The sequence below is a fragment of the Sphaerisporangium sp. NPDC049002 genome (genome assembly GCF_040649355.1).
Lineage (GTDB): Bacteria > Actinomycetota > Actinomycetes > Streptosporangiales > Streptosporangiaceae > Sphaerisporangium.
In genome coordinates this window covers 1-50256 of the sequence record NZ_JBEZFH010000027.1, presented here as the reverse complement: position 1 = coordinate 50256, position 50256 = coordinate 1, and the positions used below count along the sequence as shown (strand labels likewise).

Genomic DNA, 50256 nt, shown 5'->3' with positions numbered 1-50256 from the left:
AAGGTGGCGCCTGCGACGCCGAGCAGGGCGCGGGAGGCGATGAGCATCTGCGGGTTGACCGAGTACGCGGCCAGGATGGAGGCGACGCCGAAGGCGCCCGCGCCGATGAGCAGGAGCTTGCGGCGGCCGATGCGGTCTCCCAGGGTGCCCATGGTGACCAGGAACCCGGCCAGCATGAACGAGTAGATGTCCAGGATCCACAGCTGCTGGGTGGAGTCGGCGCCGAGGCTTGCGCTCAGGTGCGGCAGGGCCAGGTACAGCACGCTGATGTCCAGCGACAACAGCAGGGTGGGCAGGGCCAGCACCGCCAGCCCGATCCATTCGCGCCGCCCGGCCCGTGAACCCGGGCCGGTCTCGAGGTTCGCATTCATCGCACATTCCTTCGTGATCGGTGGTCCGCGACACAGCGGGTCGTGACGCAGGCGGACTGCGCCTTGCCCTGCTATCCGGCCGATGGGGTGGACGCGCGGCTTCGTGGCGCCGTCGCCCCGTCCGGCCGTTGATCTTCGTTGATCGGTTCGCCGTTCTCCGCGCCGGACCGCGACCGCTTCCGGTCTCCGATCCGCGCCACTTCGAACATGTGAATACCGTCCCACCGACAAACTTATTTGTCAAGGCGATTTTTGTCTTCGGCGCGCGGCATAGCCAGACGGGGCCGACGTGTGCCGATTTGGGGGCGCGCTGTGGCTGCCGTACGGGGTGGGCGACGCGCGGATGGGGTTCGCCCACATGGCTGTCGGCGCCCTCGCACAGGCCAAGGGCGCCGACAGGTTCGGGCCGACTACCAGGAAGCCGTGGGGTACCAGCCGGAGCCGAACATTGCGGGCAGCCGCACGTCCCAGTACAGGAAGGTGAACGTCCCCGCGACGATGAACGCCACGGCGGTCACCGTGGCCAGACGGGCCGGCCTGGCCGTCAGCCACCGCGCGAACCGGCCCTTGGCCGCCAGCATGAGCAGGGCGAACAGCACCGCCATGACCACGACGTTGCCGAGGGACTGCAGGATGAACACGGCCGCGCCGTAGAAGGGGTTGTGGGTCTCGGCGGCGTAGGTGAACAGCTTGTGGAACAGCGGGTACGGCCGGCCGATGAGGAACCCGCCGACCAGCGCGCCGAGGACCACCAGCCGGGCGTTCGGGAAGCGCTGTTCCAGCCGCGCCAGCGGGTCGGGCAGGAGCCGGAGCGCGGCCAGGCCGAGCCAGATGAACGCGAGCCCGATGATCCCGAAGACCACGCTGGCCTGGAGCAGCCGTACGGGCAGCCCGTCGCCCACGGTGGCGGTGGAGAGCTGCGGTAGCCGTTCTCCGAAGAGGGCGCCGATCGCGCCGTACAGCCCGCTGACCACGATCATGCCGAGTGCGAGCCTGCTGAGCGGGCGCAACGTCTCGCGGAGGCGGCTCCGCCACGATTCGCCCTGCCGTACGAGCGGTACCACGGCGCCGAAGGCGGCGACGTTGCAGGCGGTGAACGTCCCGGCGAGTCCGGAGACGAACGCGAAGACGGCTCCCGCCACGACCCCCGTGATCGCGGTGCCCTTGGCATCGTGACCGAGCAGCGTGTTGGCGACGTTGTCCCCGATCACGCTGTCCACGAAGTGGAACGACCACAGGGAGGCGGCGACCGCGCCGGCGAGGACACTGAGGAGGACGAGGCGGGCTCGGCGGCTGGGAACAGTGGAGGGCAGGGGTTCGTGACGGCTCTCGGCGGCATCGGTAAGCGTCATGGCACATCCTCGCGAAAGCGTGAAATCGGGGACATGTGCGTGATAGGTGGCCACCTACGACACGACTTTGAGGCAGCGATCTACGACGGTCAAGGGGGCGTCCGGCACTCGACGCACCCGTAGGGGGGCCTGTTCCAGCTCTCACTGCTCGGGCGGCGGATCGGTGAGCCCGCCGTCCACCCGATCACGCACGGCCGACGCGTATGGTTGGAGAAGACGGTCCGCATCGGCGCTCCCGGCCGGAAGGGGGTGACGGGCATGGAATTACGTCAACTCCGCTACTTCGTCACCCTGGCCGAGGAGCTCCATTTCGGCCGGGCCGCCGCGCGCGAGCACATCGTGCAGTCGGCGCTGAGCCAGCAGGTGCAGCGTCTGGAGCGCGAGCTGGAGGTGCGGCTGCTCGACCGCAGCACCCACCACGTCGAGCTCACGGCCGCCGGCGCCGCGTTCCTGGTGGAGGCCCGGCAGATCCTCGACAATGTCGGCCGCGCCGCGCAGGCGGCCCGTACCGCCGCCGCCTCCGCGCCCACCCTGCGGGCGGGCATCATCGACGCCGGCTACGACTCGATGCCGCAGATCCTGCGTGCGGTCCAGCAGCGCCATCCGGGGCTGACGATCCACCAGGTGGAGATCGGCACGCCCGAGCAGTACCGGCAACTGGCCGACGGCCGCCTGGACATCGGCATCGGCCGGGCGTCCCTGACGCCCCCCGGCGTGGCCTCCGAGCTGGTCAGGCTCGACCCGCTGGGCGTGCTGATCCCCGAAAGCCACCGCTTCGCCGGCCAGGAGGGCGTGCCCGTCGCCGCGCTCGCCGACGAGGCCCTGCTTCTCGGGGAGGACACCCGGACACCGGAGTTCAACCAGTTCGTCGTAGAACTGTGCCGCTCGGCCGGGTTCGCGCCCACGGTCTACGAGGGCACCGTCGAGAGCAACCGCGCGGCGGCCGACCTCGTGCTCCAGGGGCGGTGTGTCCTCTGCGTCCCCTCCTCCTCGCGCACGTCCAACCGGCCCGGCACGATCTGGAAGCCTCTGACCGAACCGGCCGCGCGCTATCCCTGGTCGCTCCTGTGGCGGTCCGGCGATCCGTCCGCCCACATCACGGCGGTGATCGAGAGCGCCAGGCATCTGGCAGACCGGCTCGGATGGCTGGCGACCGCCGACCTGTCCGCCGACTGATCTCCCCGGCGGCGGTCATCGGTTCTCGTGATGGCCGCTTCTCGTATTGATCGTTTCCCCGCGGCCGGAGATGGGCTTCACTGGGAGCAGGGCCTGCGAGCCGTCGGCCGCGTCCACCCGATAGGAGGTCCTCATGGACCTGTCCACCCACGTGCTGTCCGACCGGACCGTCTGCCGAGTATCCGGAAAAGTCGACATCTTCACGACGTACGCGCTCCGCGAGTACCTCCTGGCCGCCTTGGACCGGCCGGGACGCAGGCTTCTCGTCGACCTGTCCGGGGTCACATTCGTCGACTCCAGCGGGCTGGGCGTCCTGGTCTTCATCAGGCGCATGGCCATGCGGCGCGGCGGGACGCTACTCCTGCTCGCCCCGACGCGGTACCTGCGCCGGTTGCTGACGGCCAGCGGCCTCGCGGCCACCTTCGCCGTCAGCCCCCGTCTTGTGAACCCCCCGTCAGGCCGAACCGGCGCTCGTGACCCCATGAGAAGCCTCTGATCCCGCCAGTACGGCCTCGGCGGACTCACCCCGTCCACGGCCTCGCAGGTGGCCACCGGCGGGCGACAGGCTCAGCCGTACGGGAGGGGCTTCGGCGGCGGGCCCGGCGGAGGCGGCGGCCTGCGGCCCTTCTCCTCGTCTCGCCCTGACCGCGCCGTGCGGACGCAGGCCCGGCGCGTGGTCCCAGCCGGTGAGGACGAGCAGGCGGCGAACATACGGGGGCGCGGAGAGCAACGTCAGGCCACGGCCGCCTTGGAGCCGGGAGGCGGCGGCGACCAGGGCGCGCAACCCGCCGACGTCGACGAACCCCACACCGCCGAGGTCGACGTACAAGGCGCCGCCGTCCCTCGTCGCCGACGCCAGAGCGTCAGCGAGGACGGGGAGGGTGGTGTGGTCGACGTCGCCTTCGAGCCGCAGGCTCTGCCTGGCCCTGAGCCAGAAGATCCTCAGGCGGCCCTCGCCGAACTCGACGATCGGGTCGGAGCGTTCCGTCCTGTCCATGCCCACTCCTACGGGCTCGCCGTACGGGGGGCCGCAGGAAATCCATACGGCACGGAGACAGGTTCTTTCTCATTGAGAACCGTCTCGATGAACCGATCGTCCTCCTGAGAGGGCGCATGGCGAAACAGCCGACCTCAGCAGGACTCATCTCCATTCCAGATGACCGATCAGGGCCCGTAGCAGTGGCCGGAGTACGCTGAGAGGGACGCCGACACTCCGCAGGGTCTATCTCGTTTGGACGGGGAATCATGGCGGACACCGAGCCCACGTGCGAGTTGCATCTTCGAATGGCGGGCCAGGCCCATGACCAGATGCTGCGCCTGCACGGTGCCCGGCCCACCGAGGACGATGTCGCGGCCTGGATGCAGGAGGGCGCGGTGATCCGGCTCCAGGTCACGGAAACGGCCAATCGGGCCCCGCACACCATGCTGGTGAACTTCGGCAGCGTGGTCTTCGCCTGGCTCTGTCCGTACAAGTCCAGCGGAGGCGTCTCACTGTAAGGCCGGCGGAACGGCGGGCGGCCCACCCCTCGTGAGGGTCGCTCCGTTGGGGCCGGCCGTCCGGCGCACCCCCGCACCCCTATCGGGCGCTAGGGGTACACCACCGGCTTTTCTGGCCTGACGACCGACCGCCCGGGGCGCCCAGGCCGAGCGTCGGATGGGGGCTGACCGGATGGTGTCCGGCTATTTGAGCATTTATCGCGAGATCATCAGCCGAGTTTAAGCAGGTCAACCCTGGTGCCGACATGACCCGGAGCCCCATGCGACCGCTCCCGAAACCGTGCCCTCAGGCCCTGGCGGACGTGGCCGAAAAAGCGCTATCGAGGGCCCGTGGTGGGCGAGAAGCGTATCGATAACGAGCGGATAGCGACCCCTAATAGCTTCGTTTTTGCGAGCAGGAAAACGGCACGGACGTGAGCCACAGGCCACAGACGAGGGGTCAGCTGAAATGATGGAGTACATCAAGGCCACCGCCGCCCGGATCATCGTCGTCACGATCATCGCCGCTGGCGGCGCCGCGGCCCTCAGCACCGCCGCGACGGCCGAGACCGCCCCCGTCACCATCGTGCCCACCGCGACCTCCACGCTGGTCCCGGCCTCGGCGACCCCGCCGGTGTCCGTGATGTACGGCAACACCCCCTGGGGCTGAGCCCCAGCCGAAAGTGGGGAAAGCTACGTGCGGCCGGAGCGTGACGCTCCGGCCGCTTTCGCGTTCATGGGCGGTTGATTACCCGGAAGAATCATGGGCGAGAGATATCGGGGAAACTCTCCGGCGGCCCCTATAGGGCCCCCCTAGTGCCCGGCGTGACCAAGATTCAGGCACTCCCTACCCGGGGGGTGTGAAAGCGGATTTTCACCCGGTGTTCGAGGATCATGAATTTCACAGTCAGGCGAATGGCCGGATCCGGCCATGACCTTGACGCCGCCCCCTCCCTCGCCACCGGGCGGATGCGGCGGCTACCTGAGGGTGGAGGAGATCACCTTGGGCTTTGCGCCGCGGCCGGAGTGCCGCTCGCGCTCGACGGTGCCGCGGCGGACGCGGCACCAGCGGGAACGGTGATGCCGGACAGGACCAGTGTGACCAGCGCAACGCCGGGGGCGACTCGCACGGGCCGATGCTACAGCGCGGGGGTTCACGGCCGGCAGGAGACGGCGACGCGGTCCCAGGAGTTGTTGGCGTATCCCTTGGGGTTCCACAGGTGGCCGGGGTACTCGGGCTGGGTCGCGCCGGTGGTGTCCCAGGCCCGCGCGGTGATCGCGGCCTCTCCTTCGGGAAGGTCGACCGTGATGCGCCAGTGCTGCCAGGCCCAGGGGCCGTCGGGCGGGTCCAGGCTCGCCTGCAGCCAGGTGCGGCCCTCGTCGAGGGAGACATCCATGCGGGCCACGGCGCGGTCGTCCCCCGCGTACGCGTAGCCGGTGACCTCGACCGGACCGGGATGGAGCCGGTCGCCCTGGCCCGGTCGCAGGATGGCGCAGTTGAGGGCGACCGAGCTCAGGGAGATGCCGTCGCCGGGTTTGGCCCGGTCGGGGTCCGCCTCCGCGGGCAGGATCCGGTAGGCGACGGCCTGGAAGTAGTTGCAGGAGGGCTCGGCCTGGGCGGTGACGCGCTGGAGCCATTTGACGCTGCGGGCCCCGATCCAGCCGGGTACGACCGCGCGGACGGGGGCGCCGTGGGCCCGGGGCAGCGGCCGGCCGTTCATCGCCCAGGCCAGCAGCACCTCTCCGGCGGTGGCCTTGGCGACGGTGATGGACCCGCCGTACGGCTCGGGCGGACCCTTCTGCTCGGAGACGTCGGGGGCGGCGAAGGCAACGTGCGCGGCCTCGGGCCGCAGGCCGGCGGAGGCCAGCACGTCGGCCAGGCTCACCCCCGTCCAGCTCGCGGTGGAGGTGGCCCCCGGTCCCCACCGCTCCTCTCCGGGGATGTCCCGTACCGTGAGGAACCCGGCGCGGCGGTTGCCCGCGCACTGCAGGGTGGCCACGACGGTCCGTTCGGGGAAGGACGCGCGCAGCTCGTCCAGGGACAGCGTCAGCGGCCGGTCGACCAGGCCGTCCACCGTGAGCCGCCAGGCGGCGGCGTCCAGGTCGGGGATGGGGCCGTGGTTGCGGCAGTAGAAGGTGGCGATCGGCGTGATGGGCTCGCCGGCCAGGGCGCCCGGCGGTGGCTCGGCGTTGTACGGCCGCGCGGTGTGCACGACCATGTCATCCCTTTTATGCCATATGCCCACATTGTTCCGGTTACCCCTGGGCCGGGGTCGCGACACCTCGCGGTCTAGGAGTGCGCCTGGGCGAGCTGCCGCTCCGCGTCGGAGAGGTAGTCGCCGAGAAGCCGCTCGGCGCCCGGGGCGTCCCCGGCTTCGATCAGCTTGAGGATGTCGCGGTTGCGCCCCAGATAGGGCTCGTGGAAGGCGCGGGGATTGCTCATCGCGAGGAAGCTGAGGCGCAGCTCGGCGAGCACCTGCCGCATCATCTCGTCGAGCCGGGAGCTGCCGGCCAGCTCGACGATGGCCTGGTGGAAGAGCATGTTCGCGGTGCCGACGTCCTCCCAGCGGAGCTCGGCCGCCGCCCGCTCAGCGCCGTGGACCGCGTCGCGAAGGGCGGCGAGCACCTCGCCGGAAGGCGTGACCCCCTGCTCGCCGGAAAGCGCGAGCCCCTGACGGATCGCGGCGCACTCGATGAGGCGGCGGAGGCGGTAAAGGTCGGCCACGTCATCGGCGGTGAGTCGGCGGACGAAGACGCCGCGGTTGAGCTCGTGGACCAGCAGCCGCTCGTGGGACAGGAGGCGGAACGCCTCCCGCAGGGTGTTGCGCGAGACGCCGAGGGCCGCGCCGATCGACTCCTCCGACAGGCGGGCGCCGGGCTCGAACACGCCCTCGGTGATGCGCTGGCGCAGGATGGCCGCCACGCGCTCGGCCGTGCTGGTGCGCCCGAGCAGAACGCGATCTTGCTGGAGCAGCTCGGCCGCCCGCGCGCCGCCATCGGTCACGACCCGCTCAACCCCTTCGTCGCAGCGACAGAACGGAATCCTAACATGAGACTATTGTCAGATCGTTGAACGATCCTTATGTTGAATATATCGGCTTCACCGGGAGCCACGAGACGATCGGGAGCGCCGCCCGGCCGGCCGGAGACCCGTCCCGGCGGCCGTCCTGAGCCCGGCTTGACGGAAACTCGGAGATCTCGGAAATCAGGAGTTCATCGTGTCTCGCGTGATCAGAACGATCGACCTCAACTCCGACCTGGGAGAGGGGTTCGGCCAGTGGGAGCTCGGCGACGACGAGGCGTTGCTGTCGGTCGTCACCAGCGCCAACGTCGCCTGCGGATTCCACGCGGGAGACCCGACGGTCATGCGCCGCACGTGTGAGACGGCGGTGGCGCGTGGGGTGACGATCGGCGCCCAGGTGGGCTATCGCGACCTGGCGGGCTTCGGGCGCCGCTTCATCGACGTGCCTCCCGAGGCGCTCGCCGACGAGATCGTCTACCAGATCGGCGCCCTGGACGCCTTCGCGCGCATGGCGGGCACCAGGGTCGCCTACGTCAAGCCGCACGGCGCGCTCTACAACGCGATCGTGCACCACGAGGAGCAGGCGGGCGCCGTCGTGGCCGCCGTCCGCGCGTACGATCCGGGCCTTCCGGTCCTCGGGCTGCCGGGCTCGGAGTGGCTGCGCCGGGCCGAGCGGGCGGGGCTGACCACGGTCGCCGAGTGCTTCGCGGACCGCGCCTACACCCCGCAGGGCACGCTCGTGCCGCGCGGCCGGCCGGGGGCGGTGCTGCACGACCCCGCGGAGGTGGCCGCGCGGTGCCTGCGATTGGCGCGGGGCGAGCCGATCGAGGCCGCCGACGGCACGCCGCTGTCCGTACGGGCCGAGTCGATCTGCGTCCACGGCGACAGCCCGGGCGCGGTGGCCATGGCCAGGGAAGTGCGCGCCACGCTCGCGGCCGCCGGCGTCGAGGTGGCGCCGTTCACGGGCGCGCCGGCGCCGCGCGGGAAGGGGGACCGATGAACCCGATGTTCCGCCGGTGCGGCGACCGGGCGCTGCTGGTGGAGGTGGGCGGCGTGGGAGAGGTGCTCGCGCTGTACGACGCGCTCGCCGCCGACCCGCCGAGCGGGGTCACCGACATCCTCCCGGCGGCCCGCACCCTGCTGGTCCGCTTCGAACGGCCCGCCCGTCACGACACGGTGGAGTCCGCCGTCCTTTCCGCCCGCCGCGCCGGCGGGCACCGGCCGGTGGCGGGCGAGGTGACGATCCCCGTCGTGTACGACGGCGCCGACCTGGCCGACGTGGCGTCGCTGACCGGGCTCTCCGAGCGCGCGGTGGTGCAGGCGCACACCGGGACGATGTGGACGGTCGGGTTCTCCGGGTTCGCCCCCGGCTTCGGCTACCTCGCCGGCGGCGACTCCCGGCTGCACGTGCCGCGCCGGGACGAGTCGCGCGTGCGGGTGCCCGCCGGATCGGTGGCGCTGGCGGCCGGGTTCAGCGCGGTCTATCCGCGCGAGTCGCCGGGCGGGTGGCAGCTCATCGGCCGCACCGACGTCCCGGTGTGGGACGTCGGTGCCGACCCTCCCGCCCTGCTGCGGCCGGGCATGCGCGTACGGTTCACCGAGGTGCTCCGTGCGTGAGCGGCGGCCTTCCCACGGTGAGCGGGCCTGTGTCACGGAGGTGCGGCGTGTTTGAGCGCAGGGTTCTGGAGGTGCTGGCCACCGGGCCGATGGCGACCGTGCAGGACCTCGGGCGTCCTGGCCGTGGCGACCTCGGCGTGGGCCGGTCCGGGGCCGCGGACCGGGGCGCGCTGCGGCTGGCCAACCGCCTGCTGGCCAACCCCGAAGGCGCGGCGGCGCTGGAGGTCACCCTGGGCGGGCTGAAGGTGCGGGCCCGAGGGAACCTGCTCGTCGCGCTCGCGGGGGCGGTCTGCCCGGCCACGATCACCGACGCCGCCGGTCGCACGCGGGGCATCGGCCACCAGGCCGTCGAACGCCTCCCCGACGGGGCGACGCTGCGGCTCGGCGTGCCGAGGCGCGGGCTGCGCACGTACGTCGCGGTCCGCGGCGGGCTGGACGTGCCCGAGGTGCTGGGGTCGCGGGCCACGGACGTCATGGCTGGGCTCGGCCCCGGGCGCCCGGCACCCGGCTCGCTCCTGCCGGTCGGGCCTCCGCCCATCGGGTTCCCCGTCGTCGACCTCGCGCCGGTGTTCGAACTCCATCCGCGCGAGCCGGTCCTGGAGATCCTGCCCGGCCCGCGCGATGACTGGTTCAGCGAGGAGGCACTGAAGACACTGTGCTCGGAGCCGTACGAGGTGACCGGCGACAGCGACCGGGTGGGCATGCGGCTGCGCGGGCCGCGCCTTGAGCGGGTGCGGGAAGACGAGCTGCCGCCCGAGGGGATGGTCCCCGGAGCCCTCCAGGTGCCGCCCTCCGGCAACCCGACGCTCTTCCTTGCCGACCATCCGGTGACGGGCGGCTACCCGGTGATCGCGGTGGTCCGCACGCGCGACGTCGACCGCGCGGCGCAGGCCCGGCCGGGCCAACTCATCCGCTTCCGGCTCGGCCGGGCATGAGCACGGGTGCCCCGCGGGCAGGCGCGTTCACCAGCCGAAGCCGGTGGAGTAGGTCACCTCGGCCAGCACATGCTGGCCGGTGGTGTTGGGGTGGAAGTAGTCCCAGGTGCTGATGTCGGAGAGGGCGAACGGGTAGCCGAACACGGCGCCTCCGTCGTAGCGGCACCCCGCCTGCTCGCCGCACACCCTGGCGAGCACCGCGTTGTAGTCGGCGACGCGCTGGCGCACCCGGTCGCGGCGGTCGTTGTCGGCCGCGTCGGTGGACCGGGGGCGCGCGAGCATCGACTGGCAGATGCCGAGCGCCGCCCACGCCGTACGGGCCGAGGAGCTGTCCTTTCCGACCTGCCACAGCCGCTTGATGTCGGGAACGCTGGCGACGAAGATCGACGAACCGGGGAGTCCCGTGGTGAGCGTCCGCATCGTCGTGCGGAAGCTGGACTCGAAGTCGGCCACCGAGGTCATGGCGGACTCCGACGACGCGCATGCGTCGTTGGCCCCGATCAGGATCGTCACGTACTCGGCCCCCTGGGAGACGGCCTGCTGGGCCTGGCCCGGCATGTCCGCGACCTTGGCTCCCGACTTGGCGTCGTTGTAGGCCACCAGGGAGGGGTTGACGGTGCGGATGCGCAGGTAGTGGCTCTTCACACTGTCGTACGACCCCGTGGACCAGGACCGCGACGGGCAGTCGACGTAGAAGCCGCAGGCGTTGAACCCGCGGGTGATGGAGTCGCCCATCGAGGCCATGGAGCCGGGGACCGGCGGGGCCGCCGCGATGGCCGAGGCCGGGACGGACGCGAACGCGACCGCGGCGAGGAGCAGGAGAGTGAGGGTACGGCTGCGGAATTCCAAGCTGGACTCCTGGGGGCTCCCCCGAAGCGAATCTGACGATCAGAATGTCAGCCAGCTTGGTCTGATTTACAACCTCACATTACAAGTTCCTGACCTGTTGGTAACATACGACCCGGTCATCACATTGGCGTTCGGACGCGCCTGCGGTGCGGCAGGCGCGTCCGCTCGCCGTGGACGGCCCGGCGTCGTGAACGGCCCCGGCCTGGTGGACGACCCCGGGGACGGTTCCGGCCGTTTCCGGGGCGGCGTCGTGGACGATTCCGGCTGTTCAGGGCCGCATGGTCGCCGCTATTTGAGGCCCGCGTCGAGTGCTGTGGTCAGCGTGCCGGGATCGCCGGACATCTCCCAGATCATCGCGCCGAGCAGGCCCTTGGTCCGCAGCCAGGCGGTCTTGCGGGCGATCGACCACGTGTCGTCGAAGCTCCACCACTGGCCGCCGTTGCCGGTGAAGCAGTACGTCGCCACCGACTGCGTGTCGTGCTGAACCGTGCATCCCGGCACGCCCGCCACCAGGTTGGCGTACCCGCGGGTACCCGCCTCCTCCGCGAACTGGCCGGGCGCCGCGCCGCTGGCCGCCTGCCACTCGCCCAGCTTCCCGCCGTCGGCGACCCCCTGCCAGCCGCGCCCGTAGTACGCGAGGCCGATGGTCAGCTTTCGGGGGTTGACCCCGGCCTGCAGGTAGAGGTTCACCGCGTTCTCGACGCTGAAGTGGAAGGAGTACGGGTCGTCGGTGTCGGCGTACAGGTTGCCCTGGTGGCCCGTCCTGTTGGGCTCCCAGGAGTTGTCGCTCCCGGCTCCGTGGAAGTCGTACCCCTGGATGTTGAAGATGTCCAGCGACTTGGCCACCTGGGGCAGGTCCCAGCCGGCGGCGATCTTCGCGGGGTCGGCCGGGGTGAAGGCTGTGAGCTGGTAGCGCTTGCCGGTCTCCTGGGTCAGCGCGTCGAGCTGCCTGCGGAACTCGGCGATGAGCAGCGTGTTGTTCGCCTTGTCGTTCGGGCTCACGTGGTTGCCGGGGTGGCCCTCGGCGCCCGGCCACTCCCAGTCGAGGTCGATCCCGTCGAAGATCCCTGCCGCGCTGCCGGGCCCGCCCGCGGCGTTGTAGACCGGCAGGTTTCCCTTGATGTACATGTCGACGCAGGAGCTCACGAACTTGCGCCGCGACGCGTCCGTGGCCGCCACGTCGGAGAAGTACTTCGAGTAGGTCCAGCCGCCCAGCGAGATCAGCACCTTGAGCTGCGGGTACTTGGCCTTGAGCTTGCGGAGCTGGTTGTAGTTGCCCCGCAGGTTCTCCCAGCCGGTGTCGGCGACGCCGTCCACCGACTGCGCCGCGCTCATCGGCCTGCCGTAGTCGGCGTCCGCGTCGCCCGCGCCGTCACCCTGGTTCGGGTCCTGCGGGTTCGCCGTGGTGCCCTTGGTCACCCCGTTGAGGCACGTCAAATTGACCGGGTCGATGTTGCCGAAGGCGTAGTTGAGGTGGGTCAGCTTGGCGGCGGCGCCGGTCGTGTCGAGGTTGCGGACGAAGTACTGCCGCCCGTAGATGCCCCACTGCACGAAGTACCCCACCCTGGCGTACCCGCTGCCGATGATGTCGGCCGTGCTCACCTTCAGCGCGGCGCTCGGCGCCGAGACGTTGTCGTAAAGGTCGCGCGCCCGCACGGTGAAGGTGTACTCGGTGGACGGCGACAGGCCGGTGACCGTCGCGGTGGTGCCGGTCACGGACGTCACCGGCGTCGTGCCCGTGTAGACGTCGTATCCCGCGACGCCCTTGTTGTCGGTGGAGGCGTCCCACGCGAGCGACACACTCGCGGAGCCCGTGCCGGTACCGCGCAGGTTCGCGGGCGTGGTCGGCGCCTGGGTGTCGTCGGCGGGGTCGCCGGTCGTCACCTTCAGCGCCGCGCTCGCCGGCGACAGGTTGCCCTTGCGGTCCCTGGTCCTGACGGTGAACGCGTACTCGGTCTTCGGGGTCAGGCCGGTGACCGTCGCGTTGGTCGTGGTGACCGTGGTGGCGAGGTCGGCGCCCTTGTAGACCTGGTAGCCGGTGATCGGCAGGCTCCCCGCGGTGGCGGCGTCCCACGCCAGCGACACGGTCTTGGTGGTCTTGACCGGTGAACGCAGGTTTCCGGGGGCGCCCGGGGGCGAGTCCGGCGATCCGTCGCACCTGACGTCGTTGACGCGGCAGCTCGCGGGCTCGGCCGCCGCCGAGCTGAGCGTGAACGCGGGGCTGTAGGGCTCGGTCGATCCGTGTGCCGCCACCGTCGTGTTGTAGTAGAGCGGGCTCAGCGTCACCTGGCGCCCGCTCTGGCTCAGGGTCGCGTTCTGCGCCCCGCTCGCGGTGACGCCCGCCGGGAGGTCGAAGGTGATCGACCAGCCGTTCAGCGCGGTATCGGTGTTGTTGCTGACCACGAATTTGGCCTGAGTGCCACTGGCCGAGTACGTGGCGGTCACCGGGGCCGCCGGTGGCGGCGGGTCGCCGCTGCCGTCGCAGTTCGCCCCGTTGATGGTGCAGCTCGTCGGCTGTACGGGCGAGCTGAGCGTGAAGGTGGGGCTGTACGGGTCGGTGTTCCCGTTCGCCCGCACGGTGGCGATGTAGTACGCGGGCGTGAGCGTGACCCGGGTCCCGCTCTGTGTCGTGGTGGCGTTCTGGGCGTTGCTGACGGTCACCCCGGCGGGGAGGTCGAACTGGATCGACCATCCGGTGACCGGCGTGCTCCCGGGATTGCTCACCACGAACTTGCCCTGACCGCCGGTCAGGGTGAACGCCGCGGTCAGTCGGACGGCGGCGTCGGCGGGAGCTGACAGGAAGGTCGACATGACCAGCATCAGCAGCACAGCAGCGAATCGGCGCATGTAGGAGCTCTTTTCTTTAGGAAAGTTTCCTAAGAGTTGGCCGGATCGTAACCCTGGCTCCTGGCGTCGGCAAGGCCCAATCCGGCCCGCCGCGCGCGCCGTCCCGTGATCGGCGAGGCGCGTGAATACCATTGACGATCGACGGCGTCACCAGGGCCGGGAGATCAGCGGCATGCCTGCCGGGAAAGGGGGGACCGATGATCCGTCGCTGGAATCCGCCCGGCGTGGCCCCGCCGCTCTCCCAGTACAGCCACCTGGTCTCTGTGCCGTCCGACCATGAGCTGGTGCTGATCGCCGGCCAGTTCGGGCTGCTGCCGGACGGCACCCTCGCGGGCGTGGACGCGGAGACCCAGAGCCGGCAGATCTTCGTCAACATCGAGACCCTCCTCGCGTCGATCGGCGCCGGGCCCGAGAACCTGGTGCGGCTGTTCACGATGGTCACGGGCTCCGAGCACCTGGAGGGCAGCCGCAGGGCACGTCACGAGGCGTTCGCCCGGTGGTACCCCGACGGCGACTACCCCACGAACTCGATCGCGGTGCTCGACGCGCTGAGCACCCGTGAGCTGAACGTCCAGATCGAGGGCCTGGCGGCCATACCCGCCCGTGTCGCCGCGGCCCGGACGGACGGCGTTCCCCTGGCGGAGGCCATGGAGTCCCTCTGACCGCGTCGCCTTACGCTGGCATTCGACAGGTTCCGAGTGGCGGGAGGCGCTATGTGGGCGGTGGACGCGGGGGTCCCGGCGTGACGGCCGATCCGGATCTGGTCGTCGCGGCCCTGGCCGACGTGTCGGCCATCGGGCCGTACTTCGCGGTCTCCACCGAGCCCGGCTGTGAGGACGACCCGTCCTGGCGGCCACTCGGCGAGCTCTCCTCCGACGTCGGGGCGCTGCGGGCGAGGGTCACCGACTTCGAACGGCGGCTCGGCACCGGCGAGCGCCGGGTCGCGGCCTCGATCCTGTTCCAGGGGCTGGCCGCGCGGCTGTGGTCTCCGGTCGTCGGGGCCGTCGCCGCCCACGGCCTGGTCCCCGTCGCCGCGTCGGCGCACCTACGCTGGCGGGCGGCCCCGACCGGACCGCTCCCCCTGTGGACGCCCCGCACGGCCGGCTGGACGACCGTACGGGACGGTGAGATGAGCGAGGTCGCCGCGGCGGTCTACCAGGCCGTCGTGGCCGAGCTGCTCTACCCGCTGGCGGGAGCCTTCCAGCGCGTCACGAAGATCGCACCCGCCCTGCTGTGGGGCAACGCCGCCTCCGCGCTGGCCGGAACGCTCCGTACCCTTCCTGCCGCGCGGCCGGACCTCGGGCCCCGCGCGGCGCGGCTGGTCGGCGAGCTGCTGCGGCGCGGCGCGCTGGCGGGCACGGGTGAGCCCGCGGAGCCCGCGCCGGGCCACCATTTCTTCGTCCGCACCAGTTGCTGCCTGTACTACCGCGTACCCGGCGGCGGGATGTGCGACGACTGCGCCCTGCTGGCTCCGGCGGTCCGCGAGAACCAGTGGGCGCGCACGACGCGGCAGGCGGGAGGCGCCCGGTGATGCGGCCGTCCCGGATCGTTCACGATGATCTCGGCCTTCCCGTCCGGCTTCCGGGCGAGGTGCGCCGGGTGGTGTCGCTGGTGCCCTCCCTGACGGAGTCGGTCGCGGCCACGGCGCCTGGCCTGCTGGCCGGGGCCACCGACTGGTGCTCCCACCCGGCCGGCCTCGACGTCACGCGGGTGCGCGGCACCAAGAACCCCGACGTGGACGCCATCGTGGCCCTCGGCCCCGATCTCGTGCTGGCCAACGAGGAGGAGAACCGCGTCCTTGATCTGGACGCGCTCCGGGCGGCCGGCGTGCCCGTATGGGTCACGGTCGTCCGAACGCTCGACGACGCGCTCGCCTCGCTCCGGCGGATGCTCGTCACCGCCATGGGACTGCCCGAGCCGGAGTGGCTCTCCGCCGCCGGGCGGGCGTGGTCCGCCGACCTCACGCGAGGCGAACGCCGTGCCGTGATCGCGGTCTGGCGCAAGCCGTGGATGGTCGTGGGACGGGACACCTTCACCGGCGACGTGCTCCAGCGCCTGGGCGTACGCAACATCTACGCCGCCCACGCCGAGCGCTATCCCCGCATCCCGCTGCCCGAGCTGCTGGCGGCCCGTCCCGATCTCGTCGTGCTGCCGGACGAGCCGTACCGGTTCACGCCCGACGACGGCCCCGGGTTCTTCCCCGGCGTCCCTGCCGCCCTGGTCAGCGGGCGGCACCTCACGTGGTACGGCCCGTCGCTCGCCGAGGCCCCCCGCGTGCTCGCCGACGCCCTCGCGGCGGCGGAGGCCCCCGAGTAGGCCCGGTGCAGGCCCTGAGCAGGCCCGGTGTGGGCCCGGCGTCGTCTGGGGTCCACTGCCGGAGCCATGGGTGATCTAATCTGGGTCGATGGCGCTCGCATATCTGGGTGACCTCGCCGGGCAGGGCTGGAAGCAGGTCGGAGAGCTCGCGCTGGCGTTCCTGCTCTCGGCCGCGATCGGCCTCGAAAGGGAGATCCGGCAGAAGAGCGCCGGGCTGCGCACCCACACTCTGGTGGGCTTCGCCGCCGCCCTCATCATGCTCGTGTCGAAATACGGCTTCGGTGACGTCATCGGGGACCACGTCGTCCTCGACCCGTCCCGGGTGGCCGCCCAGATCGTGTCCGGCATCGGCTTCATCGGCGCCGGTCTGATCTTCGTCCGGCAGGACGCGGTGCGCGGGCTCACCACCGCCGCGACGATCTGGCTCACCGCCGCCGTCGGGATGGCGGCGGGGGCGGGGCTGTGGCTGCTGGCCGCCATCGTGACGGTGGGGCACTTCGCGGCGGTGTTCGTCCTCACCCCGCTGGCCGCCAGGCTTCCGCGCTCGAAGTACGCCCCCTCGCGGCTCCACCTGACCTACCTCGACGGCCGGGGGGTGCTGCGGCGGGTGCTGGCGGAGTGTACGAGCCGGGGGTTCCACGTCACCCAGCTGTCCGTCGACCAGCGGGCCGATCACCAGGACCAGGCGACCGTCTCCCTGTGGCTGACCGTTCACGGTCCCGGCCCGATCTCTGAGCTGACCGCCGCGCTCGCCGAGATCGACGGCGTGCTCGCCGTGTCCGCCCAGGACTCCGACTCGGCGATGCCCTGACGAACCCGCCGGGCCGCGTGCTCTCGCACGGGGGAACCCTTAATCGATCATCGGTTTTCCCGCATCCGAGCCAGGGCACGTAGCGGCAATGATGCGCAACCTCGTCAAGGGCGCCGTCAGCGGCGTGCTCGCGACGGCCGCCATGAGTGCCGTGATGGTCGCCGGCGACCGGGCCGGGTTGATGGGGGAGCATCCGCCCAAGCGCATCGCCCGGGCGGTGCTCCCCGGCCCAAAGCACCGGCCCAAGTCCGGTGAGGCCGTGCTGGGCGCGGTCGCGCACTTCGGCTTCGGCGCCGTCTGCGGCGCGCTGTTCGCCGTCGTCGTGGACGGCCGCCGGCCCCGGCTGCCGCTGGGCGTCGTGTACGGCCTCGCGATCTGGGCCGTCAGCTACCAGGGATGGGTGCCCGGCCTGGGGATCCTCCCGCCGATCCACCGCGACAGGCCGGGACGTCAGACGGTCATGGCCGCGGGGCACACGGTGTACGGCACCGCCCTGGTGCTCGCGCTCAATCGTCTGCGTCCCGAGGGCCGGGCCCTCGCCCGCGTCTGACCTTTCCGAGACGGCGAGTCCCCGACCAGCCGCCATGTGGATCTCCTCCATGGCGCGTACCGCGACGAGATCGTCAAGACCACACCACATTGGGCCGTGAAGGCCCTGCCCACTGCTCGACCCGGGGGATACGACCATGACCAGCGACGACCGGACCGACAAGGACCGGCGGCTCGACGCCTACCGCGTCGACCAGCGGGGCTCCTTCCTTACTACCGACCAGGGCGTTCCGGTCGACGACACCGACAACTCGCTGAAGGCGGGCGAGCGCGGCCCGACGCTGATGGAGGACTTCCACTTCCGCGAGAAGATCACCCACTTCGACCACGAGCGGATCCCCGAGCGGGTGGTACACGCGAGGGGCTCCGGGGCCTACGGGTACTTCGAGCCCTATGACGGCTCGCTGGCCTCCCTCACCCGGGCGGAGTTCCTGACCACGCCCGGGTTGCGCACGCCGGTGTTCGTCCGTTTCTCCACCGTCGCCGGATCGCGCGGCTCTTCGGACACGGTGCGGGACGTGAGGGGCTTCGCGACGAAGTTCTACACGCGGCAGGGCAACTTCGACCTGGTCGGCAACAACTTCCCGGTGTTCTTCATCCAGGACGCCATCAAGTTCCCCGACTTCGTGCACGCGGTGAAGCCGGAGCAGCACAACGAGATCCCGCAGGCGTCCTCGGCGCACGACACGCTCTGGGACTTCGTACAGCTCCAGCCCGAGACGACCCACATGATGATGTGGCTGATGTCCGACCGGGCGATCCCCCGGAGCTTCCGCATGATGCAGGGCTTCGGCGTGCACACCTTCCGGCTGGTCAACGAGGACGGCCGGGCGACCTTCGTGAAGTTCCACTGGAAGCCCAAGCTCGGCAAGCACTCGCTCGTCTGGGACGAGGCCCAGAAGGTCGCCGGCCAGGACCCCGACTTCAACCGCCGGGACCTGTGGGAGTCGATCGAGCGTGGCGCCTACCCCGAGTGGGAATTCGGCCTCCAGCTCGTACCGGAGGAGGACGAGTTCTCCTTCGACTTCGACATCCTCGACGCGACCAAGATCATCCCCGAGGAGCAGGTGCCGGTCCGTCCCGTCGGGCGGCTCGTGCTCGACCGCAACCCCGACAACTTCTTCGCCGAGACCGAGCAGATCGCCTTCCACCTCGCCAACGTCGTGCCCGGAATCGACTTCACCAACGATCCGCTGCTGCAGGGACGCATCTTCTCCTACCTCGACACGCAGCTGATCAGGCTGGGCGGCCCGAACTTCCCGCAGATCCCGGTCAACCGGCCGATCGTCGAGGTGCACAACCACCACCGCGAGGGCTACCACCAGACGCAGATCAACAAGGGCCCGGCGGCCTACCACCCGAACTCCCTGGACGACGGCTGGCCGGAGCCGGCGGGTGACAAGGGCTACACCCACTACCAGGAGCGGGTCGACGGATACAAGATCCGCAAGCGCAGCGAGAGCTTCAGCGACCACTACAGCCAGGCCACCCTGTTCTGGAACAGCATGTCCGACTGGGAGCGCGAGCACATCGTCGCGGCCTTCCGCTTCGAGCTCGGCAAGGTCGACGCCCGCCACATCCAGGAAGGCGTCGTCCGCAACCTCAACGAGGTGGACCACGACCTGGCCGTACGGGTCGCCGCGGGCATCGGGGTGGACGCTCCGGGCCAGCCGCTCGCCCCCAACCACGGCCTCCGCTCCCCGGCGCTCAGCATGGACGACGAGCCGGCGGACACCATCGCCACCCGCAAGATCGCGCTCCTGGTGGCGGACGGTGTGGACGCCACCCACGTCGAGGCCCTCATGGCGGACCTCACGGCCAGGGGCGCCTTCTGCGAGACCCTCGCCGCGCACGGCGGGGCCGTACAGGGGACCGGCGGCGGGCTGGTCGCGGTTACCAGGGCGCTGCCGACCACGGCGTCCGTGCTGTTCGACGCCGTGGTGGTGCCGGGCGGCGAGGAGAGCGTACGGGCTCTCGCCGAAGACGGGGACGCGGTCCACTTCGTGGCCGAGGCATACAAGCACGGCAAGGCCGTCGGCGCGCTCGGCACCGGTGCCGAGCTGCTGGAGCCGGCCCACGTCACCTTCGATCACGACCAGGGGGTCCTCATCTCGGCGGGAGAGGACCTGGAGGGGTTCATCGCGTCCTTCGCGGCGGCCGTCGCCGCCCACCGCTTCCCCCGGCGTCCCACGCGTGCCGTACCGGCCTGAGCCGTCCGGCACGTCCCGGGCTCGGGCCGTACGGGCCTGAGCCTCGCGCCGTACGGTCTGGCACATGGCCGAGCACTGCCGCACCACGCCTCCTACGAGGGCACGATCGCCGCCTGCCCAGGGCAGCCTGAGCCGCCTGGGGACCGACCATCTCGATCTCTACCTGCTGCACTGGCGGGGGCCGATCCCGCTGGAGCAGACCCTCGCGGGCTTCGCCGAGCTCCTGCGCATGGGCCTGATCCGGCACTGGGCGTGAGCAACTTCGACGAACCCGACATGCGCGATCTGTCGCAGCTTCCCGGCAGCGCCGGGGTCCAGACCGGCCAGGTCCTGTACAACCTCACGCGGCGGGGCATCGAGTGGGACCTGCTGCCCTGGTGCCAGGGGTACCGGATCCCGATCATGGCCTACTCGCCCATCGAGCAGGGCGAACTGCTCGACCATCCCGCGCTGCGCGGCGTCGCCGAACGGCATGACGCGACCCCGGCGCAGGTGGCGCTCGCCTGGGTGATCGGCCACGACAACGTCAACGCCATCCCCAAGATGGGGACACCGGGGCACGTCTACCAGAACCGCGCGGCCGTGGGAATCCGGCTCACGCCGAACGATCGGTACGTCCTGGACGAGGCCTTCCCTCCGCCGTTCCACAAGGCGCCCCTCGAAACGCACTGACGCACCCGAACTCTTGCGGTACTGCGGGCCCTGCGCTCATCGCCCGCCCGCCCGCTCACCGTGGGCCTGCTACCGCCCTGCCTGTTCACCGCCCGCCTGCTCTCGCTCGCCGAGCCGGCGTAGCAGTTCCTTGCGCCTGGCTTCCAGCGTCTCGGCGAACGCCTCTTGCTCCTCCGCCATCGTGATCAGCGTGGAGATCTCGGCCGAGTCGGTCGGGGAGTCGGAGCGCTCCCCGACGCGCTCACGCAGCTCCACCGCCGTCTGCCGCAGCCTCGTCAGGTCCTCCTCCACCATGCGGAGTTCCTCGCGTAGCGCCGCCTCGTCCTCGGTGGCCATCGGTACGAGTCCCCTTCCGATCTCGCCGTCCGCCTAGAGCAGCAACTCGAAGATCCGCTCGACCCGCTCCCAATCCCGGGTCTGCGGATTCTTCGTCTCCGGATTGAGGATCTTGAAGGCACGCGCGAGTGCCACCGTCAGTCCTCCTACCACCATGGGCAGCCGTTCCTCGGTCTCCTCGCTGAGGGTCACGTCGAGGGGCGGTCTGGCCGTCAGCCGATCGAGGATGGGACTCACCTCGATCTCCCGATCGAGATCGCGGAAGACGTACATGATCTCCTGCAGGCCCTTAGTGATGGGCAGGTCATGGGGCTCCAGGATGTCGCGGCGGTTCGCCTTCGCCGAAGCCTGGCCGATGACGAGCAGGTCGTAGACCTTCTGGTCGAGGAAGCCGTGGTAGCGCTTCAGGTCGTCCTTGTCGACGTCCAGTTCTGCGGCAGCGCGGAAGAAGCGCTCGAACTTGCTCACTTCGCCTACCACCATGTCGCGTCATCTCCTCCCATCCGTCTCCCGGCGGGCTGGCCGGACCAGGGCAGGCGAATGCGCCTCCTCGCATCCTCGCGAGCGGCGGGCCGCCTCACATCCCTTGGTCAGGTAGTCCACTCCGACCTGCGCCACCACCAGCACGCTGACCGCGACGCTCAACACCGGCATCAACAAGGTGCGGGCGACCGCGGAAATGACATGACGCCGTGCGAAAATGATCAGATGGGGAACGACACGGCGGTGCGCCGGCTCGACCTTGGGTACTTCGTCCGGCCCGCATCGGAGACAGGGGGCCCGCAGCCGAGGGTCGAGCCCGTCCTCGCCTATCTGGTGCGGCGCGACGAGGGGCTCATCCTCTTCGACACCGGTATCGGCGCCGCGGACCCTGAGACGGAGGCCCACTACCGGCCCAGGCGAAACGGTCTGGATGGCGCCCTGGCCGATGCCGGAGTCACCCTGGCGGACGTCTCCCTGGTCGTGAACTGCCACCTCCACTTCGACCACTGCGGAGGTAACCCCTCACTGGCCGGCACGCCGATCCTGGTGCAGGTCACGGAGCTGGCCACCGCTCGCGGAGGCGACTACACGATCAACGAGTTCGTCGACTTCCCCGGTGTGGTCTACGACGAGATCACCGGCGAGGCCGAGGTCTGGCCGGGAATCTGGATCATCCCGACTCCCGGGCATACCGCCGGGCACCAGTCGCTGGTGGTCCGGCAGAGCGACGGCACCGTCATCCTCGCCGGCCAGGCGCACGACTTCGCATCCGAATTCTCCTCCGACCACCTGGCCCGCCAGGCCACCCTCCACGGCCTGGCCCAGCCCCTCCCCACCTACCGACCCTGGCTGGACCGCCTGACCGCCTTCGACCCCCGAAGAATCCTCTTCGCCCACGACCCCTCAGTCTGGGAACCAACCAGAAACTGAGCTATTGAGGTCTTGCTCCTTCGACCCACCCATGACCAGGTACGGGTGAGTCACTTGCTGCCCACCCAGGCCGTCTCGTCCCAGCAGGGCCGGCCGGATCGTGGAGATGGACTCCGGGCACCACCCGTTCCTGTCCCGCCCCCAGGAGGTGGCCGCGCTCGTCCTGGACCTCCTGATGTCTCGCCCCAGTGATGGCCACAAGGGTGACGCGTTACGGATGGTGCGGTGGGGGCAGAGGGGGTGCGGCTGCGCTTGCCGGTCAGGGGGCTTGTTGGGTGGGTGAACTACCTCAAAACCGGTGAACGGCGGTGGGGAGCCGACTATGGTTCTGGACGACTGATCAAACGAGGAGTGGCAATGAGCGAGTACGCGGTGACCTTCGATTTGGTCGACGCCGACAAGGACGGGCTGATCTCGGCCGGGGAGCTGCTGCACCTCATGGAGGCGCTCGGCCAGCCGGTTACCGCCGAGGCCGCCGAGGCAGCGGTCGAGAAGCTCGACATCGATGGCGACGGGCGCATCTCGCTTGAGGAGTTCTCCCGCTACCTCAGCGCCACCAGCTAGTCCTTCCGGCGGGGCCGGATCGCCCGTGGGAAGGTGCGCCTAGGCGATGTACCGTGCCAGTTCCCACGGGTCGTGGGCGTTGAAGAGGCTCACCTCGTCGCCGTGCAGGCGCACCAGTTCGCGTAGGCGGGCGTCGTTGCCGAGCCGCAGTGACCTGTCCATCTCGGTGAGCTGCTGGAGTATTTCCATGCCCGGGTGGCCGTGCGGGTCGTCAGGGTCGACCTCGTCGTGGAAGTAGTAGGCGTCGCCGCAGTGCAGCAGCCACCGGTCGTCCTCGGGGACGGCGATCGCGCCGTGCCCGACGGTGTGCCCCCCCGAGCACGCCCGTCGCGCGATAGCCCGCATACTGCGCCTGGAGGCCCCGGCCGCACGGTCGTGACATGCGTGACATCGTCGCGACATCCGCTACTAACCTCCCGTCTAATACGTCACAATTGGACGGACTCCGACGGGAGGGCCAATTGGCGATCACATCAGACAGCGAGCTCTGGGCCGCCTTTCCGGCCGGTGTGGCGGGACGGCTCCGTCCCGTGATGAGCGATCTCGCCGATCAGATGATCTTCGAGATCCAGCGGCGGGTGCCCGAGTACGCCCGTCCCTCCGACGAGGTCTACATCAAGGTGCTGCGCATCGCCGTGGACGAGGCGCTCCAGCGGTTCCTCAGCCGCATCGAGCGGCCCCGCGACGCCTGGGACCCCGAGGTGTTCCGCGCGATCGGCCGCGGCGAGGCCGCCGAGGGCCGCAACCTCGAACCCTTCCAGACCGCCATGCGCCTCGGCGCGCGGGTGGCGTGGCACCGCCTGACGGAGCAGGCCGAGCGGCTCCGTCTCGATCCCGAGACCCTGTACGACCTGGGCGAGGCGATCTTCGTCTTCCTCGACCAGCTCGCCAATGCGGCGACCGACGGCTTCAACGAGGCCCGCGCCAACGCGGCGGGCGAGATCGAGCGCCGCCGCCACCGCCTGCTCGACCTGCTGCTCTCCCAGCCGCCCGCCTCCCCCGGCGCCATCGCCGACCTGGCCAAGACCGCCGGCTGGCGTCCGCCGAGGACCGTGGCCGGCGTCGCGCTGGAGGAACGCGGCGGCTACCGCGCGCCGTCGCTGCCTCCCGACGTGCTGGTCGGGCTGGAGCGGAGGCAGCCCTGCCTGATCGTCCCCGACCCCGAGGGACCGGGCCAGGCGCGAGCGCTGGAGACGGGACTGCGCGGCTGGCGGGCGGCCATCGGGCCCCCCGTGCCCCTGCTCCACGCCGCCACGTCACTGCGGTGGGCGATGGACGCGCTTGAGCTCGTCAAGCGCGGTGTGCTGCCCGGGTCGGAAAGGGTGCTGCGCTGCTCGGACCACATGGCCACGCTCATCGTGTTCAAGGACGAGGAGCTGGTGAAGGCCCTGTCCGAGGTACGGCTCGCGCCCCTCGCGCATCTGCGGCCGAGCCAGCAGGACCGGCTGGCGGAGACCCTGCTCGCCTGGCTCCGCCACGGCCGGGGTGCCGGGGAGGTCGCCGCCCGTCTCCACATCCACCCGCAGACGGTGCGCTACCGGCTGAGGCAGTTGGAGGAGCTGTACGGCGACCAGCTCGCCGACCCGGACATCCGCTTCGAGCTGGAGATCGTCCTGCGCGCCCGCCAGGCGCTCAACCCCTGACCACCGCGACCTAGATAGACGAGTCATTCCGAATGACCAGAGGTCGTAGGCGATCAGCGATCGTGTCACCCCTGGCTGGGTTGTCCGTCCTATGGGTGGTAGAGCTCTTGGGCGCGGGCGGCGTCGATGGGCCGGTCCTGGGGCAGGTGCAAGAAGTGGTCCAGCTGCCACGCCTGAGCAGTGCCGGCTTGGCGGTTGGTGGTGGTCACCCAGGGCGGGTAGACGCGGAAGGCTCGTTTCCCACTGGAACTGCTTGCTGATACGACACCGTGTTGGCAGAGCGCGTCCATGGGAAAGACGAACTGGCCGAAGTGGTGATGGTCGCGGGTGCTGACGACGAAGAGGTCGACGGGGTCGGTTGCGTCGAAAGGCTGGATGGGCCCGCCTGGGGACCTCTTCCATACGGTGACGAACTGGCCGACCTTGGTGGGGGTCGTCTTGGCCGCGCGGAATCGGATGGCGAGTCCGTCAAGGGTGAAGGCGTGGGCGGCGTACGCGGCACCCTCGGTCTCTGGGACTGGCTGCGAGCAGGTGAACCCGCAGGGGTCGTAGACAAGCGCTTTCGCCGCGAGGAGATCTCTGTGGGCCGGAATGGTGTCCGACCACGGTTTGAATCCGGTGGGATGGAGATGGGATGAGTACTCGCGGTTCGTCGCCATTCGTTCACCCTGTCACGACTGCTGGGACGGTCGCCGACGGGGCATTCGGGCTGACCGTGGCCCTGGTGGGCGGCGTCGGGATCGCCCTGTCGTCACGGCCGGCTCCTGTCGCGGTGCCGGGGGCCACCGCGACCGACCCGGCCTTCCAGTCCGAGGAGTCGGTCGAGGTGACGCCCTCACAGGACGCCGCCGAACTGCTTCCGAAGCCGGGCCAGTACATCCTGGTCGAGTCGGAGACGATGTACACGTCCGAGAGCATGGGTGAGGGCACCACGCAGAGCCGTTACCTCTACCGGACCAAACGGAAGATCTGGAAGCCGGTCGACGGGACCTCGAAGGGCTTGCTGTGGATCGCCGGGCTGGCGCCCAAGCAGTGGCCCGGCTGGCCGCTGCCCAAGGAGGCGACGCAGTGGCGGGGCGAGAGCTGGCACGAGCTCTCCGCTCGCTGCCCCGGTGAGCCCGACGACTACCGGACCGACTACGCCTACCTCAGCACCCTGCCGTCCGACGAGGCCGGGATGCGCGAGTACCTCTACAAGCGGCCTCGCGGCGACAACCCCCCCGATGCCGGGGCTTTCACGGCGGTCGGCGACCTGGTGAGGGAGACCTACCTGCCGCGCGCGCAGAGGCAGGCGCTCTTCGAAGCGGCCAAGACGATCCCCGGCGTCACGGTGACCACCGCCGTCAAGGACTCGGCGGGACGTGAGGGCACGGCGCTGGGCAGGCCCGAGCACGGTATCGACACCATGCTGATCTTCGACCCGGAGACCTACCTGTTCCTCGGGGAACGCGGCACGGTCGTCGACGAGAAGGCCGCGCGCGCGCCGGTGGGAAGCGTCATGGCTTTGACCGCGCAGCTGAAGGTCTCGGTGGTCGACGAGCTGCCGCGGGCGCATGGGGCCGGGAAGGACAGCAGTTGCGAGATGCGGGAGCAGACGCCCACCGCCTCCGAGCCCGCGACACCGTCCCCGAAGCCCACCGGCTCGTAGCTCACCCCGGCGCCCACCGGCTCGTAGCTCACCCCGGCGCCCACCGGCTCGTAGCTCACAGAGAACGTCCCCGGCTCCGACCGGCTCGGAGGTCGTGACGCCGTCCCCGTGTCGTGGGAGACGAGCGAGACCGACGGCAGATGGTCACAGTACGGCCCGCACCGCGCGGAGACGCGGTGCGGGCCGTCGCGCGTTGTGCGAGATCAGGACGCGATTCGCCCGCGGCCCGGCGTCGTGCGAGATCTGGAATCGATTCGCCCGCGGCCCAGTTGCAAGGTGCAGACCCCCCAAAAACCTACTAAACCACCTTTTAATGTAGGATTCGGACTCCCACGTCGGCCGCCCCCACATATACGGCCGCGCAGGCCGTCGACCAGGAGAAACAGTGAACAGGAAGACGACGTCGCTCTTCGGCGCCGCCATCGCTCTCGGGCTCGCCCTCACCGCCTGCGGCGGTACGGATGACGGCACGGGGACGAAGAGCACCTCGCCGGCGAGCGCGTCCAGCACGGACGCGACGATCGGCATCGGATCGCTCTACGAGCCGCAGAACCTCGACAACACCGCAGGTGGCGGGCAGGGAGTGACCGAAGCGTTCAACGGCAACGTCTACGAAGGCCTGTTCAGGCTCACCGACGACGGCAAGGTCGAGAACCTCCTGGCCAAGGACTACAAGGTCGGCTCCGACGGCCTGACCTACACCTTCACGCTCCAGGACGGGGTGAAGTTCCACTCGGGCGAGCCGCTCACGTCCGCCGATGTGAAGTACAGCATCGAGAAGGTCACCGCGGACGGCTCGCAGTCCGCCCGCAAGAGCAGCTTCGCGGTCATCAAGAAGATCGAGACCCCGGACGACCACACGGTCACCGTGACGCTGTCGAGCAAGTCGATCTCGTTCGTCTACAACCTCAGCTACATCTGGATCATCAACGACCAGGCGAAGGACCTCGCGACGAGCGAGGACGGCACCGGCCCGTACAAGCTCGGGACGTGGAAGCGCGGCGACTCGCTGAGCCTCGACCGGTTCCCCGGCTACTGGGGCACGGCGGCCGCCAACAAGCAGGTGGTGTTCCACTACTTCACCGACGCCACGGCGCTGAACAACGCCCTGCTGACCAACGCGGTAGACGTCGTGACCAGCGAGCAGAGCCCTGACGCGCTGGCGCAGTTCAGCGGCAACGACGCCTACAAGGTCACCAACGGGCACTCCACGACCAAGCTGCTGCTGGCCTTCAACGACCGCAAGGCCCCGTTCGACAAGCCGCTCGTCCGCAAGGCCGTGACCTCGGCGATCGACAACAAGAAGCTGCTCAACTCCATCTGGGGCGAGTACGGCACGCTGATCGGCTCGATGGTGCCGCCCACCGACCCGTGGTACGAGGATCTCACCAAGGTCAACCCGTACGACGTGAACCTGGCCAAGAAGCAGCTCGCCGACGCCGGCTACCCCAGCGGGTTCAGCTTCACGCTCGACACCCCGAACTACGACCCGCACCCCACGGCGGCGACGTTCATCAAGTCGGAGCTGGCCAAGGTCGGCATCACCGTGAAGATCAACGTCATCACGGCCGACGAGTGGTACACCAAGGTCTACAAGAACCGCGACTTCGCCGCCACGATGCAGGAGCACGTCAACGACCGCGACGTCGTCTGGTACGGCAACCCCGACTTCTACTGGGGCTACGACAACCCGCAGGTCACCGCGTGGGTGAAGCAGGCCGAGGAGTCGGACACGGCCGAGGCGCAGACCGAGTTGCTGAAGAAGGTCAACCAGCGGATCGCCGCCGACGCCGCCAGCGACTGGCTCTACCTCTACCCGCAGATCGTCGTCGCGTCGTCGAAGCTGTCCGGCTACCCGCTGAACGGCCTGAACTCCCAGTTCTACGCGTACGGCATCAAGAAGGCCTGAACGCACCATCCCGCCCCGGCCGGGCCCGACGCGTCATCGCGTACGGCCCGCCGGGGCGCGGGCGTGTTCTCCTGACCCGAACGGCTTGTCATGACCACCTATCTGCTGCGGCGCATGGCCTTCCTGGTCGTCTCGCTGCTGCTCGCCAGCACGGTGCTGTTCCTGCTGCTGCGCCTGCTTCCTGGCGACCCGGCCAACTCGCTGCTGTCGGTCGGGGCCTCCCCTGAGCAGATCGCGGCCGCGCGTCACCGGATCGGGTCGGACCGCCCGCTGCCCGAGCAGTTCGTCACCTGGCTCGGGCAGATGGCGACGTTCGACCTCGGCACGTCGTTCATCAGCACCCTTCCCGTGGGTCCCGAGATCGCCTCGCGCCTCGTGGTGACCGTCCCGCTGACGCTGCTGGCCTTCCTCCTGGCCGTCGTCGTGGCCGTGCCGGTCGGGTTCGTCGCGGCCCACCGGTCGAACCGCTGGTACGGGCCGCTGCTCACCGGAGTGTCGCAGTTGGGCATCGCCGTCCCGGTCTTCTGGGTGGGAATGCTGCTGATCACGGCGTTCGCGCTGTACTTCCAGATCCTTCCCGCGGGCGGCTTCCCGCAGGACGACTGGGCGAACCCCGCCGACGCGCTCACCTCGCTCGCCCTGCCCGTCGTCACCATCGCCCTCGTCATGTCCGCCTCGCTCATCCGGTACGTGCGCTCCGCCACCGTGGACGTGCTGGACAGCGACTACCTGCGGACGTTCCGAGCGCTCGGCTCGTCGTTCACCAGGGCGATGTGGAGTCACGGCCTGCGCAACGCGGCCGTACCCGTCGTGTCGATCCTGGGGATCGAGCTGGCCACCACGTTCCTCGGCGCGGTCGTCGTGGAGAGCGTCTTCGCCCTGCCGGGGCTCGGCAGCATGCTCGCGAAGGCCATCGCCCAGCACGACTACCCCGTCGTCCAGGGTGTCCTGTTCGTCAGCACCTTCGGCGTGCTGGTGATCGGCTTCGTCGCCGACCTCGTCCAGCGCCTCATCGACCCGCGCCTGCGCGGCACCCTGTCACGGAGCGCCCGATGACCCACGCGAACCCCGCCGGCCCGAGCGACACGGCCGATCCTGGCGGAGCCCCGCACTCCGGCGGCGCTGCGCCGGCCGGGCGGCGCCGCCGGTCCGCGACGCTGGTGACCGGGTGCGTTCTGGCCGGAACGATCGTCGCCGTCGCGGTCATCTCACTGTTCTGGGTGCCGTTCTCCCCGGAGGACACCTCGGGCGGACGGCTCGCGCCTCCCGGCCCGCCCCACCTGCTCGGTACGGACAAGCTCGGCCGCGACCTGCTGACCCAGCTGATGATCGGCGCCAGGGTGGCGCTGACGGCCGGCCTCGGCTCGGTGGCGCTCGGCGGGCTCCTCGGGGTCGTCGCCGGTCTGCTCGCCGGATTCGCCACCCGGTGGCTGGACGACACGATCTCGGCCCTGCTCGACATCCTGATCGCCTTCCCCACCCTGCTGCTCGCCATGCTGGTGGTGGCGGCGCGGGAAGCGTCGCTCGGCTCGGCCATCCTGGCGATCGGGCTGGCGATGTCGGCGATCGTGGCGCGGCTGACCCGGGTGCTCGTCAAGCGGGTGCTCGCCCAAGACTTCATCACCGCATCGCGTACGTCCGGAACCTCGTGGCCGCGTGTGGTGGCGGAGCACGTCCTGCCCAACATCTGGCCGACCCTGCTGGTGAACCTCGCCCTGCAGCTCGGCCTCGCCGTACTGGCCGAGGCGAGCCTGTCGTACCTCGGGCTCGGGGCGCCTCCGCCGAACGCCTCGTGGGGACGGATGCTGCAGGAGGCCCAGGCCACCGTGCTGACCGCGCCGCTCGGCGCCATCGCGCCTGGCGTGCTCCTGGTAGTGCTGGTCGTCGGCGTGAACCTGGTCGCCGACGGCCTCAGAGACGTGGCCGACCCGACCCGGCGGAGGACCCGATGAGCCTTCGGCGCCTGTACGTCCCGACCCGGCGGAGGGTCCGATGAGTCTTCTCGACGTCAGCGAGCTGACCGTGAGGTCGGCGGACGGGCGTGCGCTCGTCTCGGGCGTGTCGTTCACGATGGAGCCGGGCGCCCGCCTCGGCCTGATCGGGGAGTCGGGTTCGGGCAAGTCGCTCACCGCGCTCGCGATCATGGGACTGGTCCCGGCCGGGATGACCGTGTCGGGCAGTGCGGTGCTCGACGCTCCGGGGCTCGTACGGGCCGAGGTCGTGGGCGCGACGGAGCGGCGCCTGAACGGCCTGCGCGGCAGGGCCGCGACCGTCGTCTTCCAGGAGCCCCTGACCGCGCTGGACCCGCTGATGAGGGTGGGCCGCCAGCTCGCCGAGTACCTCCGGCGCGTACGCGGGCTGCGCGGCGCCGCACTTCGCAAGGCGGTCATCACGGCACTGGAGGAGGTGCGTCTGACCGACCCGCGGCGCATCGCGAAGGCGTTCCCGCACGAGGTCTCCGGCGGGCAGCGCCAGCGGGTGGCCATCGCCATGGCCCTCGCCTGCGAACCCGCTCTCCTGATCGCCGACGAGCCCACCACGGCGCTCGACGTGACGGTCCAGGCCGAGGTGCTGGCGCTGCTCGACGGACTGGTCTCCGCGCGCGGGATGGCGTTGCTGTTCATCAGCCACGATCTCGCGGTCGTGTCGGCCGTCACCGACCACGTGCTCGTCCTCAAGGACGGCGTGGCCGTGGAGTCCGGCCGCGTCCTCGACATCGTGAACACACCGCGCCACCCGTACACCCGTGATCTGGTGGGCAGCGCGCGGCGACTCGACAGCGCGCTCGATTGGAGCCAACGTTGACCTCGGCCATCCTTTCGGCGCGCGACGTGGCCTTCGCCTACCGCGGCGCCGCGCCCGTACTGTCGGACGTCTCCCTTGAGGTCACGCCCGGCCGGAGCGTGGCGCTCGTCGGCGAGTCGGGCGCGGGCAAGACCACCCTGTTGCGCCTGCTCCTCGGGCTGGCGCGGCCGACCGGCGGGCAGATCCTGTTCGACGGCACGGAGCTGTCACCTCGTCGGCGAACCCAGATGCGCGCCTTCCGGCGAAGCGTGCAGACCGTATTCCAGGACCCGTACTCCTCACTCGACCCCCGGCAGCGCGTGGGCAGGATCGTCTCAGAACCCCTGCGCTCCCTGGCGGACGCCGCCCGCCGGGAGAAGGCCGTCCGGCGGGAAGACGTGAACGCGCGTGTCGCCGCCGCTCTTGACGCTGTGGGGCTCCCCGCGGACGCCGCACGTCGCTACCCGCACGAGTTCTCCGGCGGCCAGCGCCAGCGCATCGCCATCGCGCGGGCCATCGTCTGCGAGCCGCGCGTGCTGCTCGCGGACGAGCCGGTCAGCGCCCTGGACGTCTCCACCCGGGTGCGCATCGTGGACCTGCTCGCCGAGCTGCGGGAGACACGTGGCCTGACCGTCGTCATGGTGTCGCACGACCTCGCCGTGGTGGCGACGTTGTGCCACCACACGGCCGTGCTGGAACGTGGCCGGATCGTCGAGCAGGGCGACACCGCCGCCGTGCTCGGCTCTCCCAGCCACGCTTACACCCGCCGCCTCATCGACAGCGTGCCCCGCCTTCCGTCCTCCGGAACGAGCCCTAGCGCGGTACCCCCGAACCAGGTTCAGTCGGTGATGTAGACCTGGCTGAAGACCTCGGAGAGCTTCTTGACGTCCTCGGTGATGCCGACCTCGGGCGAAGCCGGGTTGAACATGGTGGTCAGGCGACGCTGGAGCGGCTCCAGCTTGCCGAGTTGCTCCCAGGCGGGCGTGGAGGCGAGCTTGGAGCCCATCACGCGGTACGTCGCGCCCGTGCCGTCCTGCCAGCGGGTCCAGAGGTTGACCGTCGCGGCGCCGTCCTTCAGCGGGGTGGTGATCCGCTCCTGCGCCACCGTGGCCGCCTGCTCGGCGGTGAGCGTGGAGGCGTCCTTGCCCGCCAGCCCGGCGTCCTCGGCCGCGATCTGCGCGAGCGTGTCCCACGCCAGGGCCTTGACCTTGCTCCACTGGTTGCGCTGCGCCTGCTGCGGCGTGATCTTCCAGGTGGCGTAGGCGGTCGAGAGAAGGCCCGCGTCGAGCGCGAGCTGGTCCACGGACCCAGAGGTGAGCAGCGGCTCGATGTTCTGCGGCGTGAGCAGCGGGTACTTCTTGGTCATCTCGGCCTTGCACAGGTCGCTGTTCCCGCAGCCGAACTCCGGTACCACGGTGTGGACGCCGAGCTTCTTGCCCGGGGCGACCTGGTGCAGCGCGGCGGAGGCGGCCGTGACGAACGACCGCATCTCCTCAGGCGTCTTCACCGCGCCGTTGTAGCCGAGCTGCGAGGTGAACCGGATGCCGACGACGCCCGGCTGCGCGGCCAGGGCGCCGGCCTTCCTGACGGCGGCGGCGAAGGCGGCGGTGCCGGCCTTGTAGTCGTCGAGGAGCTCGGTGTCGACCCACACCCGCATGCCGCTCGCCGTGGCGGCGGCGATCGCCTGCCCCGCGGCGGTCTGCGCGGCGGCGGCGATCTCCTCGGGGGTCACCGAGCAGGTCTCGCCGGCGGTCTGACAGGTGGGCGGCGTGTTGTCGTCCTGGTAGCCCTCGGGCGCGGGGTCTCCCTCGCCGTGGGCCTGGCCGTCGCCCTCGCCCTCCTTGCTGCAGGCCTCCACCGTGCAGTCGATCCAGCCGATCGGGTACTCGGTGGCCTCCTTGAGCTTGGCTCCGTCGTCCTTGGCCCAGAACCGCACGATGTCGAGAGCGTCCTGGGGGGTCGGAGCCATCCAGAAGCACTGCGGGTCGGACTGCGAGCCACCGTTGGTGACGTTCTTGCAGTCGTCGGCGCCGTCCTCGGAGAACGCCGAGGCGGCCGGAATGCCCACCGCGAGCACGGTGAGTGCGGCGCTGAGGGCGAGGGCTCTCCTGATTCGCATCAAGCGTCTCCTTGGGCGGTGCAAAATCATCAGTGATCGTCCGCAACCGATCGAAACGACTGTATCGGGCGTATCTTTACTCGACCAGTGGCTCTCCAGGATTCATTGACCGAGAAATGCACTTTTGTCCGTCTCCACCTCGCCTGATCCTCCCGGACACCGCCGCGCGAACGCGAAAGTTCTTTCTCCCGTACGGCCCGCGCAACCGGGCGTTACAGAGCCCGCACCCGTGCGGGGAGGCGACCCGCGACCTCCCGCAGGGGATGCCACCTCGCATAATCGGGAGATGCGCGATCACAAGGGGATCCCCGAGTCGGCCCAGACCCTGGAGCGGGGACTCAGGCTGCTCCGGCTGCTCGCCGACGGCCATCGCGGGCGCACCCCCACCGAGCTGGCGCAGGAGCTGGAGCTGAGCCGCCCGATCGTCTACCGGCTGCTCACCACGCTGCAGAACGAGGGCTTCGCCCGGCGGGACGCCGAGGGACGCGCCCATCTCGGCTTCGGCGTCCTCGCGCTGGCCAGAGCCGTGCAGCCGCTGCTGCGGGCCGCCGCGCTCCCCGCCCTGCGCCGTCTCGCCGAGGAGACCGGGGCCACGGCCCACCTGACGGCGGCCGAGGGCGACGAGGGGCTGGCCATCGCCGTGGTGGAGCCGACGTGGACCGACATGCACGTGGCCTACCGCGAGGGCTCCCGCCACCCGCTCTCACGCGGGGCGGCGGGGCTCGCGATCCTGGCCCTGCGCGAGGGACGTACGGATTACCTGGTCACCGAGGGACAGCTCCAGGAGGGCGCGCGCGGCATCGCGGCCCCGCTGTCCGGCCTGCCCTGGCTGGAGGCCTCCGTGGGCATCGTGACGTTCGGCGCCATCGACGCCGCCATCCTCGGCCCCCGCGTCTCCGCCGCCGCCGCCGAGCTGGGGCGGGCCCTGGAGTGACCCGCTCACCCTGAGCGCCGTTCCTCTTCAGGAGCGCGCGGGCGTGAGATTGACATCGTTGCCCCGATGGCGGATCGTCGTACGTATAGAGGACAGTGCTGTCCGATATGCGTACACAGGAGGGCCGATGCCGTACTACCGCCTGGTCGGCGAGGTGCCGCGCAAACGGCATGTCCAGTTCAAGAAGCCCGATGGCGGGCTGTACGCGGAGGAGCTGATGGGCGAGGAGGGCTTCTCCTCTGACTCCTCACTGCTGTACCACCGCCACCTGCCCACCGCGATCGTCAAGGCGGAGGCCGTCGCCGAGGGCGCGCGATCCGCTCTCTCGCCGAACCTCCCCCTGTCCCCGCGCCATTTCCGCACCCAGGATCTTCCTTCGGGAGGCGATCTGGTGACCGGCCGGCAGCCGCTGGCGGGCAACGCGGACGTCCGATTGTCGTACGCCTCGGCCGACCGGCCGAGCGAGCTCTACCGCGACTCCAAGGGCGACGAATGCGTCTACGTCGCGAGCGGCCGGGTGCGCTTCGAGTCCACGTACGGGGTGATCGAGGCCGGGGAGGGCGACTACGTCGTGATCCCCACCGGCACGATCCACCGCTGGGTGCCGCTCGACGGCACCACGGTGAGGGCGCTGGCCATCGAGGCGTCCGGCCACATCCGGCCCCCCAAGCGCTACCTGTCGCAGTACGGCCAGTTCCTTGAGCACGCGCCGTACTCCGAGCGCGACCTGCGGGCGCCCGCCGAGCCGCTGATCGTGGAGGACTCCGAGACGCCCGTCCTGGTCAGGACCCGAGGCGGCCTGACCCGGCTGACCTACGCGCACCACCCGTTCGACGTGGTCGGCTGGGACGGCTACCTGTACCCGTACGCCTTCAACATCGCCGACTTCGAGCCGATCGTGAAGCGCACCCACGCGCCGCCGCCGGTGCACCAGACCTTCGAGGGGCCGGGCTTCGTCATCTGCTCGTTCTGCCCCCGGCCGCTGGACTTCCATCCAGACGCCGTGCCGATCCCGTACAACCACCACAACGTCGACTCCGACGAGTTCATGTTCTACGCGGGCGGCGACTACACCGCGCGCAAGGGCTCGGGCATCGACGTCGGCTCCATCTCCCTGCATCCGGCCGGCTTCACGCACGGCCCGCAGCCGGGCGCCGTCGAGGCCGCCGTCGACGCCGTGCGGCGGGGCGTGACGGTCACCAGCGAGCTGGCCGTCATGGTCGACACCTTCCGGCCGCTCGATCTCGGCGACGCCGCGCTGTCCTGCGAGGACCCGGGGTACGCCTGGACGTGGGCCCGATGACCCATCCCGCCCCGAGCCCGCTGTTCGCCGCTCTCGTCGACGACGCCGGGCTGTTCCCGCCGGCGCTCCTGCCCATGTCCGACGGGGTCGCCCGGCACTACACCGACGAGGACGCGGGAAGCCCGGTGCTGTCCCACCGCTTTCTCTGCCCGGCGAGCCGCCTGCACGAGCTGCGCGCGACGCTGACCCGTCCCATCAGGGTGGGGCTCATCATCGACACGCCCGGCTTCCCCGGCCTCGACCGGCTCGGCGAGCTCCCCGGCATCGACGTCGAGCTGGTCGAGACGGCTCTGCCACCGGGGTCGAGCATCCAGGAGCTGGCCGGCCGGGTCCGTCCGGAGAACTCCGCCGCACGGCTCTTCGTCGAGGTCCCGCCCACCGAACTCCACGAGGTGCCGGACGGGGTGGGGCTGAAGGTCCGCTGCGGAGGGCTCACCCCTGAGCTCTTTCCCTCCACGCACGAGCTGGGCGCCTTCATCCGCACCTGCGTCGAGCGGGGCACGCCGTTCAAGGCGACCGCCGGCCTGCACCACGCGGTCCGCCACCCCGACCCGGGCCTCGGCGTCTACCGGCACGGCTTCCTCAACCTCCTGATGGCCGTGTGCGCGGCCGTCGAGGGCCGTGACCCGGCCCGGGTGCTTGAGATCATGGACAAGCGCGAGCTGGTGGCCCTGGCGCGGGCCGTGCCGTACGAGACCGCGCGCCGGGCCAGGGAGCTGCTCGTCTCCTACGGCTCGTGCAACACGCGCACGCCCATCGACGACCTGCGCACGCTCGGCCTCCTCGACGATCACCGCAGGCCGACGCTGTTCGTCAAGGAGGAGACCGTGATGACCAGCTGGGTACCCGGAGCCGACGCGTCCGCCTACACCGTGGCGAACCTCCCCTACGGCGTGTTCTCCCGCCCCGGGGAGTCTCCCCGCGCCTGCGCGCGCATCGGCGACCACGTGCTCGACCTCGCGCCCGTCCTGCACGACGAGGTGTTCGCCGGCGGCACCCTCAACGCCTTCATGGCGCGGGGCCGTACGGCCTGGCGGGACACCCGGCGCCGCATCCAGCGCCTGCTCTCGGCGGAGGCCAGGGAGGCGTCGGCGAACCGCGCGGCCACCGAGCCGCACCTCATCCCCCTGCGGCAGGTGCGGCTGCACATGCCGATCGAGATCGGCGACTACGTCGACTTCTACTGCTCGCTTGAGCACGCGACGAACCTCGGCCAGATGTTCCGGCCCGGCGAGAACCCCCTCAAGCCCAACTGGCGCCACCTGCCGGTCGGGTACCACGGCCGGTCGGGCACGGTCGTCGTCTCCGGCACCCCGATCACCCGTCCCCGGGGCCAGCGGGCTCCCGCGAACGGCGGCGTGCCGGTGTTCGGGCCGTCCGTGAAGCTCGACATCGAGGCCGAGCTGGGGTTCGTCGTCGGGACGCCGACCCGGTTCGGCGAGAGCGCCGGCGACCTCGCCGACCACGTCTTCGGGGTGACGCTGGTGAACGACTGGAGCGCCCGCGACATCCAGGCGTGGGAGTACGTCCCGCTCGGGCCGTTCCTCGGGAAGTCGTTCGCCACGTCGATCTCCGCGTGGATCACGCCGCTGGAGGCCCTCGAACAGGCCCGCGTCCCCGGCAGGGCGCAGGACCCCGAGCCCCTGAGCTACCTGGCCAGGCGGGAGCCGTGGGGCCTCGATCTCACCCTCGACGTGGAGCTCAACGGCGAGCCGATCTCCAGCCCGCCGTACCGGGAGATGTACTGGACGCCCGACCAGATGCTCGCCCACATGACCGTCAACGGCGCCCGCCTGCGCACGGGCGACCTGTTCGCCAGCGGCACGGTCTCCGGGGCCGAGGCGGGACAGCGGGGATCGCTCATCGAGATCAGCTGGAACGGCACCGAGACGATCAAGCTCTCCGACGGCCAGACGCGCTCCTTCCTGGAAGACGGCGACACGGTGAGGATCACCGCGACCGCGCCTGGCCCCGGCGGCACCTCCGTCGCGCTGGGCGAGGTGACGGGCACGATCCTTCCCTCACGCGACTGACCGCCTCCGCCGGGTCGGCCACCCGGTGTGCCCGCACCGCTACGTGACGGCAGTGTGGATGCCCTCGGGTGCCCTCACGCCGACGGGAGCTTGCCCTGCCGTACCCCAAAATTTAGGACTACGGTGGAGAACAAGGAACCACCGACGCCTAAAACGCGTTTCTCCTAATAGGGAGGGCCGGGGCAAATGGACTCATGGATCTTCTGGTTGATACTGGCGGCGGTGCTCGGCGTGGCGGAGCTTTTCACGCTCACCGCCGCGCTCGGACTGCTCGGCGCCTCCGCGCTTCTGACCGCTGTGGTCGCGGCGATCGGCCTGCCGACCGGCATCCAGCTCGCGGTGTTCATCCTCGCCTCGGTGTCCGGTCTCGCCGCCCTCCGGCCCATCGCCCAGCGACATATCGCCCTCCCCCCCGTGCAGCGGTTCGGCGTCGCCGCCCTGGTCGGGAAGTCCGCCTACGTCACCCGGGAGGTCACGGGCCTGAACGGCCGGGTACGCATCGGAGGAGAGGAGTGGTCGGCCCGCGCCTATGACGAATCTCTGGTGATCCCGGCGGGCGCGACTGTGGACGTCATTCAGATAGAGGGCGCGACCGCCCTCGTGTATCCCCGGGAGTAAGCATGGACGCCGCTTTGATCGCCGGAATCCTGATCGCACTGCTGGTGGTGTTCACCGTCCTGCGCTCGATCCGGATCGTCCCACAGGCGCGGGCGGGAAACGTCGAGCGCCTCGGGCGCTACTCCCGCACGCTCGGTCCCGGGCTGAACTTCCTGATCCCGTGGGTCGACCGCGTGAAGCCGCTCATCGACCTGCGCGAGCAGGTGGTGTCCTTCAAGCCCCAGCCGGTCATCACCGAGGACAACCTCGTCGTCGACATCGACACCGTGCTGTACTTCCAGGTCACCGACCCTCGCGCGGCGGCGTACGAGATCGCCAACTTCATCCAGGGCGTGGAACAGCTCACGGTCACGACCCTCCGGAACGTCGTCGGCGGCATGGACCTGGAGAAGACCCTGACCTCCCGCGACACCATCAACAGCCAGTTGCGCGGGGTGCTCGACGAGGCCACCGGCAAGTGGGGCATCCGGGTCAACCGGGTGGAGATCAAGGCCATCGACCCGCCCAAGAGCATCAAGGAGGCGATGGAGAAGCAGATGCGCGCCGAGCGGGACAAGCGCGCCGCGATCCTCACCGCCGAGGGCTTCCGCCAGTCGCAGATCCTCACCGCCGAGGGCGAGAAGCAGAGCGCGATCCTCCGGGCCGAGGGTGACCGCACCGCCGCGATCCTGAAGGCCGAGGGCCAGTCGCAGGCCATCGACGAGGTGTTCCAGGCGGTCCACCGCAACGACCCCGACCCGCAGCTGCTCGCCTACCAGTACCTCCAGGTCCTCCCGCAGCTCGCCCAGGGCTCCGGCAACACCTTCTGGGTCATCCCGAGCGAGGTCACCTCCGCGCTGCAAGGGGTGTCCCGGGCGTTCACCGAGTCGCTGCCCCGGTCCGCCGCCACCCGCGAGGTCGTCGAGACGCACAGCTCGGCGAAGGAAGAGGCGGCCATCGCCGCCAAGGCCGCCGAGGACGCGATCGCCGACGCGGAGGAGTCGGGCCCGCGCAGGCTCGGCCCCGGCACCGCCGTCCCCGACCCGCTGTCCGGGCTCGGAAACGCGCGGCCCCAGACCGCCGAGGCCCTGAGAGAGCCCCGCCCCGACGAGTCCTGACCGCCGCTGGGGCCCGACCACCCGCCGGGGCCTGACCGCCGCCGGAGCCTGAGGTCAGCTTCGGCCGGTGGTGAGCAGGCCGGCGAAGCGCTGTACGCGTGACAGCTCGTCCCGCACCGGGTCGAGCACCATCTCCCTGCCCACCGTGTCCACGCTCGCCCACAGCGCCCGCCGCGCCCTGCGTGCCCTGCGCCTCGCGCCCAGGGCCGCCGCGGCCCGCGACAACAGGGCGACGAGCAGCCCGGCCAGCGCCCCTCCACCCAGCAGGACGGTGGGCCAGGGGACCTCGCCGAGCGTCGGCGTCGGCAGCTCGGGGAAGCGGAGGTATTCGAGCAGGAACAGCCCCGAGAGCCAGAGCACTCCGGCGAGCAGGGTGGCGAACAGCAGCCACTGGAGCAGGCCGACCGCCCGCCACCACCGGGGCCGCCTGCCGCTGCTCACCGACGTCACCGACACCGCGCGGTCGAGGCTCTCGGCCAGGTCGTCCGCCCGCGACCGCGCGGCGCGTCGTACGGCCACGGCCCACGGCTCGGGCAGACCGGCCGAGACGGCGGAGCCGACGTCCCTGATCGCCGTGCCCATCCGGGACCGCTGGACGGCCGTCGCGGGCGGGAGGGACGTACGCCCCGCGCCGCCGGGCTGGAGCGACGTGCCCTCTTCGGACGCCGTCCGGTCCGCGGGCGGGACGCCGAGGCGCAGGCGGCGCAGCGGGTCGGGCCGGAAGCGCCGCAGCCACCGGGTCACCGGCCAGCCGGTGGCCGCGACCGACCGGTGCCTGTGCGCCTTGGCGACCGCCTCCACCACGAGCGGTACGCCCGCCGCCTCCGCGAGCGCGGCCGTCAGCGGTCTGGCCAGCTCGTCCGACAGCGCCTCCCCGGCGGCACGGGCCCGCTTCTCCAGCTCGACCGTGGACGGCACCGCGCGGCTCCCCGATGCGGACGGCTCGTCGGCCGGGCCGCCCGACGACGCCGCCGCGAGCACGTCGGCGGCCGTGCCGGCGTCCGCCGCGAGCCGCGCGGCCCATGCGCGCCGGTCGGCGACGCGCTTGGCCAGCGTCGCGCGCAGGTCGGCGACCCCCACGTCCTTGGGCACGGAGGTGGCGACGACGGGCACGCCGGAAAGCCCGTCCTCGTCCAGCAGCCGCCGCAGGTCGCCCACGCAGCGGTCGGCCGCCGCCGGGGTGAGGCGGTCGGTCTGGTTCAGCACGACCAACATGACGTCCTGGTGTCTGCCGAGGGCACGCAGATACCGCTCGTGGACGGCCGCGTCGGCGTACTTCTGCGGGTCGAGCACCCACACCAGCAGGTCGACCACGGCTACCAGGCGGTCGACCTCCAGGCGATGGGCCAGCTCGATGGAGTCGTGGTCAGGCAGGTCCAGCAGGATCAGCCCGGAGAGCGAACCGTCGACGCCGTCGACGATGTGGCGGCGCGGGATCTCCAGCCAATCGAGAAGCGGCCCCGCCCCCTCGGGGTCCCACATCGCCGCCTGAGCCGTCGAGGTCGTCGGCCGGGTGACCCCGACCCCGGCGAGCGTGGTGCCCGACAGCGCGTTGAACAGCGACGACTTCCCGCTGCCCGTCGCCCCGGCGAGCGCCACGACCGTGTGGTCGACCGACAGGCTCCGCCGCGCCCCCGCGCGGGCGACCACCGCGCGGACCTCCGCGACCGCCCCCTCGTCGAGGCGGCCCTCGGCGAGGTCCGCCGCCTCCGCCAGCGCGGTGAGCCTGTCGTCCAGCGACACCGCGCCCGACCGCCGCAGCACCTTCACTGCCCGTCCACCCCGGCTTCCACGGCGGGGGCGTCGATCTCACCCCGGTGGTCCCGTACGGTCCGCGCCGCCTGCCTGAGAGAGGCTGACATGTCCTCGGGAGGTCCGACGCCTTCGAGCAGCGAGGTGAACCGGGACGCCTCCGCGTCGAGCACTTCGCGCACCCGTTGCCGGAGATCCTCGCGGGCCGCCTGGGTGAGCGTCCGTACGGCCTGGTCGCCGAAGACCGCCTCCAGGAGCTTCTGGCTCAGCACGCTCGTGCCTCCCGCGATGCCGACCTCGATGCCGGTGAGCCCCCCGGTGGCGGAGAAGACCATCAGCATGAGCAGCAGGCCGGCGCCGTTCACGCTGAAGGAGGCCAGCCTGGCGGTGGTGCGCTTCTCGGCCCCTTCCTTGGCGACCAGGTCGAGCACGTACCCCTGCCAGGCCCGGACGGCCGATGAGGCGCGTTCGGGAAGGGTCGCGGACGCGCGGCCGAGCCGCCCCGCCGAGACCGCGCCGGCCCGCTCGATGACGTCGCGGCCCGCCGGCATGCCGGACCAGGCCTCCAGCGTGCGCTCGGCGGCGGCGTCGGCCGAGGATCGGATCAGCGCCTCGACCCCGGTCTCCAGGGCCACCCTGAGCTGGGTGTCGGGAGCGGGCCGCCCGGTGAACGCCGAGACGATGCGTTCGCGCAGCCAGCCGATGCGCGACTCCAGCGTGCGCATGAAATCACCGGTGCCGATGAAGTCCTGCCAGCGGGTCAGCACCTCGCCGCGCAGCAGCGAGCCGTCGCGTATTCCGTCGTCGAAGGTCGCCATGGCGGCCCCGTAGGCCGACTCGACGGTGACGCGCAGGTCGGCGAGCCCGGCCCGCTGCCGGTCGGCCTCGTCCGCGAGCGCCGGCACCCGGAGGGTGACGCTCTCCAGCGCTCCAGATAGGGTCCTGCGCACGACCTGCGCCCGCGCCTGGGCGTCCGCCGCGATGGCGGCCAGCCAGTCGCGCACGCCCCGTACGGCCTCCTCGGGCAGGCGGGCGTTCTCCTCGGGAAGCACCACCTCAGGCACGCTGAACAGGGGCGTCCCGGCGAGGCCGTTGGCGTCGAGCAGGCGGTGCAGGTGCGCGCTAACAGGCTCCAGCGCCTCCGGCGGCACCCGGTCGAGGACCACCGCGAGGGCCGTGCTCCGCTCGCGGGCGCTGCGCAGGAAACCCCACGGGACCTCGTCGGCGTAGCGGGAGGCCGTGGTGACGAACAGCCAGAGGTCGGCCGCCGCGAGGAGCTGCGCCGCGATCTCGCGGTTGGCCGTGACGACGGAGTCGATGTCGGGGGCGTCCAGCAGGGCGAGCCCCGGAGGCAGGGTGGTGGCCGTGACGATCCGCAGGGTCCCCGGCTCGCCGCGACCGCGCCCGGTCGTCCTGGCCAGGCCGGGAAGGACGTTCTGCCGGGTGAACCACACCTCGTCGGCCGGGTTGGCGACGAGCGTGGGGGCGAGCGTCGTCGGGCGCAGCACTCCGGGCTCGGTGACGTCCGCGCTGGCCAGGGAGTTGACCAGCGTGGACTTACCCGCCCCCGTCGAGCCTCCGACGACGGCCAGCAGCGGAGCGTCCATGGCCGCGACGCGCGGCAGGAGGTAGTCGTCGAGCTGCCCTCTGAGCTCCTTGAGGGCACGACGGTGCGAAGCGACGTCACCGATCGCGAGGGGGAACAGATCGTGATCTAGCTGACGTCGCAGGGTCGTAAGGGCCACGAGCAGGCCATTGTTCCCCGCCATAAGACCCGTCATGCCCCCAGGGAGCCGAGGTATCCGCGGCCGGTGGAAGTGGGCGGCTCGGAAACCCGTTCCGGACGAGGTCCCCGCGCCTGAAAAGGCGGATGCGACCGTTCGCCGCTACTCGAACCAGGCGGTGAGGCCGGGGTCCGGTTCGGGTCAGGCGGTCGGCTGCGCGGTGGGCTGGTCTCCGGGCTGCCCGGGTCGGCCGGTGGGAAGGAGCGGGCGGCACTTCTCCAGGGCCTTGGCGATGGCGGGGTCGCTCGTCTTCAGCTGCCGCATGCCGCTGTTCTCCGGGAGTTCGGCTCCGTTGTCCTTCATGCACGAGCGGAACGCCTGGAGCGCGGAGTCGTCCATGCCGCCCCTCGGGCCGCGCCCCTGCCCGTAGCCGCCCTGCGGCATCAGCGAGCGGCACGCCTCGAAGGCCTTCCGCATCTCAGGTGACATGGTGCCAAAGCCCCCCGGTCGTCCGCTCGGCCGAGCTGACGGGGTACCACTTGGCCGAGCCGTGGGTGCCGCACCAGGGCGGCCAGTTGGCATTTCCACACCGTTCTTGCGCATGCACTCGGTGAAAGCCGCACGCTGGTCACCGGACCCACTGGGCGAAGCCTGGGCACCGGCCGTGGCGGTGGAATCTCCGCCGCACCCGGAGGTCAGCAGGACGGCGGCCACAGCGGCGACGCCGAGAACACGGGGCAACGCGATCACAGGGTGGACTCCATCGGGGAACCGAGGGACTTTGGCGATATCCATGACAAGCCTCCAAACTCAGCGCCAGATGCGACGAAGCTGAAATTCACCTGTCAAACATCAGCCGTCAGCCGTCAGGCGTCAGGCGTCAGGCGTCAGGCGTCGGACGGGATGGTGACGCGGAAGGTCGCTCCCTGGCCGGGTTCGCTGTCCACGGTGATCACGCCCCCGTGGGCCTGCACCAGGGCGGCGGCGATCGACAGGCCGAGGCCGGTGCCCCCCGCGCCGCTCCGCGTGCGTGAGGGGTCGGCCCGGTAGAAGCGCTCGAAGACGCGCTCGACCTCGGTGGCAGGCAGCCCCGGGCCCTCGTCCGCCACCTCGACGACCACGTTCCCCTCGACGTCCCCGACGCCCACCCGGAATGCCGTACCCGCCGGGGTGTGCCGCAGGACGTTGCCCACCAGGTTGGCGATCACCTGGTAGAGCCTGGCCTCGTCGCCCCTCACGATCACCGGGTCCTCGGAGTCGTCCAGCCGCACCAGGTCGATCTCGCGGTCCGGGGCGAGCGTCTGCGCGTCCAGTACGGCTCCGGCGGCCAGGCTGAGGACGTCGACCGGCCGGCATTCGAGGGGGCGCTGCTGGTCGAGCCGGGCGAGCAGCAGCAGGTCGTCGACGAGGATGCCCATGCGGGTGGCCTCGTCCTCGATCCTCCGCAGGAGCCGGGCCGCCTCATCGAGGTCGGGGACCTCGTGGCGGTAGAGCTCGGCGAACCCCCTGATGGAGGTGAGCGGCGTCCGCAGTTCGTGGGACGCGTCGGCGACGAACCTGCGCATCCGGTCCTCGGAGCGGCGCGCCTGGAAGGCGGACTTGCGCGCCGCGATCTCCGAGGCCTCGCGGTCCCTGAACGCGGCCTCGATCTGCGCGAGCATGCCGTTGATCGCCCTTCCGAGCCGGCCCATCTCGGTACGGCGGTGCCGCAGCGGCACCCGGCGCGACAGGTCGCCACCGGCGATGGCGCCGGCCGTCCGTTCGATCTCGACGAGGGGGCGAAGGCTCCGCCGTACGAGCCAGTGGCAGGCGAAGCCCAGCAGGACCAGCACGCCGCCGCCCACGCTCGCCACGATGACCGCGAGCCGGGTGACGGTGGCGTCGATGTCGTCCATCCGGACCGCGATCACGCGGATGCGGGTGCCGTCGGCCACGGCGATCATCCGCCAGCTCATGCCGGACTCCGATCCCACGGTGAACGGGTGGGGCGTCGCGCCTCGCACCTTGTCCAGCGTGAGAGGGGGGAGCTTGGGCGGGTCGACGCCCGGGTTCTCCTGGAGCGTACGCTCGACGGTGCCGTCGGATCCGAGCATGGCCATGTAGAACAGCCCGAACTGCCGCTGAGGCCGGGGTATGTCCAGCGACTTCAGCGCGGGAGGGATGTAGATGTCACGCCGCGGGCGGCTCGCCAGTTCCAGCTGCTTGTCGACCCGGTCGACGAGGTAGCCGCGGAGCAGCTGTACGGCGAACCCGCCGGTCAGGGCGATCGCGAGCGTGACCAGGAGCAGCGTTCCCACGACCAGGCGCAGCCACAGGGGTGACCGGGCCAGGCGCCGCTTCAGCTCCCGGACGGGCCTGGGACTCATCACCGGCTCATCGCCGGCTCATCGCCGGGTCGCCGGGTCGCCGGGTCGCCGGGTCGCCGGGTCGCCGGGTCGCCGGGTCGCCGGGTCGCCGGGTAGATCATTGCCGTGGTGCGCGTAGTACGTAGCCCACCCCCCGGAGCGTGTGGATTAGCCGGGGTTCCACGGTGTCGACCTTGCGCCGCAGGTACGAGACGTACGACTCGACCACGTTCCTGTCGCCGCCGAAGTCGTAGTTCCAGACGTGGTCGAGGATCTGCGCCTTCGACAGCACCCTGCCGGCGTTGACCATGAAGTAGTGCAGCAGCTTGTACTCGGTGGGCGACAGCTTCACCCGCTCGCCCGCGCGCCAGACCTGGTGGCCCTCCTCGTCAAGTTCCAGGTCCGCCACCTGGAGCCGCGACGGCAGGTTGAGGTCCGCCCGGGTACGGCGGAGCACGGCCCGGATCCGCGCGAGCACCTCCTCCAGGCTGAACGGCTTGGTCACGTAGTCGTCGCCCAGGCCGAGCCCGGTGAGCTTGTGCTCGGTCTCGTCGCGGGCGGTGAGGAACAGCACCGGAGTGCGCCTCCCTGCCGAACGGAGCCGGTTCGCCACCGTGAAGCCGTCCATGTCGGGCAGCATCACGTCGAGCACGACCAGGTCGGGCCGTACCCGCTCGGCCACCTGCACCGCCTCGCGCCCGTCCGCCGCAGTCAGGACGTCGAAACCGGCGTACCGGAGAGTGGCCGACAGCAACTCGCGGATGTTCGGCTCGTCGTCGACGACAAGTAGTTTCGCCTCACCCTGCACAACATGTCTCCGCTCGCCGTACCGCCTGGCCCCGTGGTTCCTCCGGCTCCGGCTCTCTCCGGGACATCAGCCACCGCCTCCGCCCCTGCCGCCGAAGGCGCCCGTGGCGCCGCCCTGGTTCACCGAGGTGGCGCTGACGGTGCCGTCGCCGCCCCGCTCGCCCTGGACGATCACCGTGCTGCCGGGCTTCAGGTCCTTGACCTTGCCTTCCTTGGTGACCTGGACCTTGGTGTCGCCCGAGGTCCTGACGGTGACGATCCCCCCGTCCGGGGTCTGCAGGTAGATCTTGCCGCCGTCCACGAGCTTGATCGTGCCGACGGTCACATTGCCGAACGCGCCCTGTCCCTGGCCGCCGCCCGCGCCCTGGCCGCCTTGGCCGCCCTGGCCGGAGCCCTGTCCACCTTGGCCGAGGTAACCGGTCCTGGCCCCGCCCGTGCGCTGCTGCCCGCCGTTGCCGCTGAGGAGCGCCTGCACGGCGGCCTGCCGGCCGCCCGTGGCGGAGCCCCACGCCTTCTGCGCCTGGATCCCCGCGAGCATGCCCGCCACGAGCAGCACCCCCGCGCCGAGAACCAGGGTGAGGGTGGACATCCGGCGCCCCTCGGGCCGCACGGCGAGCTCGGCGTCGAGGTCGCCCTCGAACGGCGAGTCCTCCAGCAGCTCCTGCGCCGTCACGGGCTCGTCCGCCGCGTACGACTTGCGCCTGCTCGTACTCATCATTACTCCTTGGTGCGGTAGCCGTATGTCACTCGTGCCGCAGTGCCTCGATGGGGCGCAGCTTCGCGGCCCGGTTCGCCGGATAGCTGCCGAAGAACAGCCCGATCGCGACCGAGACGCCGAGGGCGAGCACGATCGAGGTGGGCACGATGACCGGTTGGACACCGGCGATCGTGAACCTGCTGCCGATCACTCCGATGGCCACGCCCAGCAGGCCGCCGACCAGGCTGAGCATCGTGGCCTCGGCGAGGAACTGGCCAAGGATGGCGCCCCGGGGGGCTCCGATGGCCTTGCGGATGCCGATCTCCCGCGTCCGCTCGGTGACGGTCACGAGCATGATGTTGGTGATGCCGATGCCGCCGACGAGCAGGCTGATCGCGGCGACGGCGCCGAGCAGCACCGTGAAGGTGCCGACCGCCGCGCTGACCGTCTCCTGGAGGGCGGCCTGGTTGAGTATCCGGTAGTCGGCCGTGGCGGTGCCGGTGATGCCGTGGCGCTGGTCGAGGATCTCGGTGATCTCCGACTGGGCCGCGTCCACCGCCGTCGCGCTCTTGGCCTGCACCACGATCTGCCCGAGTGAGCCAAACCCGGTCAGGCTCTGCTGCACGGCGGGCAGCGGCGCGATCGCGACGTCGTCGGCGTCCTGGAAGCCGGACGAGCCCGCCTCCTTCAGCACGCCGACCACGGTGAACGGCACACCCGTGATGTTGATCTGCTTGCCGAGCGGGTCGACGGTCCCGAACAGGTCGTCCGCCACCGTCTGGCCGATCACGACGATCTTCCTGGCGGCGAGCACGTCGTCGTTGACGAAGTACGAGCCCTTGGCCACCGGCTTGTTCGACGCCTCGAAGTAGCTGGGGTAGGTCCCCACGAGCTGCGAGATGGCGTGGCTCGCCCCCTCGTACGTCGCCGTCTGCGAGGAGGCGGTGACCACCGGGGACACGCTCTTCACCGAGGGCGCCCCGGTCGGGTCGGCCATGGCGCGGGCGTCGTCGAGGGTCAACTGCTTGGCCTGGGTACGCGGGCCGGTGCCGCCCTGCTGCTGGGCTCCGCCACCACCGCCGAACCCTCCGCCGCCGCCACCGCGCCCGCCACCGCCACCGCCTGTGAAGGACTGCATCACGGTCAGCGTGTTGGATCCGAGGCGTTGGATGTTCTGCTGGATCGACTGCGACGTGCCCTCACCCACCGCTACCAGCAGGATCACCGCCGCCACGCCGATCAGGATGCCCAGCGTGGTGAGGGCGCTGCGCATCTTGTTGGCCGTCAGGCCGCGTACGGCGAACCGCAGGACCTCCAAGGCGTTCATCGATCGCTCACCGCTCCTCGCCGAGGCGTTCCGTGCCCGGCTGTTGATGGGGCCACCTGTTCATGGGGTCACGCTCGGCTTCACGGGGTCACCCTCGGCAGCCTCGGCGGGGGGCCGTCCACGGGTGCCTGGCGGCGGTCTTCGACGATCAGGCCGTCGACCAGGCGGACGATCCGCTTCGCGTGGCTCGCGACGTCGTCCTCGTGGGTGATCAGGACGATCGTCCGCCCGGCGGCGTTCAGCCGGTCGAGGATCCGCAGCACGTCGGCCGTGGACTTGGTGTCGAGGTTTCCGGTCGGCTCGTCGGCCAGGAGCAACGACGGCGCGGTGACCAGCGCGCGGGCGACGGCGACCCGCTGCTGCTGACCGCCCGAGAGCTCGTTCGGATCGTGGCTGGTCCGGTCTGCGAGCCCCACCTGGTCAAGCGCGGCGAGCGCCCGCCGGCGGCGCGTTCCCGCGCCCACCCCTCCGTACGCCAGCGGCAGCTCGACGTTCGCCAGTGCGCTCATGCGCGGGATCAGGTTGAACGACTGGAACACGAAGCCGATCTTCCTGTTGCGCAGGACGGCCAGTTGACGATCGTCGAGCGATCCCACGTCTGTGCCGTCCACCAGGTAGCTGCCGGTGCTCGGCACGTCCAGGCATCCGAGGATGTTCATCAGCGTCGACTTGCCGGAGCCTGAGGCGCCCATGATCGCCAGAAAGTCGCCCCCGTCGACCGTGAGCGAGACGCCGCGCAGCGCGTGCACCGTGGCGTCCCCGGTGCCGTAGATCTTGCTGACCTCGCGCACGTCCAGGACGGGAGCCCGACGGCCGGCGTCCCTCAGCGCGGATCCACCCGCCCCGGGCCGATCGGTCCGGTCTCCGCCGTCCCAGGGGGTCACCGTACGCCCCCGCCGGCGCCGCCGAGGCGGATGCCACCGCCACCCGGGAAGCCCCCACCGGGGAAGCCGCCCTGCAGGTTGCCGCCCGTGCCGGTCGTGGCGCGCACCACCTGGTCACCCTCGTTGAGCCCGGACGTGATCTCGGTGGTCGAGTCGCCCTTGACGCCGATCTCGACCCGCTTGGTGACCTGCTTCCCGTTCTCCAGGACGGTGACCGTGTTCTGGCCGCCGGCGGTCGTGATCGCCGAGGTGGGGACCGTCAGCACGTCGTCGGCCTTGGCGACGACGACCTGGACGCTGGTCGTCTGGCCCAGCCTCACCGTCTTCGGCACGTCGCTCAGCGAGATCGTCGCGGAGTACTGCACCACGTTGTTGCTGGTCTGGGCCACCGGGTCGATCAGCGTGACCTTGCCGGACGCCGTGACCCCGGGCAACGCGTCGAAGGTCACGGTCGCGGGCTGGCCGACCTTCAGCTTGGTCACGTCGGACTCGGTGAAGTCGCCCACGACCTGGAGGCGCTTGGTGTCGGCGATGTCGATGAAGCCGCCGGAGGAACCGGAGCCGGACGAGGCGCCGGACGCCCCGGCCCCGCTGCCGCCGCTGCCGCCGGAGGACCCCGAGCCGCTCGAAGCGCTGGAGTTCGACGCTCCAGACCCCGACGAGGAGCCGCCGACCGTGCCGTTCACGGCGGTGACCGTGCCCGCGAACGGGGCCTTGATCACTGTTCCCGCGACCGTCCGCTTGGCGTCCCGGTAGGAGTTCCTGGCCTGGATGTACTGCGAGTAACCGGAAGCCGTGGTCGTGTCGGCGTCGTCGGCCGCGTCGAGGCTCGCCGCCGCCGCGTCCAGGCTCTCCTGCGCGGCCGTGTCGTCGATCCGGGCCAGGATCTGGCCCTTGGACACCTTGTCACCGGCCTCGACGTAGATCTTCTCGACCGTGCCGCTGGTGCTGAAGCCCAGCGACCTGGTTTTGCCGCTCTCCACAGAGCCGGAGGCCGACACCGACGACAGGACGGTGCCCCGGGTGACGCGCGTGATCAGCGGCGCCGCCCCTCCGGACGATCCCCCGTTCAAGGATGCGTAGGCGATGCCCGCACCGCCCAGCAACAGCACCCCGAGGGCACCGTTCACGATCAGCGCTCTGCGCTTCGTCGACAGCTTCACGACCCCTGAGCCTGGCCCACTCCGCTTGGGTGAACCTCCGTCGTCCCTGAAGGTTTCCTGACAACGCCGGGCCGTGGAGCCGGGGGCCGCTGGGGGCAAGTCTCCGGGTTCCCGGCTCCACGGCCCCTTCCGGCCACGGATCCACAGGAAACTCTCAGGCCGGGCTGAGCTGGGAGTGACGTCGGCTGACCAGGATGGCCCGCATGAGATCGAGCACTCCGCCGGCCGCCGTACGAGTTGGAGGACTCGCGCTCGCGGGGATCGTCCTGGTGAGCGCGGGACTGATCTATCTCGGCGGCGGAGACGCCTCCTCGGGGACGCAGATCGAGCTCGCGTCGGCCAAGCGGGGCACGGTCGTGAGCGGCGTCTCCGCCGCGGGGAACACCGTGGACGCCAACATCCGCGACCTGGCCTTCGGCGCCTCCGGCACGGTCGAGAAGGTGTACGTGGCGGTGGGGCAGAAGGTGAAGAAGGGCCAGGTTCTGGCGCGGATCGACGACACGATCGCGCGCGAGGACTACACGGCCGCCAAAGCCTCGCTGGCCGCAGCCCAGGAAACGCTCGACAAACTCGAAGAGGCCCAGACCACCGGCTCCGGCTCAGGCACCGCCGGCTCAGGATTCTCCGGCTCAGGCACCACAGGCGGAACCGCCCCGGCCACCCGCCCCACAACCCAGCCGTCCACCGGCCCGTCCGCCCAGCCGTCGTGTCCGCCCACGGCCTCCGGCAGCCCAAGGCCCTCGTCCTCGGGGAGCCCCGGCGCAACGCCCACGCCCACGGCACCTGAGCCGTCGGTAGGCTTCACCATCACGCCGCATGCGGTCGTGCTGGCGGCGGCGGAGGTCTCCATCACCGGTGACCGGCCACCGGCCATCGCCGACCCCGCGTCAGCGCAGCCCGAGGCCCCGGCGGACTCGCCCACGCCCACCCCGACCCCCAGCCCCACCCCCACC

At 70.9% G+C, this 50256-nt stretch carries 49 protein-coding genes and 1 pseudogene; 29 read left to right on the top strand and 21 right to left on the bottom strand.

The features are described from left to right. A partial coding sequence (locus AB0B89_RS08930) for an MFS transporter (protein WP_358550180.1) occupies nucleotides 1-371 on the bottom strand: 371 nt, incomplete at its 3' end. A 410-nt stretch (nucleotides 372-781) separates the two neighbouring features. After that, complete coding sequence (locus tag AB0B89_RS08925) at nucleotides 782-1723, bottom strand: sulfite exporter TauE/SafE family protein (RefSeq protein ID WP_358550178.1); 942 nt, start codon at nucleotides 1721-1723, stop codon at nucleotides 782-784. Nucleotides 1724-1981: 258 nt separating this feature from the next. On the opposite strand from AB0B89_RS08925, the gene AB0B89_RS08920 reads away from it, so the two are divergent. Together AB0B89_RS08920 and AB0B89_RS08915 are read left to right on the top strand one after the other, a co-directional pair. Next, the gene (locus tag AB0B89_RS08920; RefSeq protein WP_358550175.1) at nucleotides 1982-2899 is read left to right on the top strand and encodes a LysR substrate-binding domain-containing protein; all 918 of its coding nucleotides are present in this window, start codon (nucleotides 1982-1984) and stop codon (nucleotides 2897-2899) included. Nucleotides 2900-3032: 133 nt separating this feature from the next. Then, nucleotides 3033-3395, top strand: coding sequence for an STAS domain-containing protein (locus AB0B89_RS08915; RefSeq protein ID WP_358550173.1), 363 nt, complete (start codon nucleotides 3033-3035; stop codon nucleotides 3393-3395). Here the strand turns inward: AB0B89_RS08915 and AB0B89_RS08910 are convergent. Next, a complete protein-coding gene (locus AB0B89_RS08910; RefSeq protein ID WP_358550171.1) occupies nucleotides 3354-3896 on the bottom strand; it encodes an STAS domain-containing protein in 543 nt (180 codons plus the stop codon). The genes AB0B89_RS08915 and AB0B89_RS08910 overlap by 42 nt on opposite strands. A 248-nt stretch (nucleotides 3897-4144) precedes the next feature. Between AB0B89_RS08910 and AB0B89_RS08905 the strand changes: the two genes are divergently transcribed. Both AB0B89_RS08905 and AB0B89_RS08900 read left to right on the top strand, forming a co-directional pair. Continuing rightward, the gene (locus AB0B89_RS08905; RefSeq protein ID WP_358550169.1) at nucleotides 4145-4396 is read left to right on the top strand and encodes a hypothetical protein; all 252 of its coding nucleotides are present in this window, start codon (nucleotides 4145-4147) and stop codon (nucleotides 4394-4396) included. Between the two features lie 448 nt (nucleotides 4397-4844). Beyond that, entirely contained in the window at nucleotides 4845-5045 is a 201-nt protein-coding gene (locus tag AB0B89_RS08900; protein WP_358550167.1) for a hypothetical protein, read from the top strand. Nucleotides 5046-5529: 484 nt separating this feature from the next. Here the strand turns inward: AB0B89_RS08900 and AB0B89_RS08895 are convergent, their stop codons facing one another. Together AB0B89_RS08895 and AB0B89_RS08890 are read right to left on the bottom strand one after the other, a co-directional pair. Then, nucleotides 5530-6594, bottom strand: coding sequence for a sulfite oxidase (locus AB0B89_RS08895; protein WP_358550165.1), 1065 nt, complete (start codon nucleotides 6592-6594; stop codon nucleotides 5530-5532). A 71-nt stretch (nucleotides 6595-6665) separates the two neighbouring features. Continuing rightward, nucleotides 6666-7379 (bottom strand): GntR family transcriptional regulator, encoded by a 714-nt coding sequence (locus AB0B89_RS08890; RefSeq protein WP_358550163.1) that lies wholly within the window; start codon nucleotides 7377-7379, stop codon nucleotides 6666-6668. A gap of 226 nt (nucleotides 7380-7605) precedes the next feature. Here AB0B89_RS08890 and AB0B89_RS08885 point away from each other — a divergent pair, with 226 nt between their 5' ends. From AB0B89_RS08885 to AB0B89_RS08875, 3 genes are read left to right on the top strand one after another with little or no spacing between them, the layout of a single operon-like run. Continuing rightward, entirely contained in the window at nucleotides 7606-8397 is a 792-nt protein-coding gene (locus AB0B89_RS08885; protein WP_358550184.1) for a 5-oxoprolinase subunit PxpA, read from the top strand. Further along, nucleotides 8394-9014, top strand: a complete 621-nt coding sequence (locus tag AB0B89_RS08880) for an allophanate hydrolase subunit 1 (RefSeq protein WP_358550161.1) — start codon at nucleotides 8394-8396, stop codon at nucleotides 9012-9014. The genes AB0B89_RS08885 and AB0B89_RS08880 overlap by 4 nt, the downstream gene beginning before the upstream one ends. 47 nt (nucleotides 9015-9061) lie before the next feature. Further along, nucleotides 9062-9949 carry a biotin-dependent carboxyltransferase family protein gene (locus AB0B89_RS08875; RefSeq protein WP_358550159.1) on the top strand — a complete coding sequence of 296 codons (888 nt, stop codon included), beginning with the start codon at nucleotides 9062-9064 and terminating at the stop codon, nucleotides 9947-9949. A 27-nt stretch (nucleotides 9950-9976) separates the two neighbouring features. Here the strand turns inward: AB0B89_RS08875 and AB0B89_RS08870 are convergent, their stop codons facing one another. Beyond that, on the bottom strand, nucleotides 9977-10798 hold the full coding sequence (locus AB0B89_RS08870; protein WP_358550157.1) for an SGNH/GDSL hydrolase family protein: 822 nt from the start codon (nucleotides 10796-10798) through the stop codon (nucleotides 9977-9979). A 288-nt stretch (nucleotides 10799-11086) separates the two neighbouring features. Further along, nucleotides 11087-13645: a glycosyl hydrolase family 18 protein gene (locus AB0B89_RS08865; protein WP_358550155.1), complete on the bottom strand. Its 2559-nt coding sequence runs from the start codon at nucleotides 13643-13645 to the stop codon at nucleotides 11087-11089. Between the two features lie 197 nt (nucleotides 13646-13842). On the opposite strand from AB0B89_RS08865, the gene AB0B89_RS08860 reads away from it, so the two are divergent. The 7 genes and pseudogenes from AB0B89_RS08860 (at nucleotide 13843) to AB0B89_RS08830 (ending at nucleotide 20203) form a co-directional block, all read left to right on the top strand. Beyond that, nucleotides 13843-14307: a RidA family protein gene (locus AB0B89_RS08860; protein ID WP_358550153.1), complete on the top strand. Its 465-nt coding sequence runs from the start codon at nucleotides 13843-13845 to the stop codon at nucleotides 14305-14307. Nucleotides 14308-14387: 80 nt separating this feature from the next. Further along, a complete protein-coding gene (locus AB0B89_RS08855; protein WP_358550151.1) occupies nucleotides 14388-15176 on the top strand; it encodes a (2Fe-2S)-binding protein in 789 nt (262 codons plus the stop codon). Further along, nucleotides 15176-15961 carry a helical backbone metal receptor gene (locus AB0B89_RS08850; protein ID WP_358550148.1) on the top strand — a complete coding sequence of 262 codons (786 nt, stop codon included), beginning with the start codon at nucleotides 15176-15178 and terminating at the stop codon, nucleotides 15959-15961. The genes AB0B89_RS08855 and AB0B89_RS08850 overlap by 1 nt, the downstream gene beginning before the upstream one ends. A gap of 88 nt (nucleotides 15962-16049) precedes the next feature. Then, entirely contained in the window at nucleotides 16050-16772 is a 723-nt protein-coding gene (locus AB0B89_RS08845) for an MgtC/SapB family protein (protein WP_358550146.1), read from the top strand. An 88-nt stretch (nucleotides 16773-16860) separates the two neighbouring features. Beyond that, a complete protein-coding gene (locus AB0B89_RS08840) occupies nucleotides 16861-17322 on the top strand; it encodes a DUF6789 family protein (protein WP_358550144.1) in 462 nt (153 codons plus the stop codon). 136 nt (nucleotides 17323-17458) lie between these two features. After that, a complete protein-coding gene (locus AB0B89_RS08835; RefSeq protein WP_358550142.1) occupies nucleotides 17459-19531 on the top strand; it encodes a catalase in 2073 nt (690 codons plus the stop codon). A gap of 64 nt (nucleotides 19532-19595) precedes the next feature. Further along, nucleotides 19596-20203: pseudogene (locus AB0B89_RS08830) on the top strand (aldo/keto reductase). A 69-nt stretch (nucleotides 20204-20272) separates the two neighbouring features. Here the strand turns inward: AB0B89_RS08830 and AB0B89_RS08825 are convergent. Together AB0B89_RS08825 and AB0B89_RS08820 are read right to left on the bottom strand one after the other, a co-directional pair. After that, nucleotides 20273-20539, bottom strand: a complete 267-nt coding sequence (locus AB0B89_RS08825) for a hypothetical protein (RefSeq protein ID WP_358550140.1) — start codon at nucleotides 20537-20539, stop codon at nucleotides 20273-20275. 33 nt (nucleotides 20540-20572) lie between these two features. Beyond that, nucleotides 20573-21022 carry a DUF1931 family protein gene (locus AB0B89_RS08820; RefSeq protein WP_358550138.1) on the bottom strand — a complete coding sequence of 150 codons (450 nt, stop codon included), beginning with the start codon at nucleotides 21020-21022 and terminating at the stop codon, nucleotides 20573-20575. Between the two features lie 225 nt (nucleotides 21023-21247). On the opposite strand from AB0B89_RS08820, the gene AB0B89_RS08815 reads away from it, so the two are divergent. Both AB0B89_RS08815 and AB0B89_RS08810 read left to right on the top strand, forming a co-directional pair. Next, nucleotides 21248-21952, top strand: coding sequence for an N-acyl homoserine lactonase family protein (locus AB0B89_RS08815; protein ID WP_358550136.1), 705 nt, complete (start codon nucleotides 21248-21250; stop codon nucleotides 21950-21952). A gap of 357 nt (nucleotides 21953-22309) precedes the next feature. Continuing rightward, complete coding sequence (locus AB0B89_RS08810; RefSeq protein ID WP_358550134.1) at nucleotides 22310-22516, top strand: EF-hand domain-containing protein; 207 nt, start codon at nucleotides 22310-22312, stop codon at nucleotides 22514-22516. Between the two features lie 39 nt (nucleotides 22517-22555). Here AB0B89_RS08810 and AB0B89_RS08805 read toward each other — a convergent pair whose 3' ends face one another. Next, nucleotides 22556-22861, bottom strand: coding sequence for a hypothetical protein (locus tag AB0B89_RS08805; RefSeq protein ID WP_358550132.1), 306 nt, complete (start codon nucleotides 22859-22861; stop codon nucleotides 22556-22558). Nucleotides 22862-22977: 116 nt separating this feature from the next. On the opposite strand from AB0B89_RS08805, the gene AB0B89_RS08800 reads away from it, so the two are divergent. Then, nucleotides 22978-24159, top strand: coding sequence for a helix-turn-helix domain-containing protein (locus AB0B89_RS08800; RefSeq protein ID WP_358550130.1), 1182 nt, complete (start codon nucleotides 22978-22980; stop codon nucleotides 24157-24159). 89 nt (nucleotides 24160-24248) lie between these two features. Here the strand turns inward: AB0B89_RS08800 and AB0B89_RS08795 are convergent, their stop codons facing one another. Continuing rightward, nucleotides 24249-24818 carry a MepB family protein gene (locus tag AB0B89_RS08795; protein WP_358550128.1) on the bottom strand — a complete coding sequence of 190 codons (570 nt, stop codon included), beginning with the start codon at nucleotides 24816-24818 and terminating at the stop codon, nucleotides 24249-24251. Between AB0B89_RS08795 and AB0B89_RS08790 the strand changes: the two genes are divergently transcribed. From AB0B89_RS08790 to AB0B89_RS08765, 6 genes are all read left to right on the top strand, one after another. After that, on the top strand, nucleotides 24794-25807 hold the full coding sequence (locus AB0B89_RS08790; protein WP_358550126.1) for a CU044_5270 family protein: 1014 nt from the start codon (nucleotides 24794-24796) through the stop codon (nucleotides 25805-25807). The two genes, AB0B89_RS08795 and AB0B89_RS08790, sit on opposite strands and share 25 nt — an antisense overlap. Nucleotides 25808-26192: 385 nt before the next feature. Then, nucleotides 26193-27716 carry an ABC transporter substrate-binding protein gene (locus AB0B89_RS08785; RefSeq protein ID WP_358550124.1) on the top strand — a complete coding sequence of 508 codons (1524 nt, stop codon included), beginning with the start codon at nucleotides 26193-26195 and terminating at the stop codon, nucleotides 27714-27716. 90 nt (nucleotides 27717-27806) lie between these two features. After that, nucleotides 27807-28772, top strand: coding sequence for an ABC transporter permease (locus AB0B89_RS08780; RefSeq protein ID WP_358550122.1), 966 nt, complete (start codon nucleotides 27807-27809; stop codon nucleotides 28770-28772). Then, entirely contained in the window at nucleotides 28769-29668 is a 900-nt protein-coding gene (locus AB0B89_RS08775) for an ABC transporter permease (protein WP_358550120.1), read from the top strand. The genes AB0B89_RS08780 and AB0B89_RS08775 overlap by 4 nt, the downstream gene beginning before the upstream one ends. A gap of 40 nt (nucleotides 29669-29708) precedes the next feature. Beyond that, entirely contained in the window at nucleotides 29709-30521 is an 813-nt protein-coding gene (locus AB0B89_RS08770) for an ABC transporter ATP-binding protein (protein ID WP_358550118.1), read from the top strand. Further along, nucleotides 30518-31354: an ABC transporter ATP-binding protein gene (locus AB0B89_RS08765; protein ID WP_358550116.1), complete on the top strand. Its 837-nt coding sequence runs from the start codon at nucleotides 30518-30520 to the stop codon at nucleotides 31352-31354. Before AB0B89_RS08770 ends, AB0B89_RS08765 begins: the two co-directional genes overlap by 4 nt. Here the strand turns inward: AB0B89_RS08765 and AB0B89_RS08760 are convergent. Next, a complete protein-coding gene (locus tag AB0B89_RS08760; protein ID WP_358550114.1) occupies nucleotides 31339-32619 on the bottom strand; it encodes a hypothetical protein in 1281 nt (426 codons plus the stop codon). The genes AB0B89_RS08765 and AB0B89_RS08760 overlap by 16 nt on opposite strands. A 286-nt stretch (nucleotides 32620-32905) precedes the next feature. Here AB0B89_RS08760 and AB0B89_RS08755 point away from each other — a divergent pair, with 286 nt between their 5' ends. The 5 genes from AB0B89_RS08755 to AB0B89_RS08735 all read left to right on the top strand — a co-directional run bounded on the left by AB0B89_RS08755 (nucleotide 32906) and on the right by AB0B89_RS08735 (nucleotide 38604). Further along, entirely contained in the window at nucleotides 32906-33553 is a 648-nt protein-coding gene (locus tag AB0B89_RS08755) for a helix-turn-helix domain-containing protein (protein WP_358550112.1), read from the top strand. Between the two features lie 127 nt (nucleotides 33554-33680). Continuing rightward, nucleotides 33681-34856: a homogentisate 1,2-dioxygenase domain-containing protein gene (locus AB0B89_RS08750; RefSeq protein WP_358550110.1), complete on the top strand. Its 1176-nt coding sequence runs from the start codon at nucleotides 33681-33683 to the stop codon at nucleotides 34854-34856. 830 nt (nucleotides 34857-35686) lie between these two features. Beyond that, complete coding sequence (gene fahA / locus AB0B89_RS08745; RefSeq protein WP_358550182.1) at nucleotides 35687-36889, top strand: fumarylacetoacetase; 1203 nt, start codon at nucleotides 35687-35689, stop codon at nucleotides 36887-36889. A 186-nt stretch (nucleotides 36890-37075) separates the two neighbouring features. After that, the gene (locus AB0B89_RS08740) at nucleotides 37076-37507 is read left to right on the top strand and encodes an NfeD family protein (RefSeq protein ID WP_358550108.1); all 432 of its coding nucleotides are present in this window, start codon (nucleotides 37076-37078) and stop codon (nucleotides 37505-37507) included. Nucleotides 37508-37509: 2 nt separating this feature from the next. Next, nucleotides 37510-38604, top strand: coding sequence for an SPFH domain-containing protein (locus AB0B89_RS08735; RefSeq protein ID WP_358550106.1), 1095 nt, complete (start codon nucleotides 37510-37512; stop codon nucleotides 38602-38604). A gap of 54 nt (nucleotides 38605-38658) precedes the next feature. Here the strand turns inward: AB0B89_RS08735 and AB0B89_RS08730 are convergent, their stop codons facing one another. From AB0B89_RS08730 to AB0B89_RS08690, 9 genes are all read right to left on the bottom strand, one after another. Then, on the bottom strand, nucleotides 38659-40374 hold the full coding sequence (locus AB0B89_RS08730) for a GTPase (protein WP_358550104.1): 1716 nt from the start codon (nucleotides 40372-40374) through the stop codon (nucleotides 38659-38661). Beyond that, the gene (locus tag AB0B89_RS08725) at nucleotides 40371-42125 is read right to left on the bottom strand and encodes an ABC transporter (RefSeq protein ID WP_358550102.1); all 1755 of its coding nucleotides are present in this window, start codon (nucleotides 42123-42125) and stop codon (nucleotides 40371-40373) included. Before AB0B89_RS08725 ends, AB0B89_RS08730 begins: the two co-directional genes overlap by 4 nt. Before the next feature lie 156 nt (nucleotides 42126-42281). Then, entirely contained in the window at nucleotides 42282-42557 is a 276-nt protein-coding gene (locus AB0B89_RS08720) for a hypothetical protein (RefSeq protein ID WP_358550100.1), read from the bottom strand. A 410-nt stretch (nucleotides 42558-42967) separates the two neighbouring features. Continuing rightward, nucleotides 42968-44446: a HAMP domain-containing sensor histidine kinase gene (locus tag AB0B89_RS08715; protein ID WP_358550098.1), complete on the bottom strand. Its 1479-nt coding sequence runs from the start codon at nucleotides 44444-44446 to the stop codon at nucleotides 42968-42970. A gap of 97 nt (nucleotides 44447-44543) precedes the next feature. After that, complete coding sequence (locus AB0B89_RS08710; protein ID WP_358550096.1) at nucleotides 44544-45233, bottom strand: response regulator transcription factor; 690 nt, start codon at nucleotides 45231-45233, stop codon at nucleotides 44544-44546. 66 nt (nucleotides 45234-45299) lie between these two features. Then, on the bottom strand, nucleotides 45300-45947 hold the full coding sequence (locus AB0B89_RS08705) for a hypothetical protein (RefSeq protein ID WP_358550094.1): 648 nt from the start codon (nucleotides 45945-45947) through the stop codon (nucleotides 45300-45302). A gap of 28 nt (nucleotides 45948-45975) precedes the next feature. Beyond that, complete coding sequence (locus tag AB0B89_RS08700; protein ID WP_358550092.1) at nucleotides 45976-47256, bottom strand: ABC transporter permease; 1281 nt, start codon at nucleotides 47254-47256, stop codon at nucleotides 45976-45978. Between the two features lie 80 nt (nucleotides 47257-47336). Continuing rightward, nucleotides 47337-48047, bottom strand: a complete 711-nt coding sequence (locus AB0B89_RS08695) for an ABC transporter ATP-binding protein (protein ID WP_358550090.1) — start codon at nucleotides 48045-48047, stop codon at nucleotides 47337-47339. A gap of 89 nt (nucleotides 48048-48136) precedes the next feature. Next, the gene (locus AB0B89_RS08690; protein ID WP_358550088.1) at nucleotides 48137-49303 is read right to left on the bottom strand and encodes an efflux RND transporter periplasmic adaptor subunit; all 1167 of its coding nucleotides are present in this window, start codon (nucleotides 49301-49303) and stop codon (nucleotides 48137-48139) included. Between the two features lie 203 nt (nucleotides 49304-49506). Between AB0B89_RS08690 and AB0B89_RS08685 the strand changes: the two genes are divergently transcribed. Further along, on the top strand, nucleotides 49507-50256 hold a 750-nt coding region (locus tag AB0B89_RS08685; RefSeq protein WP_358550086.1), incomplete at its 3' end, for a biotin/lipoyl-binding protein.

Bases quoted from the DNA above. Each gene is read 5' to 3' on its own strand.
- AB0B89_RS08720 (WP_358550100.1), bottom strand. From the start codon at position 42,557: ATGCGGAAGGCCTTCGAGGCGTGCCGCTCGCTGATGCCGCAGGGCGGC.
- AB0B89_RS08850 (WP_358550148.1), top strand. From the start codon at position 15,176: ATGCGGCCGTCCCGGATCGTTCACGATGATCTCGGCCTTCCCGTCCGG.
- AB0B89_RS08845 (WP_358550146.1), top strand. From the start codon at position 16,050: ATGGCGCTCGCATATCTGGGTGACCTCGCCGGGCAGGGCTGGAAGCAG.
- AB0B89_RS08740 (WP_358550108.1), top strand. From the start codon at position 37,076: ATGGACTCATGGATCTTCTGGTTGATACTGGCGGCGGTGCTCGGCGTG.
- AB0B89_RS08860 (WP_358550153.1), top strand. From the start codon at position 13,843: ATGATCCGTCGCTGGAATCCGCCCGGCGTGGCCCCGCCGCTCTCCCAG.
- AB0B89_RS08705 (WP_358550094.1), bottom strand. From the start codon at position 45,947: ATGAGTACGAGCAGGCGCAAGTCGTACGCGGCGGACGAGCCCGTGACG.
- AB0B89_RS08735 (WP_358550106.1), top strand. From the start codon at position 37,510: ATGGACGCCGCTTTGATCGCCGGAATCCTGATCGCACTGCTGGTGGTG.
- AB0B89_RS08840 (WP_358550144.1), top strand. From the start codon at position 16,861: ATGATGCGCAACCTCGTCAAGGGCGCCGTCAGCGGCGTGCTCGCGACG.
- fahA (WP_358550182.1), top strand. From the start codon at position 35,687: ATGACCAGCTGGGTACCCGGAGCCGACGCGTCCGCCTACACCGTGGCG.
- AB0B89_RS08880 (WP_358550161.1), top strand. From the start codon at position 8,394: ATGAACCCGATGTTCCGCCGGTGCGGCGACCGGGCGCTGCTGGTGGAG.
- AB0B89_RS08770 (WP_358550118.1), top strand. From the start codon at position 29,709: ATGAGTCTTCTCGACGTCAGCGAGCTGACCGTGAGGTCGGCGGACGGG.
- AB0B89_RS08915 (WP_358550173.1), top strand. From the start codon at position 3,033: ATGGACCTGTCCACCCACGTGCTGTCCGACCGGACCGTCTGCCGAGTA.
- AB0B89_RS08905 (WP_358550169.1), top strand. From the start codon at position 4,145: ATGGCGGACACCGAGCCCACGTGCGAGTTGCATCTTCGAATGGCGGGC.
- AB0B89_RS08725 (WP_358550102.1), bottom strand. From the start codon at position 42,125: ATGGCGGGGAACAATGGCCTGCTCGTGGCCCTTACGACCCTGCGACGT.
- AB0B89_RS08895 (WP_358550165.1), bottom strand. From the start codon at position 6,594: ATGGTCGTGCACACCGCGCGGCCGTACAACGCCGAGCCACCGCCGGGC.
- AB0B89_RS08900 (WP_358550167.1), top strand. From the start codon at position 4,845: ATGATGGAGTACATCAAGGCCACCGCCGCCCGGATCATCGTCGTCACG.
- AB0B89_RS08760 (WP_358550114.1), bottom strand. From the start codon at position 32,619: ATGCGAATCAGGAGAGCCCTCGCCCTCAGCGCCGCACTCACCGTGCTC.
- AB0B89_RS08750 (WP_358550110.1), top strand. From the start codon at position 33,681: ATGCCGTACTACCGCCTGGTCGGCGAGGTGCCGCGCAAACGGCATGTC.
- AB0B89_RS08910 (WP_358550171.1), bottom strand. From the start codon at position 3,896: ATGGACAGGACGGAACGCTCCGACCCGATCGTCGAGTTCGGCGAGGGC.
- AB0B89_RS08795 (WP_358550128.1), bottom strand. From the start codon at position 24,818: ATGGCGACGAACCGCGAGTACTCATCCCATCTCCATCCCACCGGATTC.
- AB0B89_RS08815 (WP_358550136.1), top strand. From the start codon at position 21,248: ATGGGGAACGACACGGCGGTGCGCCGGCTCGACCTTGGGTACTTCGTC.
- AB0B89_RS08920 (WP_358550175.1), top strand. From the start codon at position 1,982: ATGGAATTACGTCAACTCCGCTACTTCGTCACCCTGGCCGAGGAGCTC.
- AB0B89_RS08700 (WP_358550092.1), bottom strand. From the start codon at position 47,256: ATGAACGCCTTGGAGGTCCTGCGGTTCGCCGTACGCGGCCTGACGGCC.
- AB0B89_RS08715 (WP_358550098.1), bottom strand. From the start codon at position 44,446: ATGAGTCCCAGGCCCGTCCGGGAGCTGAAGCGGCGCCTGGCCCGGTCA.
- AB0B89_RS08775 (WP_358550120.1), top strand. From the start codon at position 28,769: ATGACCCACGCGAACCCCGCCGGCCCGAGCGACACGGCCGATCCTGGC.
- AB0B89_RS08805 (WP_358550132.1), bottom strand. From the start codon at position 22,861: ATGCGGGCTATCGCGCGACGGGCGTGCTCGGGGGGGCACACCGTCGGG.
- AB0B89_RS08790 (WP_358550126.1), top strand. From the start codon at position 24,794: ATGAGTACTCGCGGTTCGTCGCCATTCGTTCACCCTGTCACGACTGCT.
- AB0B89_RS08865 (WP_358550155.1), bottom strand. From the start codon at position 13,645: ATGCGCCGATTCGCTGCTGTGCTGCTGATGCTGGTCATGTCGACCTTC.
- AB0B89_RS08925 (WP_358550178.1), bottom strand. From the start codon at position 1,723: ATGACGCTTACCGATGCCGCCGAGAGCCGTCACGAACCCCTGCCCTCC.
- AB0B89_RS08820 (WP_358550138.1), bottom strand. From the start codon at position 21,022: ATGGTGGTAGGCGAAGTGAGCAAGTTCGAGCGCTTCTTCCGCGCTGCC.
- AB0B89_RS08825 (WP_358550140.1), bottom strand. From the start codon at position 20,539: ATGGCCACCGAGGACGAGGCGGCGCTACGCGAGGAACTCCGCATGGTG.
- AB0B89_RS08810 (WP_358550134.1), top strand. From the start codon at position 22,310: ATGAGCGAGTACGCGGTGACCTTCGATTTGGTCGACGCCGACAAGGAC.
- AB0B89_RS08755 (WP_358550112.1), top strand. From the start codon at position 32,906: ATGCGCGATCACAAGGGGATCCCCGAGTCGGCCCAGACCCTGGAGCGG.
- AB0B89_RS08835 (WP_358550142.1), top strand. From the start codon at position 17,459: ATGACCAGCGACGACCGGACCGACAAGGACCGGCGGCTCGACGCCTAC.
- AB0B89_RS08780 (WP_358550122.1), top strand. From the start codon at position 27,807: ATGACCACCTATCTGCTGCGGCGCATGGCCTTCCTGGTCGTCTCGCTG.